General features: G+C 31.5%; 52 protein-coding genes, 6 pseudogenes, 2 riboswitches and 1 other annotated feature (2 of these 61 running past the window's edge). Of the genes and pseudogenes, 44 read left to right on the plus strand and 14 right to left on the minus strand.

Annotated features, from left to right (window positions below):
• The 6 genes and pseudogenes from ACSG5Z_RS05485 to ACSG5Z_RS05510 form a co-directional block, all read left to right on the plus strand.
• Positions 1–33 (plus strand): annotated as a pseudogene (locus tag ACSG5Z_RS05485) (cytochrome P450) (its annotated part extends 834 nt beyond the left edge of the window); the annotation flags it as partial.
• A gap of 266 nt (positions 34–299) precedes the next feature.
• Positions 300–878 carry a cysteine dioxygenase family protein gene (locus ACSG5Z_RS05490; RefSeq protein WP_088081252.1) on the plus strand — a complete coding sequence of 193 codons (579 nt, stop codon included), beginning with the start codon at positions 300–302 and terminating at the stop codon, positions 876–878.
• Positions 879–1,055: 177 nt separating this feature from the next.
• A complete protein-coding gene (locus tag ACSG5Z_RS05495; protein ID WP_087984415.1) occupies positions 1,056–1,907 on the plus strand; it encodes a Cof-type HAD-IIB family hydrolase in 852 nt (283 codons plus the stop codon).
• 460 nt (positions 1,908–2,367) lie between these two features.
• Entirely contained in the window at positions 2,368–4,155 is a 1,788-nt protein-coding gene (locus tag ACSG5Z_RS05500) for a PAS domain-containing sensor histidine kinase (protein ID WP_097857581.1), read from the plus strand.
• A gap of 221 nt (positions 4,156–4,376) precedes the next feature.
• A complete protein-coding gene (locus ACSG5Z_RS05505; RefSeq protein ID WP_435710938.1) occupies positions 4,377–6,503 on the plus strand; it encodes a peptidoglycan D,D-transpeptidase FtsI family protein in 2,127 nt (708 codons plus the stop codon).
• A gap of 336 nt (positions 6,504–6,839) precedes the next feature.
• Positions 6,840–8,018 (plus strand): macrolide family glycosyltransferase, encoded by a 1,179-nt coding sequence (locus tag ACSG5Z_RS05510; RefSeq protein ID WP_435710940.1) that lies wholly within the window; start codon positions 6,840–6,842, stop codon positions 8,016–8,018.
• 49 nt (positions 8,019–8,067) lie between these two features.
• Here the strand turns inward: ACSG5Z_RS05510 and ACSG5Z_RS05515 are convergent, their stop codons facing one another.
• Complete coding sequence (locus tag ACSG5Z_RS05515; protein WP_087984418.1) at positions 8,068–8,748, minus strand: aspartate/glutamate racemase family protein; 681 nt, start codon at positions 8,746–8,748, stop codon at positions 8,068–8,070.
• Positions 8,749–8,901: 153 nt separating this feature from the next.
• Positions 8,902–9,017: riboswitch (SAM riboswitch) on the plus strand.
• Between the two features lie 138 nt (positions 9,018–9,155).
• Here ACSG5Z_RS05515 and ACSG5Z_RS05520 point away from each other — a divergent pair.
• From ACSG5Z_RS05520 to ACSG5Z_RS05535, 4 genes are all read left to right on the plus strand, one after another.
• A complete protein-coding gene (locus ACSG5Z_RS05520) occupies positions 9,156–9,704 on the plus strand; it encodes an ECF-type riboflavin transporter substrate-binding protein (protein ID WP_087984419.1) in 549 nt (182 codons plus the stop codon).
• A 10-nt stretch (positions 9,705–9,714) separates the two neighbouring features.
• Entirely contained in the window at positions 9,715–11,418 is a 1,704-nt protein-coding gene (locus ACSG5Z_RS05525) for an ABC transporter ATP-binding protein (protein WP_435710943.1), read from the plus strand.
• Positions 11,411–12,211 (plus strand): energy-coupling factor transporter transmembrane component T family protein, encoded by an 801-nt coding sequence (locus ACSG5Z_RS05530; RefSeq protein ID WP_327972352.1) that lies wholly within the window; start codon positions 11,411–11,413, stop codon positions 12,209–12,211. Before ACSG5Z_RS05525 ends, ACSG5Z_RS05530 begins: the two co-directional genes overlap by 8 nt.
• 135 nt (positions 12,212–12,346) lie before the next feature.
• Positions 12,347–12,454: a YjcZ family sporulation protein gene (locus ACSG5Z_RS05535; RefSeq protein WP_000120182.1), complete on the plus strand. Its 108-nt coding sequence runs from the start codon at positions 12,347–12,349 to the stop codon at positions 12,452–12,454.
• Between the two features lie 92 nt (positions 12,455–12,546).
• Here the strand turns inward: ACSG5Z_RS05535 and ACSG5Z_RS05540 are convergent, their stop codons facing one another.
• Both ACSG5Z_RS05540 and ACSG5Z_RS05545 read right to left on the minus strand, forming a co-directional pair.
• On the minus strand, positions 12,547–13,815 hold the full coding sequence (locus tag ACSG5Z_RS05540; protein ID WP_262749046.1) for a sensor histidine kinase: 1,269 nt from the start codon (positions 13,813–13,815) through the stop codon (positions 12,547–12,549).
• 86 nt (positions 13,816–13,901) lie between these two features.
• A complete protein-coding gene (locus tag ACSG5Z_RS05545) occupies positions 13,902–14,783 on the minus strand; it encodes a protein kinase family protein (RefSeq protein WP_435710949.1) in 882 nt (293 codons plus the stop codon).
• Positions 14,784–14,910: 127 nt separating this feature from the next.
• Here ACSG5Z_RS05545 and ACSG5Z_RS05550 point away from each other — a divergent pair, with 127 nt between their 5' ends.
• From ACSG5Z_RS05550 to ACSG5Z_RS05590, 9 genes are all read left to right on the plus strand, one after another.
• Entirely contained in the window at positions 14,911–15,414 is a 504-nt protein-coding gene (locus ACSG5Z_RS05550; protein ID WP_087984423.1) for a GrpB family protein, read from the plus strand.
• A gap of 146 nt (positions 15,415–15,560) precedes the next feature.
• A complete protein-coding gene (locus ACSG5Z_RS05555) occupies positions 15,561–16,550 on the plus strand; it encodes a zinc-binding dehydrogenase (RefSeq protein ID WP_060486825.1) in 990 nt (329 codons plus the stop codon).
• A gap of 261 nt (positions 16,551–16,811) precedes the next feature.
• Positions 16,812–17,411: an undecaprenyl-diphosphatase gene (locus ACSG5Z_RS05560; protein WP_060486824.1), complete on the plus strand. Its 600-nt coding sequence runs from the start codon at positions 16,812–16,814 to the stop codon at positions 17,409–17,411.
• 312 nt (positions 17,412–17,723) lie between these two features.
• Positions 17,724–19,862, plus strand: coding sequence for a penicillin-binding protein (locus ACSG5Z_RS05565; protein ID WP_060486823.1), 2,139 nt, complete (start codon positions 17,724–17,726; stop codon positions 19,860–19,862).
• 177 nt (positions 19,863–20,039) lie between these two features.
• Positions 20,040–20,298 (plus strand) — a binding site (T-box leader).
• Positions 20,299–20,363: 65 nt separating this feature from the next.
• Entirely contained in the window at positions 20,364–21,602 is a 1,239-nt protein-coding gene (locus ACSG5Z_RS05570) for an MFS transporter (RefSeq protein ID WP_087984426.1), read from the plus strand.
• A gap of 104 nt (positions 21,603–21,706) precedes the next feature.
• Complete coding sequence (locus ACSG5Z_RS05575; RefSeq protein ID WP_087984427.1) at positions 21,707–22,732, plus strand: serine hydrolase domain-containing protein; 1,026 nt, start codon at positions 21,707–21,709, stop codon at positions 22,730–22,732.
• 206 nt (positions 22,733–22,938) lie between these two features.
• A complete protein-coding gene (locus tag ACSG5Z_RS05580) occupies positions 22,939–23,406 on the plus strand; it encodes a DUF1453 family protein (RefSeq protein ID WP_000353195.1) in 468 nt (155 codons plus the stop codon).
• 79 nt (positions 23,407–23,485) lie between these two features.
• Positions 23,486–23,992, plus strand: coding sequence for a DUF3189 family protein (locus ACSG5Z_RS05585; protein ID WP_000576339.1), 507 nt, complete (start codon positions 23,486–23,488; stop codon positions 23,990–23,992).
• A gap of 200 nt (positions 23,993–24,192) precedes the next feature.
• Positions 24,193–24,999 (plus strand): DegV family protein, encoded by an 807-nt coding sequence (locus tag ACSG5Z_RS05590; RefSeq protein WP_000831941.1) that lies wholly within the window; start codon positions 24,193–24,195, stop codon positions 24,997–24,999.
• A gap of 134 nt (positions 25,000–25,133) precedes the next feature.
• Here ACSG5Z_RS05590 and ACSG5Z_RS05595 read toward each other — a convergent pair whose 3' ends face one another.
• Positions 25,134–25,706 (minus strand): DJ-1/PfpI family protein, encoded by a 573-nt coding sequence (locus ACSG5Z_RS05595; protein ID WP_000684442.1) that lies wholly within the window; start codon positions 25,704–25,706, stop codon positions 25,134–25,136.
• A gap of 260 nt (positions 25,707–25,966) precedes the next feature.
• Here ACSG5Z_RS05595 and ACSG5Z_RS05600 point away from each other — a divergent pair, with 260 nt between their 5' ends.
• A complete protein-coding gene (locus ACSG5Z_RS05600; RefSeq protein WP_088063927.1) occupies positions 25,967–27,184 on the plus strand; it encodes a methyltransferase domain-containing protein in 1,218 nt (405 codons plus the stop codon).
• A 93-nt stretch (positions 27,185–27,277) separates the two neighbouring features.
• Here the strand turns inward: ACSG5Z_RS05600 and ACSG5Z_RS05605 are convergent, their stop codons facing one another.
• The gene (locus ACSG5Z_RS05605; RefSeq protein ID WP_435710951.1) at positions 27,278–28,462 is read right to left on the minus strand and encodes an MFS transporter; all 1,185 of its coding nucleotides are present in this window, start codon (positions 28,460–28,462) and stop codon (positions 27,278–27,280) included.
• Between the two features lie 58 nt (positions 28,463–28,520).
• Positions 28,521–28,620: riboswitch (purine riboswitch) on the minus strand.
• Positions 28,621–29,116: 496 nt separating this feature from the next.
• Here ACSG5Z_RS05605 and ACSG5Z_RS05610 point away from each other — a divergent pair.
• Together ACSG5Z_RS05610 and ACSG5Z_RS05615 are read left to right on the plus strand one after the other, a co-directional pair.
• Positions 29,117–30,412: an MFS transporter gene (locus ACSG5Z_RS05610; protein WP_087984431.1), complete on the plus strand. Its 1,296-nt coding sequence runs from the start codon at positions 29,117–29,119 to the stop codon at positions 30,410–30,412.
• A 69-nt stretch (positions 30,413–30,481) separates the two neighbouring features.
• Positions 30,482–30,637, plus strand: a pseudogene (locus ACSG5Z_RS05615) (methyltransferase family protein); the annotation flags it as partial.
• Positions 30,638–30,686: 49 nt separating this feature from the next.
• Here ACSG5Z_RS05615 and ACSG5Z_RS05620 read toward each other — a convergent pair.
• The gene (locus ACSG5Z_RS05620; protein ID WP_095205749.1) at positions 30,687–31,400 is read right to left on the minus strand and encodes a hypothetical protein; all 714 of its coding nucleotides are present in this window, start codon (positions 31,398–31,400) and stop codon (positions 30,687–30,689) included.
• Between the two features lie 497 nt (positions 31,401–31,897).
• Here ACSG5Z_RS05620 and ACSG5Z_RS05625 point away from each other — a divergent pair, with 497 nt between their 5' ends.
• Both ACSG5Z_RS05625 and ACSG5Z_RS05630 read left to right on the plus strand, forming a co-directional pair.
• Complete coding sequence (locus ACSG5Z_RS05625; protein ID WP_435710952.1) at positions 31,898–32,698, plus strand: GNAT family N-acetyltransferase; 801 nt, start codon at positions 31,898–31,900, stop codon at positions 32,696–32,698.
• A gap of 45 nt (positions 32,699–32,743) precedes the next feature.
• On the plus strand, positions 32,744–33,607 hold the full coding sequence (locus ACSG5Z_RS05630; protein WP_435710953.1) for a glycerophosphodiester phosphodiesterase: 864 nt from the start codon (positions 32,744–32,746) through the stop codon (positions 33,605–33,607).
• Positions 33,608–33,868: 261 nt separating this feature from the next.
• Here ACSG5Z_RS05630 and ACSG5Z_RS05635 read toward each other — a convergent pair whose 3' ends face one another.
• Positions 33,869–34,330: a hypothetical protein gene (locus tag ACSG5Z_RS05635; protein ID WP_000021531.1), complete on the minus strand. Its 462-nt coding sequence runs from the start codon at positions 34,328–34,330 to the stop codon at positions 33,869–33,871.
• Between the two features lie 175 nt (positions 34,331–34,505).
• Here ACSG5Z_RS05635 and ACSG5Z_RS05640 point away from each other — a divergent pair, with 175 nt between their 5' ends.
• Positions 34,506–35,036 (plus strand): DUF4269 domain-containing protein, encoded by a 531-nt coding sequence (locus tag ACSG5Z_RS05640; protein WP_060486812.1) that lies wholly within the window; start codon positions 34,506–34,508, stop codon positions 35,034–35,036.
• Positions 35,037–35,081: 45 nt separating this feature from the next.
• Here the strand turns inward: ACSG5Z_RS05640 and pdxR are convergent, their stop codons facing one another.
• Positions 35,082–36,515 (minus strand): MocR-like pyridoxine biosynthesis transcription factor PdxR, encoded by a 1,434-nt coding sequence (gene pdxR / locus ACSG5Z_RS05645; protein ID WP_305163474.1) that lies wholly within the window; start codon positions 36,513–36,515, stop codon positions 35,082–35,084.
• A 148-nt stretch (positions 36,516–36,663) separates the two neighbouring features.
• Here pdxR and ACSG5Z_RS05650 point away from each other — a divergent pair, with 148 nt between their 5' ends.
• The 15 genes and pseudogenes from ACSG5Z_RS05650 (at position 36,664) to ACSG5Z_RS05720 (ending at position 49,092) form a co-directional block, all read left to right on the plus strand.
• The gene (locus tag ACSG5Z_RS05650; protein ID WP_435710955.1) at positions 36,664–37,578 is read left to right on the plus strand and encodes a DMT family transporter; all 915 of its coding nucleotides are present in this window, start codon (positions 36,664–36,666) and stop codon (positions 37,576–37,578) included.
• Between the two features lie 122 nt (positions 37,579–37,700).
• Positions 37,701–39,062 (plus strand): family 8 glycosyl hydrolase, encoded by a 1,362-nt coding sequence (locus ACSG5Z_RS05655; RefSeq protein WP_106074846.1) that lies wholly within the window; start codon positions 37,701–37,703, stop codon positions 39,060–39,062.
• A gap of 193 nt (positions 39,063–39,255) precedes the next feature.
• Complete coding sequence (locus tag ACSG5Z_RS05660) at positions 39,256–39,714, plus strand: GNAT family N-acetyltransferase (RefSeq protein WP_060486808.1); 459 nt, start codon at positions 39,256–39,258, stop codon at positions 39,712–39,714.
• A 60-nt stretch (positions 39,715–39,774) separates the two neighbouring features.
• Positions 39,775–40,221: an NUDIX domain-containing protein gene (locus ACSG5Z_RS05665; protein WP_435710957.1), complete on the plus strand. Its 447-nt coding sequence runs from the start codon at positions 39,775–39,777 to the stop codon at positions 40,219–40,221.
• Between the two features lie 184 nt (positions 40,222–40,405).
• Positions 40,406–40,660 carry a heterocycloanthracin/sonorensin family bacteriocin gene (locus ACSG5Z_RS05670; protein WP_306182935.1) on the plus strand — a complete coding sequence of 85 codons (255 nt, stop codon included), beginning with the start codon at positions 40,406–40,408 and terminating at the stop codon, positions 40,658–40,660.
• Between the two features lie 102 nt (positions 40,661–40,762).
• Positions 40,763–41,779 carry a serine hydrolase domain-containing protein gene (locus ACSG5Z_RS05675; RefSeq protein WP_435710959.1) on the plus strand — a complete coding sequence of 339 codons (1,017 nt, stop codon included), beginning with the start codon at positions 40,763–40,765 and terminating at the stop codon, positions 41,777–41,779.
• A 31-nt stretch (positions 41,780–41,810) separates the two neighbouring features.
• Positions 41,811–41,954 (plus strand): hypothetical protein, encoded by a 144-nt coding sequence (locus tag ACSG5Z_RS05680; protein WP_087984441.1) that lies wholly within the window; start codon positions 41,811–41,813, stop codon positions 41,952–41,954.
• A 284-nt stretch (positions 41,955–42,238) separates the two neighbouring features.
• Positions 42,239–43,447: an L-lactate MFS transporter gene (locus ACSG5Z_RS05685; protein WP_087984442.1), complete on the plus strand. Its 1,209-nt coding sequence runs from the start codon at positions 42,239–42,241 to the stop codon at positions 43,445–43,447.
• A 235-nt stretch (positions 43,448–43,682) separates the two neighbouring features.
• Positions 43,683–44,309 (plus strand): cadmium resistance transporter, encoded by a 627-nt coding sequence (locus ACSG5Z_RS05690; RefSeq protein ID WP_087984443.1) that lies wholly within the window; start codon positions 43,683–43,685, stop codon positions 44,307–44,309.
• Positions 44,310–44,488: 179 nt separating this feature from the next.
• Entirely contained in the window at positions 44,489–44,905 is a 417-nt protein-coding gene (locus ACSG5Z_RS05695) for a GNAT family N-acetyltransferase (protein WP_435710962.1), read from the plus strand.
• A gap of 215 nt (positions 44,906–45,120) precedes the next feature.
• Positions 45,121–45,636: pseudogene (locus tag ACSG5Z_RS05700) on the plus strand (DinB family protein).
• A 281-nt stretch (positions 45,637–45,917) separates the two neighbouring features.
• Positions 45,918–46,361 (plus strand): NUDIX hydrolase, encoded by a 444-nt coding sequence (locus ACSG5Z_RS05705; protein WP_137012925.1) that lies wholly within the window; start codon positions 45,918–45,920, stop codon positions 46,359–46,361.
• 30 nt (positions 46,362–46,391) lie between these two features.
• A pseudogene (dnaN, locus tag ACSG5Z_RS05710) lies at positions 46,392–47,521 on the plus strand (DNA polymerase III subunit beta).
• A gap of 22 nt (positions 47,522–47,543) precedes the next feature.
• Positions 47,544–48,056, plus strand: a complete 513-nt coding sequence (locus ACSG5Z_RS05715; RefSeq protein WP_098133359.1) for an NUDIX hydrolase — start codon at positions 47,544–47,546, stop codon at positions 48,054–48,056.
• 97 nt (positions 48,057–48,153) lie between these two features.
• Positions 48,154–49,092, plus strand: a complete 939-nt coding sequence (locus ACSG5Z_RS05720; RefSeq protein ID WP_060486797.1) for a hypothetical protein — start codon at positions 48,154–48,156, stop codon at positions 49,090–49,092.
• Positions 49,093–49,152: 60 nt separating this feature from the next.
• Here the strand turns inward: ACSG5Z_RS05720 and ACSG5Z_RS05725 are convergent, their stop codons facing one another.
• The gene (locus ACSG5Z_RS05725) at positions 49,153–50,115 is read right to left on the minus strand and encodes an MBL fold metallo-hydrolase (RefSeq protein ID WP_435710965.1); all 963 of its coding nucleotides are present in this window, start codon (positions 50,113–50,115) and stop codon (positions 49,153–49,155) included.
• Between the two features lie 293 nt (positions 50,116–50,408).
• Here ACSG5Z_RS05725 and ACSG5Z_RS05730 point away from each other — a divergent pair, with 293 nt between their 5' ends.
• The 4 genes and pseudogenes from ACSG5Z_RS05730 (at position 50,409) to ACSG5Z_RS05745 (ending at position 53,544) form a co-directional block, all read left to right on the plus strand.
• Entirely contained in the window at positions 50,409–51,386 is a 978-nt protein-coding gene (locus tag ACSG5Z_RS05730; RefSeq protein ID WP_435710967.1) for an LAGLIDADG family homing endonuclease, read from the plus strand.
• A 135-nt stretch (positions 51,387–51,521) separates the two neighbouring features.
• On the plus strand, positions 51,522–52,604 hold the full coding sequence (locus tag ACSG5Z_RS05735; protein ID WP_435710968.1) for a hypothetical protein: 1,083 nt from the start codon (positions 51,522–51,524) through the stop codon (positions 52,602–52,604).
• A 49-nt stretch (positions 52,605–52,653) separates the two neighbouring features.
• Positions 52,654–53,136, plus strand: a complete 483-nt coding sequence (locus ACSG5Z_RS05740) for a histidine phosphatase family protein (RefSeq protein WP_435710970.1) — start codon at positions 52,654–52,656, stop codon at positions 53,134–53,136.
• Between the two features lie 45 nt (positions 53,137–53,181).
• A pseudogene (locus ACSG5Z_RS05745) lies at positions 53,182–53,544 on the plus strand (RidA family protein).
• A 732-nt stretch (positions 53,545–54,276) separates the two neighbouring features.
• On the opposite strand, the gene ACSG5Z_RS05750 reads toward ACSG5Z_RS05745, so the two are convergent.
• From ACSG5Z_RS05750 to ACSG5Z_RS05770, 5 genes and pseudogenes are all read right to left on the minus strand, one after another.
• Complete coding sequence (locus tag ACSG5Z_RS05750) at positions 54,277–55,092, minus strand: YwqG family protein (RefSeq protein WP_435710972.1); 816 nt, start codon at positions 55,090–55,092, stop codon at positions 54,277–54,279.
• Positions 55,093–55,170: 78 nt separating this feature from the next.
• On the minus strand, positions 55,171–55,578 hold the full coding sequence (locus ACSG5Z_RS05755; RefSeq protein WP_088004859.1) for a DnaJ family domain-containing protein: 408 nt from the start codon (positions 55,576–55,578) through the stop codon (positions 55,171–55,173).
• 21 nt (positions 55,579–55,599) lie between these two features.
• Entirely contained in the window at positions 55,600–56,754 is a 1,155-nt protein-coding gene (locus tag ACSG5Z_RS05760; RefSeq protein WP_435710973.1) for an alpha/beta hydrolase, read from the minus strand.
• Between the two features lie 80 nt (positions 56,755–56,834).
• Positions 56,835–57,200, minus strand: a complete 366-nt coding sequence (locus ACSG5Z_RS05765; protein WP_060486793.1) for a hypothetical protein — start codon at positions 57,198–57,200, stop codon at positions 56,835–56,837.
• Between the two features lie 268 nt (positions 57,201–57,468).
• Positions 57,469–57,671: pseudogene (locus ACSG5Z_RS05770) on the minus strand (YxiJ-like family protein); its annotated part runs 46 nt beyond the window's last position; the annotation flags it as partial.

Raw genomic sequence — 57,671 nt, forward strand, 5'->3', positions numbered from 1 at the left:
AATTACTTACCTATTCTTTTGAATAATAGGTAAATCGATCAGCAAGGTACAAATTTACTGTACCTTGTTTTTTTATCCCGCTTTAATGGGCAGTAAGACCCCCACCTCAAAATTCAGCGAAATTAAAGGATTTAGGTGGGGGATCAACTGCCCATTAAAGTCCGATTGGTGAGGGCTAATAATCAGTTGGGGATGAACAAAATCCCCACTGATTAAAGTTTCACTTTATTTCTCAATTGTAAATTTTTAGTTAGTTATTTAGTATGGAGGTGTGTGAAAAAGAATGGAGGAGGACGCTTATGTTAACGTGTAATGGAAGTAAAACGTTTCAAACATTTATTAAAGCTGTAACGGATTTAATGGATAGTAATTTATTAGAAGATCAAATTGTTTGTGCGATTGAAAAATTACTAGAAGAACTTTTAGAAAAGAAAACATGGCTTCCGTTAGAAAAACAGAAGGCGAATTCGGCTCAATACGCACGACATTTGTTATATGAAGATCCTTTTAATCGTTTTGAAGTATTAGCTCTTGTATGGAAAGATGGACAATCTACACCTTTACATGATCATGATGGTACATGGGGAGTAGAAGGCGTTTTTACAGGGAGGATAATGGTGCAAAACTTTATACAAACGAAGCAGTTTGAAAATTCACTTGTTTATTTAACACATACAGGAAATCTTTATTTGGGAGAAGGAGAAACCGATAAAGTCATTCCACCAGCTGATTGTCATATTCTTGAAATAGCCGAAAATGAAAGCGTTGTCACTATTCATATTTACGGAAAGCGCTTAGAAAAGTTTAAAATATATGTCCCAACTGAAGAAAAGAATGTGTACATGTGTGAGACAAAATATATTAGTTATAGTTCATAGTTTAAAATCAAAAGCTTTTCTTTAAAAAGAAAAGCTTTTGATTTTATTTTTAATTATTTCTTGACCTGAAACGCTTTTCATAAATTATAAATAAGGAGTACTTCACGAAATCAGTATGAAAACGATACCTTTCGTTTAATATAAATTCGTGTATATATAGAAAGTGGTGAAGAAATAATGAAATTAATTGCAATTGATTTAGATGGAACTCTTCTTTCGGGAAATAAAATGATTAGTAAAGAGAATGCAGAAGCAATTCAAAAATGTCAGGAAGCGGGTCATGTTGTAGCAATTTGTACAGGACGTTCTATCGTCGACATTGAAAGATTGTTGTTAGAAGTTAATTTAGAGTGTCCAATTATTGCGGAAAATGGTGCGCTTATATATAAAGATAAAAAAATGATGAAGAGATATCCAATTCAAAATATGCAAGCACTTGAGATTGTAGAATATCTTGAAGAGAATGGCTTATATTATCAGCTTTATACTGATAAAGGTGTGTATGTACCGGATTATGGAGTAGAGAGTGTACGTAATGAAATTGAGTATGTGAAGAATTCAAAAGAAAATTTCGACTTGAAAGAATTAGAAACGATCGCAGCTTTATACCTTGAGCATACAGCGTTTCATAGTGCAGAAAGTTGTAAACCGATTGTAGAAACTGATATACATGTGCATAAGCTTTTACCATTTTCTTATGACATAGAAAAATTAAAAAAGTTAAAAGCAGCGTTTCTGCATAATACTGATTTAGCAATTACATCTTCCTATTGGCATAATTTAGAGATTAATCATCGAGATGCTCAAAAAGGAAATGGATTATATACTTTAGCAGAACATCTAAATATTCCAGTTGAAAATACTGTAGCGATAGGTGATGGGCTAAACGATGTATCCATGATGGAAAAAGCAAACATATCAATTGCAATGGGGAACGCAGTCGAAGAAATAAAAGCAATGTGTAAATACGAAACTTTATCAAATGAAGAACACGGTGTTGCACATGCTTTATATAAATATGTAATGTAATATAAAAAGAAAAAAAGAATCCAAATGGATTCTTTTTTTCTTTTTATTAGGGGTAAGGTATTCTATGAGATTCATAGAAGCCTTATTACTTTTCATTATATAGAATATATTGGAATAAATGTTTATATTTTTCATATTAATTGTGAAAATTTTATGAACTTTGTATTTTTTGTATTTTTATACTACTAAAATCGATGTGTATGACTCTGATATTAAAATCCGGTTTCTGCATGAGTACCCGTTTTAGGTTGGTCGTACATTCAGAATTAATATGTGATGAACAAAATACGTACTGATTAAGGATTCATTTTATACGCTAATTCTTCTCTATTTTAATTGAAAAATAAAATTTATTCGAATAATTATTCTGCAGCTATATACCTAAAGGCACATTCTACGTATAATGGAGAAGTATAAATTTTGAATTTGTATTAATTTTACATATTGAGGTGAAAAAGGAATGAATGCGCGGCTAATGGAACTTATTGATGTGAGTACAATAGAAACCATGGCAGAACAGTTTTATAAATTAACCAACATATCACATCAACTTCTTGATGCTGAAAAAGAATGTATATTTTCTTTTGGAATAAATGAAATGAAAATATGTAAACTTCCCAAAATTGAAATCCCCATTTTTTTATACAATCAACATTTAGGATCTTTTGTAGTATGGTCAAACAAAAGTGACATTTTCAATTGTCAAAAATACTTTGAAATGCTTTCAAATCTAATTATAGATGGAGCAACAAAAATATTTCAAAGTAAAAATTCAACATTGCTCTCTCGAAAAGAAGAGGAATTACATACGATTTTACAAAATATGCCCGTTATGGTTGATGCGCTTGATTATAATGGAGATTTTGTTCTGTGGAATCGTGAGTGTGAAATTGTAACAGGTTATACCGCTGAAGAAATAATAGGGAATCCACATGCACTTCAATTATTGTACCCTGATCATGATTATCGTCACCAAATACAAACGAAATTTTTAACTTGTGGAAAAAATTTCAGAGATTGGGAAATGCACTTAACATGTAAAAATGGTGAAACCAAAACAATCATGTGGTCCAATATTTCAGAACAGTTTCCTGTAAAAGGATATAGCTACTGGGCTGTTGGTGTAGATATTACACATTTAAAAGCGATAGAAGAGCAGTTAAAACAACAAACGTCTGAATTGGAATTGATTTTTAAGGCTTTACCGGATTTATGTTTCTTAACAAAAGATGATGGCACAATTATAGATTATAAAGCAGGATCTCCTACAAAATTTTACGTACCGGCAGAAGCTTTTATGGGAAAAAAGTTTTTCGAAGTATTACCATCGCCAGTGGCGCAGCAGTTTCAGGAAGCAATTCTTCAAGTGAAGGAAAAAGCAACGAATGTAATTGTTGAATACCCACTTACAATTAATGATAGTGTTAATTTCTTTGAAGCCAGATGTTTACCATTATTACATGATAAAATTATGATCATTGTACGTGATATTACAGAACGGAAAAAGACAGAAGAATTGCTAAATAAGTCAGATACACTTGCAGCAATCGGTCAATTAGCAGCTGGTGTTGCTCATGAAGTGAGGAACCCATTGACAGTTATTAAAGGGTTTATACAGTTATTCCAAATTAATAAAGAAGATCAAGAAAAATATTTTGATTTAATGCTTTCTGAAATTGATAGAATAGAAGCGATTCTTCAAGAGTTTTTATCAATCGCTAAAACAGATGAAATAAATACAGAACAAAAAAATATTTATCAAATTTATAAAAATGTCGTTTCATTAATGAATACAAAAGCAATTATGACGAATATTCAAGTAGAACTATATGCAGACACCAAAGATATAAGTATTGAGTGCTCAGAAAATCAATTGAAACAAGTGTTTATTAATATTTTGCAAAATTCAATCGAGGCTATGCCAGATGGTGGGAAAATCACAATTCATATAAAAGAGATAAACGATGAAGGTGTTATTATTCATGTAATTGATGAAGGAATTGGGATACCTGAAGAAAGAATTAAGAGATTAGGCGAACCGTTTTATAGTACGAAAGAAAAAGGTACCGGTATTGGATTAATGTTAAGTTATAAAATTATTGAAAGCCATCAAGGGAAAATAAGTATTATGAGTGAGGTTGGTGTCGGGACAACAGTAACGATATATTTGCCGAAAGCTCAAATCAAAAAACCTCTATCAAATTATGATGATAGATTCGAATCAATGCGTCCCATTATTAATTCTTAAATTACTAAATACCCAATAACCAAAAGCTTAGTTTTTGGTTATTGGGTATTTTTACATTTAATTTAGTAAACTTTACCTTTTCTTTAGATTTGTTTTAATTTCTATTAAGTTTTAAATATTATATTAATATTTGTAAAAGGTAATGTATGGAAGTTATACATTGCTTTTAATATATAAATAAAATATTATTTGGAATGTTATAAGGAGGAGATTAAGACGAAGTGAAAAAACAAGAGAAAATAAAAGGTAGAGCACTATCGATGCGGTTAAACATTTTATTCTTTTGTGTATTTTTATTATTTTCTGCCATGATTATACAATTAGGTAAAGTACAAATTATCGATGGAGAAACGTATAAAAATGAAGTAGAGAAGAGAGAAAATGCAACCGTAAGTCTTTCTGTCCCGCGTGGGAAAATATTTGATAGAGAAGGCAATCCAGTAGTTGATAATAAATCTTTACGTACAATTACATATACAAAGATGAAAGGTGTAAAATCAGAAGAGATATTAAAAACCGCAAGACAACTTGCAGACATAATTGAAATGCCGCAAGAAGATATAGCTAAGTTAACTGAGACAGATAAGAAAGATTTTTGGATGCAATTAAATCCAAAACTGGCTGAAAATCTAGTATCGAAAAAAGAAATAGATACATTTAGAGAAAAGGATATTAGCGGCAAGAAGCTAGATAAAAAAATAGAAGAGTTAAAAAGAAAACGGGTTACAGATAAAAATCTTCAGGAATTAACAGAGAAAGATATAAAAGTGTTAGCTATTAAAAGTAAGATGACTTCTGGTTATCAAATGGCTCCTCAAATTATTAAAAAAGATGTTAGTGAAAAGGAATTTACTATAATTAGTGAAGGTTTAGCGAATCTCCCAGGTGTAGACGTATCGGTTGATTGGGAGAGAGTGTATGTAAATGATGGATTATTCCGATCTGTTCTTGGAAATGTTTCTAATTCCGATGAAGGATTACCAAGTGAACGATTAGATTACTACTTGGTACGTGATTATAGCCGAAATGATAGGGTTGGAAAAAGTTATATCGAGCAGCAATATGAAGATGTACTTCATGGTTCAAAAAAAGAAATAAGAAGTGTTGCAGATAAACAAGGTAATACAATAAGAACCGAAACTGTTTCTGAGGGAAAGAGCGGTAAGAATTTAACTTTAACAATAGATATGGAGCTGCAGAAAAAAGTAGAAGAAAGTATTGAAAAAATATTAAAGGCATATAAAGGGTCAGAATCTATGTTGGACCGTGCTTTCGTTGTGATGATGAATCCGAAAAACGGACAAGTATTATCCATGGCTGGGAAAAGACTTGTAGAAAAAGACGGGAAAACAGAAGTTGAAGACTATGCATTAGGCACAATGACTAGTTCTTATGAGCTTGGATCAACAGTGAAAGGTGCGACAGTTTTAACTGGATTTGAAACGAAAGCTATAACTCCAGGTACATATTTTTATGATGCACCTATGAAGTTTAAAGGAACTAAGGAAAAAAAGTCTTGGAAAGATTTTGGTAATATTGATGATTTAAGAGCGTTACAAGTCTCTTCAAACGTTTATATGTTTCATACAGCATTAAAAATTGCAGGTGTGGATTATGTGAAAAATAGTTCATTAAATATTAAACAGGAGTACTTTGATAAAATGAGGTATTATTTCAGACAATTTGGATTAGGTGTTCCAACGGGTATCGATTTACCGAATGAAACAGCTGGACAAATTGGTAAAAAAGATAATCAACCTGGTTTCTTATTAGACTACTCAATTGGTCAGTATGACACATATACTCCGCTTCAACTTGTACAATATATATCAACGATCGCAAACGGTGGATATCGAATGAAGCCACAAATTGTTCAAGAGGTAAGAGAGCAAACGTCGAAAAAAGATGAGATTGGTAAAGTTGTACATTCAGTAGAACCAATCGTTTTAAATAAAATTGAAATGAAAGAGGAATATATAAATCAAGTAAAAGAAGGATTTAGAAAGGTATTCCAAGAAGGTGATGGAACAGGGGTAAGGGCGTTCCAAAAAGCATCATATAAACCAGCAGGTAAAACAGGGACAGCACAGACGGTATATGGTGGAGAAAGTGATATCGGAAGAAATGAAAAAGGCGAGAGAAGAGAATGTTATAATTTAACGTTAGCAGGATATGCGCCATATGATAATCCTGAAGTAGCATTCTCTGTGGTTGTGCCGTGGGTTATTAATGATAAATCTGGTATTAACTCTGATATTGGAAAAGAAGTTTTAGATGCTTATTTTGAATTGAAAAATAAGCGATTGACTGGAGAAACTATAAAAATAGATAGCTCTCAAGAAGGTTAAAACATATGAAATAGTACAGAAACTAGAGTCGACTTATTTAGAAATAGGTTCAAAATGGGTGATAGAGAGGTAAAATCATTCTATCAATTATTCACATTTTATAAAATAAATCATATATTGATAGCATAGGACAAGCTGAAAAGCTTATTCTAACCTCACAGAACACTCCTTATCACGGTTTGGCATCTACTTATGTAGATGCCTTTTTTAATTTAATCACTAACAATTATTTATCAACCTAAAGTAGCAAGCATATTAGGACTATTAGGTGAAGATTGACGGTAATAATTACAGTATGCTTAATAAGCGAATTGAAATGTAAGGAGTGAGAAATAAGTGCTAAATATTTTAGTGGTTAATTTTCCAGCAGAGGGACATGTAAATCCTACATTAAGTTTAGTCAAAGCCTATACTGAACGAGGTGATCACGTACATTATATTACGACAGAACAATTTAAAGGCAGAATTGAAGATTTGGGAGCTACTGTATATACACATCCAGATTTATTAAAGGAGATTTCTATTGATTCTGAAACTCCAGATGGGCTGAATTCTTTCTTTCGTGTACATGTTCAAACTTCTTTATATATATTAGAAATTACGAAACAATTATGTGAAAACATACATTTTGATTTCTTAATTTATGATATATTTGGCGCTGGAGAGTTAGTAAAGGAGTATTTACAAATTCCAGGCATAGTTTCTTCTCCTATATTTTTAATTCCTCCAAATTTTTTGGAAACATTACCTTTTCATCCAAATGCAGAAATACCATTCCAACCTGATAAAATTTCTGAACAGTTACTATATCAAATGGAACATGAATTTGGAGTAACACCTAAAAATAATCTTCAATTTATGCATAACAAGGGAGATATTACTCTTGTGTACACAAGTCGCTATTTTCAACCTAATAGCGATTTATTTGGAAGAAATAACATTTTTATTGGACCGAGTATTTCAAATCGTAAAACAAATGTACAGTTTCCATTTGAATTACTTAAAGATAAGAAAGTTATTTATATTTCAATGGGGACACTGCTTGAAGGACTCGAACCATTCTTTAATACTTGCATTGATACTTTCTCGAATTTTGATGGAATAGTTGTAATGGCAATTGGTGATAGAAATGATCGTTCAAAAATTAAGAAAGCGCCAGACAATTTTATAATTGCTTCATACGTACCCCAATCAGAAATATTAAGTGAAGCAGATGTTTTCATTACACATGGTGGTATGAATAGCGTACACGATGCCATTTATTTTAATGTCCCATTTGTCATCATTCCACATGATAAAGACCAGCCAATGATAGCGCAACGATTAACTGAGCTTGAAGCAGCACATCGGTTATTGAAAAAGAATGTTAATGTGCAAACTTTAAATGAAGCGGTAACAGACGTTCTTTCAAATGAAAAGTATAAACATGGTATACGAAAACTGAATGATAGTTTTTTAGAATGTGGTGGTACTAAAGAAGCAATTGCAGTGATTACATCTCTTTTAAATAAATAGTTTAGACAATATAAAAGCATAGAGGCACTACCTTTATGCTTTTATATTATTATACTGCAAACTGCACAGCAGTATTTGCATGTAAAAAAGCGGTATCAAAAACAGGTACAGTAAGGTCGTTTTGGGAAATGAGCAATGGTATTTCAGTGCAGCCTAGCAATATACCTTCTGCGCCATTTTGAATTAATGAGTTTGTAATTTGTAATAGCTTTTCTTTTGATGTTTCTGAAATAATTCCTTTACTTAATTCATTTAAAATAACATGATGAATAAAATTTCTTTCCTCTTTATTTGGAATAATTGTCTCAATGTTATAGTTCGCTAGACGTGATTTATAGAAGTCTTGTTCCATCGTTTGTTTCGTACCTAATAGTCCGATCCGTTTTATATTCTGCTCTACCATTTTTTTAGCACTTACATCACCAATGTGAAGAAGTGGAATAGATATTGCCTGTTCTACTTCTTCAGCAAATAAATGGACCGTATTGGAACACATTAATAAACAATCAGCTCCGGATTTTTCAACCTTTTTTGCAACTGTGACTAATTCGTTTTTCACTTCTTCATATTGATGATTTTGTAATAAAGTAGTTACTTCACCAAAGTCCATGCTATATAAAACAAGCTTCGCATTTTGGTCGTATTGAGAGAGTGTAAGTGTATTAATATGTTTATAGTATAACGATGTAGATTCCCAACTTAGTCCACCAATTAAACCGATTACTTTCATCGTACATTCCTCCCGTAACTATTTTGAATTCATTATTTCATAATTCCTATAAGAATACAATGATTTAAATGTACAGTTAAACGAAAAATGAAAATAATTAGAAAAGTGTTGAAATTTACACTTATTAGTGCCATAATACGAATTACAAATTAATACTTATCCAGAGAGGTGGAGGGAACGGCCCTATGAAACCTCAGCAACCCCTATGTAAATGTATAGGAAGGTGCTAATTCCGCAGAGGACACGATGTGTTTTTTGGAAGATAAGAGGATTCTTGAACGTGAAGAAAATGACCTCTTATGTAAGGGGTCATTTTTTGTTGTATAGAAAGGGAGTGTCGATGCATAATTCATTTTCAAAATAAATATAGAGTAATAAAAGTTGACTCATATGAGAGGGGAATTGTAATGAACAAATTATCAACGAAGTTAGTAGTGGCAATCGGAATTGGAGCAGCGTTATACGGCATATTAGGACTTTGGGGATTTTCTATTGCACCAAATACGTTTATTAAACCTGCATTAGCTATTTTAACCGTTTTTGGAGCTTTATTTGGTCCAGTGGCAGGGCTGCTAATAGGACTTATCGGTCATACCGTAACAGATACAATCGCTGGATGGGGTATTTGGTGGGGATGGGTTATTAGTTCAGGCATTATCGGTTTTGCAATGGGGCTCATTCAAAAAAGAGTTGGCTTTAGTGTGAAAAACGGGACGTATAATAAAGGCGATATTTCTTATTTAGCTATTACTGGGTTACTTGGTATCGTAATTGCTATTATATTTGCTGGGGCATTCGATGTTATTGTGATGGGAGAACCATTTGACAAAATTGTTATACAAGTATTAGGAGCAACAATTGCTGATGTTATTGTATTTTTAGTTCTTGGATTGCCAATTACAATAGGTCTAGCTAAATCTAATAAGAAACATACACATTTAAAAATTGAAAAGTAGGGATGTTAACATGCAACCAATCATTTCTTTTGAACAATTCAGCTTTCAATATGAACATGCTGCGCAGCCTACTGTAAAAGACATTACATTTCATATATACCCTGGAGAAAAAGTACTAATTGCTGGACGAAGTGGTTCAGGGAAGTCAACGTTAGCTCATTGTATAAATGGGCTAATCCCCTTTTCTTATGAAGGGATTAGTACTGGTAATATTTTAATTGCCGGAAAAGACCCGAGGAAAGAGAGTGTTTTTGAACTGAGTAAACAGGTAGGAACAATTTTGCAAGATCAAGATGCTCAATTTATTGGTCTTACAGTAGAAGAGGATGTAGCTTTTTATTTAGAAAATGAATGTGTAAATCAAGATGATATGAAAAAGATTGTTTCGGACTCATTAAAAAAAGTAAAGATGCATGCTTTTCATAAACAAAGTCCACATGAATTATCAGGGGGGCAAAAACAAACTGTTTCTTTAGCAGGTTTGTTAACAACAAATGCTGATATATTATTGTTCGATGAACCGTTAGCGAATTTAGATTCAGCAAGTAGTTTACATACGATAGAACTTATTAAAGGCATACATAAACAATATAATAAAACAATTGTAATTATTGAACATCGAATAGAAGAAATGTTAAACCTGGATTTAGATAAAATCATTTTAATGAATGAAGGGGAAATTGTTGCGATAGGGACACCAGAAGAGATTTTAGCGTCAAATATATTACCATCTATCGGCTTAAGAGAGCCTATGTACGTAGAAGTATTAAAGAAATTGCAGTTTGATGGTAATAATGACGTAATATACTACCCGCTTGAAAATCTTCAAAGGGAAAGTGTTCGTAGCATAATAGATGAGTGGATGGAGAAGCAAATTTCTTTTAAAGGTACTCCTACAAAAAAAGAATTATTGAAAGTAGAGAATTTGTCATTCTCCTATCCTAATAAACAAAAAGTATTGGACAATGTAAATTTCTCCATATATGAAGGTGAAATTGTAGCACTTTTGGGCCATAATGGAGCCGGTAAATCAACATTAGCTCATAGTCTTATAGGCATAAACAAAACAAAAAATGATAGGATTGTATTTGATGAAGTAAATATCAATTCTTGGTCTATTCGTAAACGTGGTGAGGTTATATGTTATGTGATGCAAAATCCAAATCAGATGATTACACAACCTACTGTTATAGAAGAGGTTTCATTTTCATTAAAATTAAAAAAGTTTTCAAAGGAAGAAATTAAGCTTAGAGCGGAAGAAACATTAAAACTTTGTGGTTTGTATCCATTTCGAAATTGGCCAATTCAGGCATTAAGTTATGGACAAAAGAAGAGAGTAACGATTGCATCTGTACTAATAGCAAATCCGAAACTTATCATATTAGATGAACCGACAGCGGGACAAGATTATTATCATTATAAACAGTTTATGTCGTTTATTAGAAAACTAGCTGTAAAGGGAATATCTTTTATTTTTATTACACACGATATGAATCTCGCTTTAGAATATGCAGACAGAGCGATTGTTCTAGATAAAGGGGAAATTATTGCGAATAATTCCGCGTGCGTTGTATTAGGGGATACAGAAACGTTACAAAGGGCGAACCTAAGGGAAAGTTCTTTATTCAAACTAGTTAAATTTAGTGGAATTTCATATCCTGAAAGGTTTATGGAACATTATTTTGAGGATATTAGGGGGGAGGAAGGTGTATAGTACATATTTTCATCGCATGGATGGAGCAGTGAAATTGTTGTTATTTATTTTTTGTATGACACTTACTTTTTTGTTTTTTGATTTTCGTATATTGCTATTTGTATTTATAATTGGATGTATCGGACTATTTATTGCTAAAATTCCATTTCGTAAAATTTGCATTGTTTTTACTGTTATATTTACATTTAGTTTATTAAATTCTGTCATGATTTTATTTATTACACCAACTCATGGATCTGAATTAACCGAATCATATACTTCATTTCTACATATTGGATATGCAACGATTACTTATGAAACTTTATTTTATGCAGCTACACTTTCATTAAAGTATTTTACGTTATTACCATTTACACTTATCTTTATTTATACGACTGATCCAAGTGGATTTGTGAGTAGCTTAAGTAAATTTCGAATTCATTATAAGATTACTTATGCGATAAATATTGCATTACGTTATATACCTGATATTCAGTCTGAATATAAAATTATTAAACATGCGCAAGAGGCAAGAGGAATAGCGTTTGAAAAAGGAGAAGCAAGTTTATGGATTCGTATGAAAAACCGTGTCTTAATTTTCTGGCCTTTAATTATTCATTCTCTAGATAGAATCGATACAGTTTCAAATGCAATGGATTTAAGAGGATTTGGAAAGAAGAATACACGAACTTGGTTTTATACAAATAAAGCGAAAAGCGGGGATTTCATTGCTTTATTTGTAGGTATTTTTATTTTAATTGTTGCAGTGTATTTAAAGTTACATGTATTTCAAAACTTTTGGTATCCATTTTAAAGCACTCTCAAATGAGTGCTTTTACTTATTTTTATGTGGACATGCTCAAAAAAGGGATATTTACATAATGTATAATACGAACCAGTTAAAATGATCAACTACCTATTAGTTTTCAAACCAAAAGGAGGAGAAAATATGAGTTACGGTGGTTCTTGTGGTTTTGGTGGAGGTTTCGCGTTATTAGTTGTGTTATTTATTTTATTAATTATCGTTGGATGCAGCTGCTGGGGCGGAGGGTACTAATTTCTAATTAGTCTCCACAAATGTAAACTTAAAAAACATAGAAGATACTTATGTATCGAAACAAATAAAAAAGGAGCAATTATGCTCCTTTTTTATTTGTTTTCAGATGAGTTCATATTACATCTCGGCAATGTAATTGTCAAAGTTGTACCTTTATTAATAACGCTTCGGATTTTCAAACTACCTTGCATCGTTTCAATGATCTTAACAGCAACCATTGTGCCTAAACCTGTACCCTTCGTTTTTGTACTGAAATACGGTTCACCAAATCGATTTACTTGCTCTTGTGACATACCAATTCCGCTATCCTCAATTCGAATGATAACTTTATTATTACTAATAGATGAGGAGATATGTAAAGTACCACCATTAGGCATTGCTTCAATCCCATTTTTTATTAAGTTTAAAAAACATTGTTGAAAGTGCTGTTTATTACCAACAATTGTTGCTGTAGAGAAATCTTTGGTAATATGTATTGTGTTCATGTTACATAAAGGTAAGATCATATTAATAACTCGATTTAACTCTTGTTCTATTGAAATATGATCTAATTTTTCTGAAGCAGGTTTGGCAAAGGTTAAATAATCGTCAATAATTCCTTGAGCACGATGTAACTCTTCAAGTATATGTTCAATATACTCGTCTCTTGATTCTGGAGTTAAATTAGGTGTTTTTAAAAGTTGAGTAAATCCTTTTACGACAGTTAAGGGGTTTCTTACTTCGTGCGATATACTAGCAGCAAGTTGGCTAACAATCTCCATTTTTTCCATTTTAATCATCTTTGATCGCATACATACTGCATCTTTTAAAACTTCATTAAAATAAATGCCAAACAACATCAAAATGGTTGGTAATATTATGAAATAAATAATGTACAAATTATTCACTTCAAAATCTGATAAAGTTAATACAATTACAGTTGTAAATATTGCTAGAAAAAATGTTAAAAACATTCCATAAGCTACTTTAATTTTTCTATTATACTTATTAAATTTTGCGGATGCGAATGCTGTAACGATAAACATTGTTCCATAAACTAGTATTGTTAACATACTAAATCCATAAAATGAAAATCTTGTAATTAATAAAATAGCAAACAAAATGATACCAACAGGGAAGCCACCATAAAGTGTGCCTATTATAACGGGTATTTGTCTTAAATCATGAATACAATTTTCATCCATATAGATTGGATAGCGCATACATAAAATAAGAGGGATACTCGTACAAAGGATAATAAGTAATTTTTTATATTTCTTTAAATAGCGTCCGCTATCATATATAAAATAAAAAATAAATATACTACTTAAAATGTAAAGAAGATTATTTAATACGTTTTGATTAATATAAACAAAGTTCATAATATTTTCCTCGTTATTTTGAATTTCCATTTTATATGTATTATACATGATTATAGTAGAAACTTTTTGCTTTTCATAATATAAGTTTACATCTTTTCAGCATTTGCCACGTTTATCCACTCTTCATAAAATACTTTAACTGATTCATATCGTTTAGCTCGGCTTTCATTTACAGCACGATGCGCTATTTCATATAAATCCCTACTTGCTTCCCATTTTGTAAAGGAACGATCTTTCCCACCGCCCAAGAGAGCAAAAGCCATCGCCCCCATATTAAATACATTTGTTCTTGCGTCAATCATTGCATGTAGCTCGAATTCTTCAGGAGACATAAAACGAGAGGAACCCCATAATCGTCCCATTGTATTCACATATGGTTTTTTTGAATATAAATCAATATCACAAATCTTCGTCTCATTTGTATGAAAATTATATAAAATACTACCGTCATAAAAATCTAATGCTACATAGTTTTTCTTTTCAACAAATGTATGGAAAGAAAAAATGGAATGTAATGATTGAATTCGTTCCATAACTGATAAATGCTTAAATTTATAAAATGGAGAGCTTGGATTAGTATATTTTTCAGGAGGCGGGAAACTCCAATGTGAATGAAGACATTCGCCATCAAACCAATCAAAAATTAAGACATATCCAAATTGAACGGGAAAATGTTCAATTAATTGTATAAGTGACTCATGCTTTAATTCTTCATATAAGGAAACTGAATTTTTTAATCTATCAATTGCATCGCTGGTCTTTCCGTTATATGCAATTGTATGTGCCCCTGCATATTTAATAAATTTCTTATGACCATCTTTTTCTACACCAAAAGATAGATTGCCTGAATCTTGCTGGTCAAAAACCGCAAATACGTTTCCTAATTTCAATAGCCAATCAAAATTATGATGTTCTTTTAACTGGAATGTAACTTGATTCAATTGAATTTCAACTGGAATATCTTTCATATTATACCTCGCATTTATTATAATAAAGTTGTATATTTCAGTATTCGACAAATTTTGTGAAAATCCTATGTTAATCACATGAAATTTTATAAATATAATAATAAAAGATTATAAGAGGGTGGATAAAATGGAACAACAAATCGTTATTAAGCCATATGAAAAAGAATGGCATAAAGAGTATGTAATAGAAAAAGAGAAATTTATTTCTTTATTCGGAGGAGATTGTATTGCTATTGAACATATAGGAAGTACTTCCATAGAGGGATTAGGAGCGAAACCACTAATAGATATGATGATTGGTGTAACAGATTTGCAAATTACAGAAAATTGGATTGAAGCGCTATTAAAAATTGGGTATGAGTATGTTCCAAAAGAAACACCTAATCGACGTTTTTTTAGAAAGGGAAAATGGAGAGCTGGTACTCATCATTTACATGTTTATATTTATAATAGTGAGGAGTGGAAGAATAACATTTTATTTCGTGATTTTCTTATAGAACATAAATGGGCACAGAAAGAATATAGAGAATTAAAAGAGGAACTTGCAGCTACATATCCTTTTGATCGTGCTTCATATACAAGTGCAAAAGCACCGTTTATTCAAAATATATTAGAACTGGCCAAAACTTAAAATCCCCTGCCTTTCCTACGTTATTTATAGGGAAGGATTTTTTCTTTTGTCATAACGATATACATTATTTCTAATTATTGGAGACGGATTATTTTATTTATTTCGATATTTCTAGTACATTGAAAATATTAAGGGGGAATTAAACAATGAAAGCTATTGTACATCAATATAAAAAAGGGGTAGAAGGATTAGAATGTAAATTTTTACCTGAAACAAATCCTAATGCCGGTGAAGTAAAAGTAAAGTTAAAAGCTGCAGGATTAAATCATAGGGATTTATTTATTATAAACAATAGAAAAGAAATGGATCTGCCGTTAGTAATAGGATCAGATGGTTCAGGAATTGTTACAGAAATCGGAGAAGGCGTTTCAAATCATTTATTAAATAACGAGGTTATTATAAATCCTAGCATTGGATGGGATAATATTGCCGAAGTACCAGAGTTACCAGAGGTGTTAGGTGGACCGAAAGATGGAACGTTTGCTGAATATGTCATTGTGCCAGCTGAAAATGTAGTGGCAAAACCGTCATATCTTACTTGGGAAGAGTCTGGCGTATTATCTTTATCGGCATTAACTGCATATAGAGCGCTTTTTACAAAGGGTAGATTGAAGTGTGGAGAACATGTTTTAATTCCAGGAATAGGCGGCGGTGTTGCGACATTTGCCATGTTATTTGCGAAAGCAATTGGTGCAAAAGTAAGTGTTACTTCAAGGGTAGAAAGTAAAAGAAAGTTTGCCGAAACATATGGTGCAGACTTTTCTTTTAATAGTTCTGGAAATTGGGAAGAGAGTTTAGGCAAAGAGAAAGTAGATCTAATAATCGATAGTATAGGACCAGCAACATTCTTACAATATTTTGATGTATTAAAACCAAATGGGAGAATTGTTAATTTTGGTGCAAGTTCAGGAGATAAAATTGAATTGCCATTACGTGCATTATTTTATAACCAAATCGATATTATGGGGACATCTATGGGTAGCCGTGAGGAATTTAATGAAATGGTTAAGTTTATTGAGAAACATAAAATTAAACCAATTATTGATAAAGTATATTCGTTAGAAGAAGCCATTCAAGCGTTAAGTCGTATGGAACAAGGAGAACAGTTCGGTAATATCGCTCTACGTATGGAATAAAAATATGATTTAATAACCTATGTTTTTATATGGATATGTTATGTAATATATACACTTATAGTTTGTGAATCATTTGACTTAAAAGGTTTTTCAACCCTATATATCTTTAATTCATGTAAATAGTTACATAATTGTCAAATGAAAAATAGTAAAATGAATAAAGTGAAAATCTAAATATGTGTAAATGTTGTATACTGTGTAAATCAAGTCAACTTGTATCTTTATTTCAAGTAATATAAGAAATTATAAGGAGAGAGTAACGTGAATTACACAGTATTTCAATGGATAAACAATTTAGCAGGTACATCTGCGCTCTTAGATAAGGTAATGATTGCTATTACAAATAGTGCTGCATATGTGGCTATTCTATTCATGTTTATCTTATGGTTTCATAACGGAAAGAAAGAGAATGCGATAAGAAAACAATATACAGTGTTGTATACGACACTTTCAGTAATAATTGCATTACTAGTAAATGTTTTTATTCATGTAGTATATTATCATCCACGCCCTTTTGTATCATATGAAGTGAATCAATTAGTACCTCATGCAGAAAACTCATCATTTGTTAGTGATCATTCTGTACTTGTATTATCGATTGCGTTCATTTTTATGCTTAGAGGAGAAAAGTTAAGATATATTGCACTTTTATGGGCAGTTTTAGTTTGTATATCTCGTTTGTATGTAGGTGTTCATTTTCCTTTAGATGTAATGGGTGCAGCTGTAATAACGATTATAACAAGCAGTTTATTATTGCAGAAAAAACGTATATTTGAACCAATCGCAAAACTTGTTTTCAAAATGTATGCACTCGTAGCGAAACGAATTCCTTTTCTAAAGAAATATAACCATGTAGCTTAAATTTCATAACTAGCCTTTTATATATTGACCCCCCTCCTTTGAAAATTGAAAGGAGGGTTTTTGTATACAAGTGAATAGATTACTCGCAAAAAGAATTTGAGTGTTATGTAGCAAAAATGAAAGAATGAATATTCAAAAATTTCACGTACTGTATTTTAAGTATATAAATAAACTATCAATAACAATAACTAGTTTCACATTGTTTTAAAGGAATTAATAAGAAAACTTCGAAACATATAGTATTGAAAGCAAAAACTACATAATTTCTAGCACATTTTTGCAGTAATTAATTGTAAAAGAAAGGAGATAAATATGCATAAACTTCAAACGAATAAAGGCGCGCGGTATTTTATGGTTGCTTTTATTGTTTTGTTTCTTATTATGCTTTTGCGTTTTTTCTATATTCAGGCAGTAGGAGTCTTGCATAATGTAAATGTAAAGGATTTAGCAAATGAACAGCATAATAAAAATGGTGTTTTGGAAGCGAATCGTGGCACAATATATGATCAAGCTGGAAAAGTGTTAGTCCAAGATTCCACAACATATCGTGTTGTTGTGAATTTAAAAGGAACAAATAAAGTGAAAAATAAAGATGAAACTGCAGAGCGATTAGCTGATGCGCTTGAAATTGATAAAGAGGACGTATTAAAAAATTTTCATGATGGACGCACGCAAGTTGAAATTGGAAAAGTTGGCCGGAATTTATCTAGAGAAGTAAAAGAAAGAATTGGAAAATTAAAAATTCCAGGGGTATCTTTTATGTCAGAAAAAGCAAGAGTATATCCAAATGAAGATTTTGCATCCTATATACTTGGTTTTGCGAGACCTGACGATAAAGGAAATACAGAAGGAAAATTTGGACTTGAAAAGAGCCTGGATAAATATTTGCGCTCTACAAACGGGAATATAGAATATGTGGGAGCACCAAGAGGGATCCCGCTTACAAATGATATAGGGAAAATAGAACCAGCTAAAAATGGGAATAACGTATACCTTACGCTCGATAAACAAATTAATAGTTTTTTAGAAGAAGCGATGAATAAAGCGCAAGAGCACTATGATCCTTCTATGTTAGTAGGAATCATAGCGGATCCAAAGACAGGGGAAATTTTAGCAATGTCTAGTAAACCTAGTTTTAATCCTAATAAAGGCGATATCGAATATTTTTTAAATGATCCAATCGCAAATGCATACGAACCAGGTTCAACAATGAAAATATTTACGTTAGCTGCCGCAATTAATGAAGGTGTATATAACGGGAAAGAATATTTCCAATCTGGAAAATATTCAGTTGGTTCATCTGATATTAAAGATCATAACGGTGGATTTGGATGGGGATCCATTACATTTGATGAAGGCTTCGAAAGATCATCTAACGTAGCTTTTTCTATTTTAGAAGATCAGCTATTGAAACCAAATAAGTTTAAGCAATATATGAATAAATTTGGATTCAATCAAAAAACCGGAATAGATTTACCTGGTGAAAGTAAAAATACTTTATTATTAAATACACAAATTCAACAAGTCACAACTTCTTTCGGACAAGGCTCTACAGTAACGCCTATTCAATTAATCCAAGCTGCTACCGCTATAGCAAATGACGGGAAAATGATGCAACCATATATCGTTGACAAAGTTGTAAATCCAATAAATAAACAAGTTATTATGGAAAATCAACCGAAAGAAATTGGGAATCCGATAAAAAAAGAGACAGCGGACAAGGTAAGAGACTTAATGGAGCGTGTTATTACGTCTTCAAAAGGTACTGGTACAATGTATAAAGTGGATGGTTATCCAATAGGAGGTAAGACAGGAACAGCGCAAATTCCGAATCCTGAAAATGGACGATATATGGAAGGAAAAGAAAACTATATTTTTTCATTTTTAGGAATGGCTCCGATTGATGACCCAGAGTTAATTGTATACTTAGCTATTAAGCAGCCAAAGTTAAAGGGAGATGAGTATGGAGCTCAGCCGCTCGCTGAAATATTTAAACCAGTTATGAAAAATAGTCTTGAATATTTAAAGGTGAAACCATATACAGAAAAACAAATGGCAGATGCAACGAAACGTTCTGAATTAAAAGTACAAAATTATGTAAATCAATCAATGGATACAGTAGAGAATAGTGTAAAAAAAGAGAAATTTCAACCGATAGTTTTAGGAGAAGGAAAAATAAAAAAGCAATATCCGCAATCTGGTGAAATAATGAGTGAAGGAGATCGTATATTTTTATTAGGTGCTAACGCAAAAATGCCTAATTTACAAGGTTGGTCCATGCGTGATGTTATGTATTTCTCTAAACTATTAAAATTAGAATTAAAGACTACAGGTACGGGCTATGTAACGAGTCAAAGCATTGAAAAGGGACAAGATATACAAGAAGGCGATGCATTAGAACTAAACTTAGAACCACCTTTACAACCGTTAGTAGAGGCGAATACAAATTAATTCGGACAAAGTGAAGGGTCTATATACAATAGGCTCTTTATTTTATAGATTTAAGTAATTTCACGCACCGTAATTTTTAGAAAAAATAATAAATAAAAGAATTAACAGAAACACGCCACTAAATATCTGATTATTTTTTATTTACAGTTAAATATTTCTGTGATAATATGAAAAAAATCAAATGTAGTGAAGAGAAGAGTAAATAAAATGAATTTTTCACAGAGAGCTCCATTTAGCTGAAAAGAAGTAAAAATTCTTTATTGAACCAAACCTCTGAGCAGCACATCGGAACCTTTTATTAGGGGGTGGTGTGACGGGAGCTCCCGTTATAGAGCTATGGTATAAGCATGATTTACAATGCAGTACCTGATAAGGTTAATATGGCGACATATTAACAAACTAGGGTGGCACCGCGATGATAAATCTCGTCCCTAAGACAAAAAGTCTTGGGGGTGGGATTTTTTTATTGTTTCAATACAATTTGGAAAGCGGGGGCCTAAAATGAAAAACTTACTTAAAGATTGGAAATATCCTTTATTATTACTGTCCGGAGTTGGTATTGCGAATTTAGGGGCATGGATTTATTTAATAGCACTGAATGTACTTGTCTATCATATGGGAGGCTCAGCCTTAGCTGTTGCTACTTTATATGTAATTAAACCATTAGCCGCTTTATTTACAAACGCATGGTCAGGAAGTATGATTGATCGTTTAAATAAACGGAAGTTAATGATTCACCTCGATATATATCGTGCGGTATTTATCGCTATTTTACCTTTACTTCCATCACTTTGGATTGTTTATGTATTCGTATTCTTTATCAGTATGGCCAGTGCAATTTATGAGCCTACTGCTATGACATATATGACGAAATTAATACCAGTAGAGAAAAGACAACGTTTCAACTCATTACGTAGTTTAATAGGATCTGGTGCATCTTTAATTGGTCCAGCAATAGCGGGAGTATTGTTAATAGCAAGTACACCGGAGTTTGCTATATATATAAATGCTATAGCATTTCTCTTATCAGGAGTAATTACATTGCTGTTACCTAATCTTGATAAAAAATCCGATATTACTACGTCAAATGATAAGTTATCTTTAGCTGTACTAAAAAAAGATTGGAACATCGTTTTAAATTTCAGTAAAAAATCTTTATATATCGTTTTTGTGTATTTCTTATTTCAAGGGATGATGGTTTTAGTTGCCGCAACTGATTCACTTGAATTGTCATTTGCGAAAGAAGTTTTATTGTTAACAGATAGTGAATATGGCTTTTTAGTTAGTATTGCTGGAGCCGGGTTTATTTTAGGAGCTATAACAAATACAATTTTATCCCAAAAAATAGCGCCTTCATTTTTAATTGGAATAGGATCATTATTCATAGCAATCGGTTATTTAATTTATGCTTTTTCAAATGAATTTTTAATAGCTGCTATTGGATTCTTTATTTTATCTTTCTCTATGGCGTATGCAAACACAGGATTTTATACCTTTTATCAAAATAATGTCCCTGTCCATATCATGGGACGGATTGGGAGTATATATGGGCTTGTGATTGCGGGCATCACCATTTTAATTACGATTTTGTTCGGAGTTGCAACTCAATTTATTTCTATACAACTTGTGGTTATTGTAGGCTCATTGGTAATGCTGCTTATAACTATCATATTGTGTGTATTTACTTTATTGCCCTCACATTCTAAAGTGCATTCCTCTGAGTCAATCAATTCAAAATAGTAATCTTGGTTTTGATTTACGGTATTCAATTGGAGGGTTTACCCTCCTATATATGGAAATATAAGAAGGGTGAACAATATTGATAAACGAGGGTGGTTTTTGTAATGAAAACAAAAGATCAAATAGACAGCATTGTAAAAGAAATGCATCAGCATATAGATTTCTCTGGGATAATTTTAGTAAAAGAAGAAAAAGGCTTAGTCTATGAAGAGGCGTTTGGTTACGCAAATCGCAATGAATGTATAAATAATACGCTACAAACAAGGTTCGGAATTGCCTCCGGTTGTAAAATATTCACTGCTATCGGTATCTGTCAACTTGTTGAGAAGGGGATAATTACTTTTCAAACAAAGTTAAAAGAGTGTTTACGTATAAACTTTCCAAACTTCAATGAAGATATTACAATACATCACCTTTTGACGCATAGTTCGGGTATTCCAGATTATTTTGATGAAAGTATTATGGATAACTTCGAAGATCTTTGGGAACAAACTCCTATGTATCTATTAAAAAATTTAAAAGACTTCTTACCATTATTCCAAAGCAGAAATATGATGTTTGCACCTGGAAGTAAGTTTCACTATAATAATGCAGGTTTTATCATACTGGGATTAATAATCGAAGAACAGACAGGATTTGAATTTACGGAATATATAGAAAAAAACATATTCAATCCAATTGGTATGAATGATTCTGGCTATTTTTCTTTAGATAGTTTACCAAGACACACAGCTTTAGGATATATAAAAGACGAAATTAACCAAAATTGGAGAACAAACGCCTACTCTATACCAATAAAAGGTGGTTCTGATGGTGGTGCTTTTATTACTACGCCAGACATGCTGAAATTCTGGGAAGCGTTATTTAACTATGAAATCATAAGCCGAGAATATACAAACATGCTTTTAACTCCTCATATGCAAGTAAATAATAATCAGTCTTACGGCTATGGAATATGGATTGAAACAAGAGAAAACAAGATATTCAAATATCATGTAATGGGATATGATCCAGGAGTCAGTTTTCGCTCAGCCGTATATCCAGGCTTAGGTATTACAGTAGTTATTCCGTCAAATAAAGGAGCGGGTCCTGAAAAGATAATGAAAGAATTAGAAAACTCTTTTTCATAAGGTTAAAAGAGTTTATGAACGCATTAATAAATGCAAAAAAGACGTACTATTTATTTGTACGTCTTTTTTGCATAAACAATGCTTAAAACTGATGGGAAATCACATTCTATATTTTATAATTTTTATTAGCTAGTATATTTAAAGTATGGAATGAAAAGAAGCGAATATAATTTTCAAATGTAAACAAGTAAATAGGAGGACTCTAAATGGATATTCTATTTGTTATTCTACTTGTTGTTTTTATAATGATATTAATGCAAGGTAAAGAATATAAAGTGAATATTAATCGTATTTGGTTCATTCCGACTTTGCTGTGCTTTGCGACAATCCAGTCTATTATTCATATGGGACAATTAACTATATTGAAAGTATTACTATTCGTTGTAATGCTGGGGATTGGATTGGGTCTTGGAATGATTAGGGGAAAAGTTTTAACATTTCGATTAGATAGTGAAACAGGTCATGTATTACGAAAAGGAAATTGGTTAAGTACAACTATTCTACTTGCCATTCTAGGTACGAAGGTTTTGATTAAACAAAGTATGTTTTCTAGCAGTACTCACTATACATTAATGGTTGTAACAAATACCTTTTTATGTATCACATTAGGTACTGTAATTAGTAAACGATATTATATTTGGAAAAAATATAATGAATTAATACAAAAAACATGAAAGTATTCATCCATTGTTTAACAGCGCCGTGAACGGTAATACTAAATAACATTGAACTTTTACAACAAGGGATGATAATATGATATTCATTTACACAGATTTCGGCGGAACGCATTCAACTTCACTTGCTGCAGCTTATCATTTAAATAAATTACCAACGGATCGTAAGTTAACGAAAGAAGAAATTTTGAATGTAGATTACTTTAATAAATTGAAAACAGAGGATATGGGCAAAATCATTTTTCATGGAATAGACGAAAATGGTAATCCGGTTTATACAATTGGATGTGGTGCATCAAAAGTCGTTGTACCTGCGATGAAACATTTAGGAGAGATTTTGCAAAAACATTATCAAAGTCATGAAAAGATTATTTTTTCTAATACATCACCAACAGTGCCTTTACCAATGACTTTCGGTGGTCTGTTTTCTAGAAGATTTCACATCGACTTCATCGGCGTACCGTTACTCGTATGGGGAGCGAAACTTTGCTGTGATAACGTACAAAGACTTGTTAGTTATACGAAAGAAGCTGGTCGATTGACAAATGATTATGTTGTAATTTTAGATAATGAAACCTTTAAATAATGTATAAAAAGAAGAAAATCGGGCAAATACTTCGGTTTTCTTCTTTTTTTCGTGAAAATGACAAAAAATATTCACATTTAATATCCATCTACTATAGCCAAAACAATAAAGTCCTGTTACTATTACAGGGATATTCTCTTTTCGTAACATAAATATATAGAAAAGTCAGAAAAGAGGAATTGAATTAAGGGAGGAACAACATGAAGCGTGTTGCTTGGATTACTGATAGTACAACTGCGAGTTTTACAACAGAAGGAGATAACTTTGTTATCCCAATTGAAGTTATTATTGATGGTGTGTCGTACAAAGATTGTGAAGAAGGTGTGCGTGAGCGCGTCTATAATGCGTTAAACGAAGGTAAAACTGTCACTACATCACAACCTAACATAGGGGAAATGGTAGAGTTATTTTCGAAATGCAAAGAAGAATATGAAGAGGGATTTGCAGTTGCTATTAGCGGAAAAGTAAGTGGAACTTATCAAAACATGAAGTTAGCTGCAGACATGGCAGGTTTCCCATTAACGGTATTGGATAGTGAAACAACAAGTTATCCAATGGATGAACTAATTAGAAAAGCGAAATCGTTATACAATGATGGTATGACGTTACAAGATATACACAAAACATTAGTAGATGAAAAAAGAAGACCTTTCCACGTATTCCCGAAAAGTTTAAAAGGCCTTTACGCAAGTGGACGTGTAAAGGGAGTTCAATTTTTACTTGGAAGTTTATTAAGTGTCAACTTAATATTAGAAGTAAAAGGTGGAGAGCTTTTACTTGAAAAGAAAGTTCGCAAAATCCAAAAATGTCGAGAATACATTAAAAATGAACTCGAAAAAGAATTACCAAAAGTACTTCATATGTTCCATGCTAACGATAAAGATGGAGCTGAGGAATGGATTTCAGATATTAGAAAAGCATTCCCTGAAATGGACTTTAAACTATATCCATTACCAATTTCATTTGCGGTTCATGCAGGTGAAGGTACAATAGCAATTAGTTATTAAGAGGAAAACCCGTGAATGATTCACGGGTTTTTTATTTAATTGAATTGAAATTGGAGGCATATCATGTCGCCATCAAACAAAAAGGCTCATTTTATCGTTTTAAGGAGCAACCAATCCCTCAACTTGATTTGAAATTAAAAATATAAGCCTTTGCCTACTGGCTGAACAGTTTCTAGAACAGTATCGACCATTTCTTCATTGATTAGGGTTCTTATAATCCAGGCTGAGAGATCTTGAGCAGCAAAACAGCCTGCAGCAGTCGAGATATTTCCTTCGTTTACGAAACTTTGTTCAATAACGTCTACATCAAATTCTTTAAGCTGTTCTACTACGGACGGATATGTAGTGGCTTTCTTACCTGTTAGTAATTTTTTAGCTCCTAGTAGTAATGAACCAGAACACATAGATCCTATTAATTGTCTTTGAGGATCTACATGAATGCTATTCAGATACTCTTGATTTTTATATAAATTTTGTACACCCTTACCACTTGCAAATATTACAGCGTCAGCAGACGGAATATCAGATATGCTTCCTGTCATGGGAATACGTAAGCCAGACATGGATATATGAGTTTTTCCCGTTCCTAATAGTTGAACGTCCCAATCAGAAATACCGCCAACTAAACGTACACGATTTAATAAATCCCATGGTAGAAAAACATCTATATCAGTAAAGTTATCAAAACAGACTATTGCAATTTTCATTTTCTAATCCCTCATTCCGTATGTATGTCCCCTAATATAGAATATAAACTGCTCCTTTTTATGTTCTATATTAAGTTATAAATTCCTGTATATTCTATGCGATGGAAATTTAATTAAATAAAAGGATTATACACCTATAAAATATGTGGCATTCAAATATCCCATACATAACGTAAATAATGTTGTTTCGAAAGTTTAAAGGGTTTTTAAATATAAAAATAGAAATCTATATAAAAAAATATATAAATGGTAGTGATGCTATGAAAATAGGCAAATTTGGAGAATTAAATAACATAAGTATTGATACAATTAGACATTATATGGACCTGGGTCTCATTATTCCTGAAAAAAGGGGAGGGCATTATTTTTTTGATGAGTATTGTCAAATAGATTTAGAACTTATATTACATTACAAAGATCTAGGATTTAGCTTGAATGAAATTAAAGAACTATTTTTTTATAAAAATTTAGCGAAATCTATGAATTACGAAAATGATACTTTTTACCAATCTTTATTTAAATTGAAATATGACAAGATGGAACAGGAAATAGAGCTTTTGGGGAAGAGGCGGGATAAATTAAAGGAAGTGTTACAAGATTTATTATTAACAAATGAAACTTCAAATTCAATTATAGGGATAGATTTAAGCGTACTTCATTTACTTACATGTTCTAAGTGTAGCGAAAAACTAATTCTTCAAAATGGAATTATTACTAACAATCAAATTACTGAGGGGAAGCTAATTTGTAATTGTGGTGAAGAATATATTATTACTTCAGGAATTATAACTGCGGGTAAATTATTTAAAGTAAATGAGCAAACGTCACTTGAAGATACTATTTCGGATTATATTCATGAAACTGATAATGCGTATTTGGAAAATATGCATAGGGAAGGGGAATGGGCGAAAAAGAAACTAGTACATTTAAATTTAAATAATAAATTAATACTGGATTTAGGATCGGGACTTGGATTCTTTTTGAGAAACATTTATGAAGAACTGCCCGAAAATTGCCTATACATTGCAGTGGATCGAGATTTAAATAAACTTTTATTTTTAAAAGATGTATTAGCGAGAAGAAATCCGAAAAGAAACATTCTCTTTATCTGTGCTGATTTTTTGAATATCCCTATTCAGAATCAGTCAGTTGATGTAGTAATTGATCATTCTGGTACGAGCAATTATAGTTTTGAGCATGAGGATTTTTTACTTCACGAATTAAATCCACTTTTTAAAACGGATTGTTATTTAGTAAGTTTATTTATTTTATTTAAAAATTTCAGCTCAAATAGCCAAATTACAAATAACTTTCGAGAAAATTTTACACTTTCAAAAGTAACGAAAGAAATCCAAAATCTACACTTTCAATCCATTGATGAAAGTACTTCAAATTATTTGACACGAGGAGGAAAGTACGAGGATTTCTTTGTTCAAGGAGAAGAAATTTATACATATTCATTTTTCGGAAAAAGATAAGGGCAATCCCATCAAAAAAAGTCCGGTTTTATAACTGGACTTTTTTTGACGATTTATATTTATACTCTTTGCGATTAAAAGACAAAGAGTATGTTAATCTACATGTTTAGCACTCACATGACACTCTCTTGTCGATGTATGTCTAGTAAGAGAAAAGATAGCCAAACCTAAAGACAATAGAACTAGAGATCCACCAACCCAGGCCATATGAGCGACATTATGTACTTGTTTTAAGGCTATACCTCCAACTGCAGAGCCGAGCGAAATTCCTATTTGTAGAGCTGAATTATTAAAACTTTGCTGTATATCTGACGTTTCTGGAGCAGTTTGAATTAAATAAGTTTGTAGAGGTGGTGCAAGTCCCCAACTCAATGCAGCCCAAACTATCATAACGGGAATAAATAGGCTAATAGAAACTGTCGTGAATGGTAATATAAATAAGATTAGAGCAAATAAAGTAATAACTATCACTATACTTTTTGGAGCGCCTATTTTATCTGATAATCCACCGCCGAACGCTCCGCCACTTACTGCAGCTATACCAAACATTAAATAAAATATGCTAATCCAATAAGGGCTTAGTTGAAACTTTTCTTCTAAAAAAGGAGTAAAATAAGCATATAAAGTATAGTGTCCTGCTAACATAAACATGGTAGCTAGATGAGCAGCACCTAGTTTTGGACTACACACGGCTTTTAATTGGATAGATAAAGGAGTTCGGTTTTCCTCTCCAGGTATTTTCTTTAAAAATAATGAAATTAAGATAATAGATCCCAATGATAAAATAGCTATACATAAAAAAATAACTCTCCAGCCAAATGTGTTCGAAATTAATATGCCTAGTGGAACTCCTAAAACAAGTGAAGAGCTAATACCCATATAAATTAATCCTAATGCTTTTGCTTGGTAAGAGGGATTAACAATCTTAGCTGCAATTGTAAGGGAAAGTACGACAACTAAAGCAGTACTCATAGCAGTTAATATTCGTGCTATCATCATAAAAGTAAAGTTCGGACTAAAATAAGTAAGTATATTTCCAATTAGAAAAGTGTAAAGTGAAATAATATACAATTTTTTTCGTTCCACTTTACTTGTGAAAATCAATAATACAGGACCTGCTATAGCATAAGTAAAGGCGAAAATTGTAATTAATTGACCAGCGGAACTTAATGAAACATTAAAATCTTTAGCGATGTCTGGCAATATTCCTCCAACAATAAGCTCTACAAGCCCTACTGCTATTGTTGCTAAAGCTAATATAAATACTTTGAAATTCATTTTTTGTATTCCCTTCTCATCATTATTTACCTTAGAATAAAAAAACTCCTGACCACAAACGCTAAAAGACGCGTTTTGTAGTCAGGAGTTATTGGTTCCTGGTAGAGACCCCCAAGCCATATTCTTGGAGTTATACATGATTCTCATATGTAATTAATCAATGTAATAGAAGATACCATATTACTTTTTACATTTTAATAAAAAAATTTGCATTTGTATACGTGTACCCATATGAAAGAGATAAAATGGGCTTTCTGAAACTCTAATAATTTTACCTTTCGATGGAAGTGCGATCTAAATAATTCAACTATTGCTAACTTTCACTAATGAAGATTATATAAATAACAAACGTAAGTATTAAACGGCTATATAAAGTAAAAAAGCGACATCCTTTCTGTAGAATTAATTATAGAAAAGGGTGGCGTTTTTTATATGTATATTTTTGTATCTAATCAATTACAACTATTTGCTTAAGCAATTCTAAGCTATTTATCTTCAAATCATTGACGGTAGATGAGATTAGTTTAATGGGCATGGGGTTAACCCCATCTTTTTTTATTTCTTTGTATTAATTTTTAAACACAATGTATTGATATTGGGTTAACCCAATAACTTACACTTAATGTAATACAAAGAAAAGTGGGGGGAATTGTTATGGGAAGTTTACGATTACATATAGAAAATAAAAAAAGAAACCAAGAACTAAGAAATATTTGTTTATATTCAATTGCAAAAACAGTATCAATATTCGGTAGCTCTATGTATAGTTTCGCGCTAGGATTATATGTTTTACAAATAACTGGATCTGCGTTAAATTTCGCGATTACGCTCATATTAGGAACGATTCCAATAATTGTTTTGAATCCCTTTGCTGGTGTAATTGCTGATAAGGTTGATAAAAAGAAACTAGTTATTTGTATGGATTTACTAAGTGGATGCTTATTAATAGCTGTTTATATATTAAGCAGCTATTATGGATTAAACTTATTCATCATTTATACTACAACCTTTCTTATGACAGTGTTTACAACCTTTTTTGGAATAGGATTAGAGGCTGCAAAACCAAATATCGTCTCTAAAGAGAGGCTTATGAGTATTAATTCTATAAGTAAAATTATCGATTCTGTATCTTTAATTCTCGGCCCTATGTTAGGCGGCATCGTTTTTTCAGTATTTAATATTAAGACTTTTATAATTATAAACAGTATTTCTTTTATTCTTTCAGGGATAGCATTACTATTTATTCATTTTAGACTGTTCGAGTACAACATAAATGAGGGAAATTCAAAAAGAGGAGTTAATTTTATTAAAGATATAAAAGAGGGGTTTTCTTACTTACTTGAAAAGGAAAGCTTAAAGAATACGTTTCATATTTTAATTTCGTTTAATTTCTTCTTAGGCTTTGCTGTAACTGTTCCATTGCCATACATTATTAACACAGTACTCAATCTTGATTCTAAGCAATTTGGTATCATTCAAGGGACTTTTCCAGTAGGGATGATAATTGGTGCAATTGTAGTAAAAAAGATAACTGATCGTTTTTCTTACTCTTATCTTTTGAAAAAACTAAGTTCTATGTTATCAGTTTTTATGATTATTTTAGGAATTCCAGTTCTATTCAAAAGTTTTGAAGTGAATGATTTAGTATTCGTTATTACGTATTGTGTTGTTATGATCTTTTTAGGATTTATTATAGCGTTAATTGATATTCCTTTAATTTATTTCATGCAAAATGAGATTCCCGATGAATACAGGGGAAGGGTTCTCAGCATTGGATTAAGTATAGGTAAAATGATGCTCCCTATAGCAATGGCACTATCCGGTCTATTATTAAATTATATCCCAGCGTACACCATTCCAATTGTAGGGGGATTCTTATATTTCATAGTAATTAAAGTTTCATCAAATCGTTTCATATTAGAGGTTCATTCGAAAGATTATAGTGCTTAGTAGATTCTTAGATTATTTATAGAATGGATACTGCTACCTCTTTCAAGCTAAGAAAAGCAAATACTATAAAACGAAATTTATAGTTTGTTAATTCCTATAGGCCTATTCTTTGTATTTGTTTTTGACTATATTCCGCAATCTGATGATTACTTACAGAATAAGTACGGTGAACAATTTACAGTGTATAAACAGAAAACAAAAAAACTAATACCGTTTATTTGGTAAATCAGTTTCATAAATTATAAAAAGCGCAGGATCATCATCCTGCGCTTTTCTATCGTAATTCAGCTGTTTTTCTAATAACAATCTTATCAATATCATCTTCTTCATCACCATTAAATAACCCGCGTTCTTTTAAATACGCCTCAAAATATAAATCTGCTTCTGCACGTTCATCATATGGTTTTACAGATAGAACGAAACCTAATTTGTTTTGTTCCTCTAAATGAGAAGTGGAGATGTAGGCCGGTACATTGTGGCGTAAAAAGAGTTCTTTAACCGGAATAATCATATCTTTCATTAATTTCGTTAACATACCCATTTCAAACTCGAAATTAAAGCGATCTATGCTACATAAATCAGCGAATACTACACCGATAAAACCTGTATTAAATACTTCTTGATATTCTACATCTTCGTCATTACCGTAAAAATTCTTTTCGATTAAATAATTTATAAAGTAAGCAACACCGTCACTTTGTTCAAATGGTTTCGTTGAAAGAACAAAGCCGATTTTCTTTTGTTTATGTAAATACACACATGACATGTATGCTGAAATGTTATGTTCTTTAAATAGAGAACTTGTTGCCCCAGAGAGGCCATCAAGTACGTGATGAACAATTTGAAGTTTTTTACGAGCGAAATAATAGGATTTCTTTTGTAACTCCAATGTATCAATAAAGACAGAGCCGATAAAGCCTGTATTTGAAATGATAGGTGTTTGCTTTTTTCTTCCTCTGCGCTTTGCTTGAGCCATTGTAAAAATCATCCCTTCATGTACAATTAAAATAAAAAAGAACATTTGTTCGTATATTTATATTTTACTATTAAAACGCTCTAAAGTAAAGGGTTTTTGACGAAAAAAACAACAAAAAAGACACCTGTAAAAGGTGCCTTAAACGCTGTAGGGAAGAGGGTTCATCCCAACTATTTATATTATGATACAGAAACGATCTCTTCTGCATCTTCTACATCTAAATGACAGTCCATAGTACGAACATCTTGATCTTCATGACTTCCGAAATAAATAGTAATTTTCATATGTATCGCTCCTTTATTCTAGGAATACCTAAAATAATTACTAGTAATGTTACTATTTATTATATACCACTTTTTTCATTCCGACAACGTTATATCATTTTTAATTCTTTTAGGGCAAAAAGAGTAATGTATAGAGATATTTTTATAGAAATAGATACATTTCTTATGTGTTATATTTAATACTGAAGAATTCGAAAACGAATTTTTATGAAAGGAGCAAAATGAATGAATTATAAACAGTTACTAATAGATAACTTCACATATAAAACCTCATATATTGCGCGCCAGTTACATGGAATGAATGTAAAAGAAATGAAGGATTACATTGCTGTCGACTGTGGTTTACCGGCAGATACATTTAATATCATTACTATACTAAACAATAATTTAACGGAAGGTATTGAGAAACTATATAAAGTGGTAAACAACTATAATCAAAAGAAATTTCCAATGAGTGTTTGGTTTTGGGATGATAGGTATGAGCAGACTATAAAAAGCGAATTAATAAAACTTGGCTTAAAAGAAGCAGAACAAAATATCGCGATGATAGCAGACTTAAAAACAATTCATCCAACAATAAACATGCCAGAAGGTTTTACGATACAAAAAGCATCTTCGTCAGGACAAATTAAAAATTTTGGGGAAACGTTAGCTAATCTATTTGGTACTTCAGAGGAAGGTACACATGTACAAGCATTCTACAATGAAACTGCTTCTTTCGATTTATGGAATAGTGAGAATATGAAACTATATTTAGGGATTTTTAAAAATGAAGTCGTATCTGTTGGTTCATTAGTATGTACAAAAGATAGTATTGGTATTTATGATATAGCAACGAAAGAAGAAATGAGAGGGCAAGGATTTGGCTCTACTATGTTTCATTACTTGCTACAAGAAGCAAAGGAATTAAATGTTTCTCAATGCGTATTACAAGCTTCACCTGATGGGATTAATATTTATAAAAAGGCTGGTTTTCAATCTGTTGGACAAATGACTGTATTTGAAAATAGACGTTTAATTGAATAAATTATTCAATCTAAATTGCTTTCATGTAGGAGTTAATACATCATTATGAAAAAAATATATATCGTTACAATCATTTTCACCTTTATAGTAATAGTCACTTTTGCTTTTCATAAAGTAAATGAACTTAAGTACACAAAAGCTATTAATCAATCAAATCATATAAAAAACATTGCACATAGAGGAGCTTCTGCGTATGCGCCGGAACATACAATACAAGCTTATAAACTAGGACAACAATTAAAAGGAGATTATATAGAAATTGATCTTCAAATGACAAAAGATGGACATTTAGTAGCTATGCATGATGAAACAGTAAACCGCACTACAAATGGTAAGGGGCTAGTTAAGGAACATACATTAGAAGAAATAAAGCAACTAAATGTAGGTTCTTTTTTCAATGAAAAGCATCCAGCTTTAGCAAAGAAAGAATTTGAGGATGCTACAGTTCCAACACTAGAGGAAATTATTGAAACGTTCAGGAATAGTACTAATTATTATATTGAAACAAAATCGCCAGATGAATATCCCGGTATGGAAGAAAAGTTATTAGAAATTATAAAGCACTACGAAATAAGTGATAAAGTTATTATTCAATCATTTAGTAAAGTAAGTTTGCAAAAAATTCATAGTTTAGATGTTCATATACCTCTAGTACAATTACTACCTTACAAAAAGGCAGTTCAATTAACCGAATTAGAGATAAAAAAGTATAAAACATACTGTATCGGTATTGGGATAAACTATAAATATATTGATTCAGCTTATGTAAAGAGAATAAAGAAACACGGATTAGAAGTTCATCCATTTACTGTAGATAATGAAAAAGATATGAAAAAGTTACTTCTATGGGGAGTTGACGGGATGTTTACGAATTACCCGGATCGTTTACATTCGTTATTACAATCTTGAATTATAATGGTGTAATTATCACTGAATCAATACCACAAGTATACAAAGATAGTTTGTGGTCCAAATGGTAACATCATTGAATACATAGAGCCGATATTGAAATGAAATCCGAAAAAGAATCCAATATTTTTATTGGATTCTTTTTATTTAGCTCCAAGAGACGAACTTAAAGCAATATGAATTTGAATTTGTTAATAAAATATTACATTGAGTATGATTTTTTGTAATTACCATTAGAAAGTAACGAAATTGTAATGAATTTTAACTACGCTTTTTATATTTTTTTGATACACTGACTACGAGAGGAATACCGATTAATGTAGGTAAAAACCAAAACCATATAGGCGGTAATAAATTAATTATGGGAATATGAATACCGACGTTTACTAAAAGTGCGGTAACGGCACCAATATAAGAACCTAACATACCTCTAATATGGTGATGGAGCCAATTTTTCCAACGTTTTTTTCGTGCGAGGTATCCATATATCGCAAATGAATAAGAGAAAATTGCTACATAAAATAAATATGCGATTTTATCCCAGCTTATAATGGATAATATAATTGCAGTAAGGGTGATGACAACATAGGATGCATGATATATTTCACCCCATTCCGTATGTTTTCCTTTCTTCTTTTGAGCAACCATCGCTACAATACCGGTGATTAAGCATATTGTTCCAAATAATATGTGGATGGTTAAAAGAATGTGAAAAATGCTCATAATAATTCCTCCTTTTTTATTTTTATAGTATTGCAGTATAGGAGGAAAGTTGAAACGCATTGTTTATTCACCTTAATATTTTGAAATAAATGTACTCCTAGCACAAATATAAACAGACAAATTTTTCTTGAACTTAGCGGAGACACGTATTACGTGAAAAGAAGGAGAGACTTCCATGTTTACATCTATTACATATTTACAATCTGGGAATGAGAAGCAACAAAAAGTGTATGATGTTTTGAATAAACTTAACATTATGGAGGATTTAATTTTGTATAGTCCGGTTCTTTGCGGGACAATTCCTATTAGAATTGATACTCTTCAATCTGACTTAGATATAGTAATGGAAGTACATAACTTTGATGTTTTTGAACAGGAAATGAGATCTTTATACGGTTCTTATAAAGGATTCAAAATAAAAAAGAAAAAAATTAAAACTACAGAATCGATAAAGGTAAATTTTGAATTTGAAGGTTTTAAATTTGAATTATTTGCTCAGCCTAAGCCAGTACGTAACCAAAATGCATATAGACATATGATAGTAGAGCACATGCTATTAATACAGCATCCCCATATAAGGGAAGAAATTCTTCGCTTAAAAGAGAACGGTTTAAAAACAGAACCTGCTTTTGCTCAAGTATTAAATATTGACGGAGATCCTTATGACGAACTTATTTTATTGGGACAGGAAATGAGATTGTGGTAAATACGATACACAAAAACTCCTCTATAGTTAAAAGAGGAGTTTTTGTTATGCCATGAGCTTACGGATTAATTCACTCAACAATTTAATTCCGCTAGTCATTTGCTCTGGAGAAACATATCCATATGATAAACGAATGTACCGATCTGATTCTTCTTCATATATACGTCCTGGGTTTAAAAGAATTCCTTTTGATAGCGCCTCTGAAAATAATTTCTTCATCGGAATGTTAGGTACAATCTTTAGCCATATAAATAATCCACCACTAGGAATATCCCACGATGCAACATCTGCGCAGTATTTATTTAAAGCTCGTATCATGAATTGTCTTCGTTCTTTTAATTGAATTCTTACGTTTGCAACATGTTCTTCATAAAAACCTTTATTTATCCATTCAGCAGCAACTCTTTGAGATAAAGAGCTCGACCCATAGTCTGTTTGCATTTTTATATCTGACAATCTATCAATAACTGGTTCGGGTCCAATGATCCATCCAATTCTAAGTCCTGGGCTAAGTGTTTTAGAAAGACTACCAACATATAATACATGTCCATGTTTATCTATCGACTTTAAAGGAGGTGGAGGTGGTTCATCAATCCATAACTCTCGGTAAATATCATCTTCAATTATAGGTAACTGTTCCTTTTCACATATTTTTATTATTTCTTTTCTTCGTTCTTGAGACATTAATGCCCCTGTTGGGTTTTGAAAACTAGGGATAGAATATAAAATGTTTTTCTTTTGACTGTATTTAATACGTTTTAATAATTCGTTAGGTAAAATACCGTGATTATCCATACATATACCAGATAGATTTATATTTGCTGATTGAAATACATGAAGTGAATATAAGTAAGAAGGTTGTTCAAGTAAAACGGTTGATTCTCTATGCAAAAGACCAATTGATATTAATTGGAGTGCTTGTAATGCACCAGAGACGATTAATATAGAACTGGCTGAAGTATGTATTCCGAATGATTTTACGTATTTACTAATTGCTTCACGTAACGGCAAAAAACCTTTTTGTTCTTCGTATCCAAAATAATCTATTTCGTCACTTACGCTTTTCATAATGGACTGCATAGTTTCTAGCGGGAAAAGTTGAGGCGCAAGTTCACCTTTACTAAGATGGATAAGTTCTTTATTTGCTTCTGCCTCATTGATTTCTCGTACCATTAACTTGCTAGGTTTGTGAATACCAGCTTTTACATAGTCACTCCAATCAGGCGGGGGATTCGTCGCTAATAATGACCATGTATTATTTGTTACAATTGTTCCTGCTCCAATTTTCCCTTGAATCAATCCATCTGCCATAAGTTCATCTAGCGCAGTTATTACAGTACTTCGATTTACATGAAATAGTTTTGCTAAATGCCGTTGACTAGGAATCTTACTTCCAATAGGCCATTCTCCATTTTCAATTTTTTCTTTCATAAAGTTTACTATCTGCCGATACTTAGGCAGTTTTTTATTAGTTGTCATAAAAAAACTCCCTCGTTCACTTTATAAATGCCAAGTGGTTGGTTTTTACGATAAATAACTGGTTGAAGACATTGTAACAACTATTAAATATGATGAAAAGAAATAATTGGTAATTATAAAGTGGTTGGTTTGAAGGGGGAGAAAAAACATGAATTATAAAAAATGGGACTTTCGGATTATTTGTGCTCATGCTTTTACGATTTTAATATGGGGGACTGCCTTTCCAGCAATTCGTATGGGGCTCGAATCTTATACACCTGAACACCTTACTTTACTACGTTTATTAATTGCTTCATTTATTCTTCTGTTGTTTTCTTTTATATACAAGTTACGACTGCCGGACTTAAAGGATATCCCAGCAATTTTTATATTTGGTGCTTTAGGATTTACTTTTTATCACATTGCATTAAACTACGGCGAAAAAACAGTAAATGCTGGATCTGCAAGTTTAATTGTTTCAGTCACACCTATAGTAACGGCGATTTTTGCATCTGTTTTTTTGAATGAAAAAATGAAATTAAATGGTTGGATCGGTGGTGTAATTAGTTTTATAGGAATTGCTTTCATATCATTTAGTCAAGGAGATGCTATTCAATTGAATAGTGGAGGATTATTTATTTTATTAGCAGCGATTTCAGAAAGCTTATTTTTTGTTTTCCAAACTTCTTACTTGAAAAAGTATGGCTTCTTGCCATTTACTATATATACAATTTTATCTAGCACTGTATGTATGCTTATTTTCTCGCCAGGAGTGTATACAGAAATACTAGCAGCTCCTCTTGAAGTGAATATGAGTGTTATATATTTAGGTTTATTTCCAACAGTACTCCCATATATCGCATTGGCATATATCATATCTCATTCTGGTGCTGCTGAGGCAACAAGTTCTCTATATTTAACTCCAGTAACTGCATGTTTTATTGCTTGGATATGGTTAGGTGAAGTACCGACTTTTGTTTCAATAATTGGCGGGGGAATTACTATACTTGGAGTTTTAATTACTCATATATCACTATCAAAAAAAGAAAAATATACAACTCTAGTAAATAATAAATCAATATAAACTCATTCCATAACCACTTTATTATACTTTCTTTTGTTGATAAATATAATATTTTGTATTTCAGTTAAATATTGTATGTTACATTTTATGTAGTAAGCATTTTAAAAGGAGATGACAACATAATGAATGGAAAAAGAAAAATTTTCACATGTATTTCTATTATAGGAATCGGACTAGCTAGTTTTTCTAATTCTAGTTTCGCAGCAAATGGAACGGACAATTCAGTACAAACTTCTATTCCCATAGTTAATCAACAAGTAGCTGCTGTAAAAGAAATGAAACCATTTCCCCAGCAAGTTAATTATGCAGGTGTTATAAAACCAAATCATGTTACACAGGAAAGTTTAAATGCTTCTGTAAGAAGTTACTACGATAATTGGAAAAAGAAATATTTGAAAAATGATTTATCTTCTTTACCTGGTGGTTATTACGTAAAAGGAGAGATTACGGGTGATGCTGATGGGTTTAAGCCACTTGGAACTTCAGAAGGTCAAGGGTATGGGATGATAATTACAGTATTAATGGCTGGTTATGATTCGAATGCTCAAAAAATCTATGATGGTTTATTTAAAACAGCAAGAACTTTTAAAAGCTCTCAAAATCCTAATTTAATGGGATGGGTTGTCGCAGATAGTAAAAAAGCACAAGGTCATTTTGATTCTGCTACTGATGGGGATTTAGATATTGCGTATTCTCTTCTTCTTGCTCATAAGCAGTGGGGATCAAATGGAACGGTTAATTATTTGAAAGAAGCACAAGACATGATTACAAAAGGTATTAAAGCTAGTAATGTTACAAATAATAATCGACTAAATTTGGGAGATTGGGATTCTAAAAATTCACTTGATACGAGACCATCTGATTGGATGATGTCACACCTTAGAGCATTTTATGAATTTACAGGTGATAAAACTTGGCTTACTGTTATTAATAATTTGTACGATGTTTATACGCAATTTAGTAATAAGTACTCTCAAAATACAGGACTTATTTCAGATTTCGTTGTAAAAACCCCACCACAACCCGCACCTAAAGACTTCTTAGATGAGTCAGAATATACAAATGCATATTATTACAATGCTAGTCGGGTACCATTGAGAATTGTAATGGACTATGCGATGTACGGCGAGAAAAGAAGTAAAGTCATTTCTGATAAAGTCTCTTCATGGATTCAAAATAAAACGAATGGAAATCCTTCTAAAATTGTGGATGGTTATCAATTAAACGGATCCAATATTGGTAGTTATCCAACTGCTGTATTTGTTTCACCGTTTATTGCTGCAAGTACAACGAAAAGCGATAATCAAAAGTGGGTAAATAGTGGATGGGATTGGATGAAGAATAAGAAAGAAGGCTACTTTAGTGATAGTTATAATTTATTAACCATGCTATTTATTACAGGTAATTGGTGGAAACCAGTACCTGATGATAAGAAAATAGAAAACCTAATAAATGATGAAACTCAAAAAGGATACGATAGATAACAAGGTTTTCTTTTTAGTAAAAGGAATTAGCACTATGCTAGTTCCTTTTTAATATTTCGTGAAGCAATACAGCTTTACACTTAAATAAAGAAAAATTTAATAAGATCATGTTGTAGGTTGTTGTCGGAAAAAGGAGAATATGTCACTCTGTTGAATATAAAAATACAACCTATTTATAAAGGAGCCTAAAATATTGAATGTCCAGTTAAAGGTTGTTACGAGAGAGAATTGGGAAGATGCCTTAAAGCTACAAGTTAAAGAAAATCAGACGAAATTTGTTCCATCTGTAGCAGTTTCACTTGCTAAAGTATATATAAAACCAGATGGAGAAAATGTAGAGTACATACCATTTGCGATATACGACGGCAATCTAATGGTTGGTTTTATTATGCATGCTGTTGTAAGAGAGACAACTGATATGTATTGGATAAACGGATTTATTATCGATCAAAAGCAGCAAAGGAATGGTTATGGAAAAGCGGCATTACAAGAAAGTATTTCTTTAATAAAAAATACATGTAAGGCGTGTAAAGAAATAAGGTTAACAGTACATAAAGATAATATCTCTGCAAAGAAACTATATGAACGTTACGGTTTTCAACCATTGGGACATGAATATGATGGTGAGCAAGTATATCGTTTGTTCGTTTAAGTATTACGAAGTAAAGATGTGAAATGAAAGATGCAATTAAATGACTGGGAGGAATAGCAATTGAAAAATAAATTTCATCATATTGTACGAGCTGTTATGATAAAGGATAAAAAATTGTTAGTGGCTGAATATATTGGCCATCATTATTTTTTACCAGGTGGTCATGTTGAAGTTGGCGAATCAGCTGAGAATGCATTAATTAGAGAACTACGAGAAGAACTCGGAGTAAACTGTAGTATAAAACAATTTTTAGGAGTCATAGAAAACCAATGGGAAGACCGAGAAGTTATTCATCATGAAATCAATCACATTTTTGAAGTAGATTCGCAAGAGTTACATATTGATTTCATACCAAAATCTAAAGAATTTCATTTAGCGTTTCACTGGATAGATTATAATCAAGAAACTTTACATACGTATAAAATCATGCCAGTGCCTTCAGTTAAAGAGTTACTAGAAAGAAAATTAAGTGATGAACTACTAAACTGTTGGATTAGTAATTTTTAAACACCTCTATTTTAAAAAAATTCGTCCACCGAAAGGAGATTAAGAAAATAGGCTAAAAAACAAGGTACATCACCTAGTGTAAGTTCATATTTTGTTGATGTACGCATTTAGTCTATAGCCTTATTTCTACTTTGTTTGCAAAAATATATAAACTTTAACATTGGGACGGAATTTATTTTTATAAATGGAGGGTTTCGTAATGAATCAGTTTCAACAAGAACTACAATCATTAAACCTTAATGATTATCAATCTGGTAATGTTGTGTATTGGGATCAACTGCAACAAAATCAATATCCATACTATTACATTCAAGATGACGCGCGTCGTTGCGGCGGATGCGGAGGTTGTGGTGGACGCTGTGGTGGATGTGGTGGACGTTGTGTAGGCTGCGCTGGATGTTTCGGTTGTTTTAACTGCTGGAACTGGTGGATCATTTAAGTATAGAAAATCAATAATATTCCACATGAAAGAAAGGTGTAAATACTATTTTATACTTTTCTTTCATGCTGTAATTTTTTATTCGTGTTAAGGGGGATTTATTTGTATACATACGATAAGTTAATTTCTTGGGTAGAAAATATAAAAGAAGAAAATCATAGTTCTGCTACAGCACTGTGCATTATAAAAGATAACAAAATCGTACTAGAGCATTATAGTGGCCATCATTCAAATACATCTACAAGTAAAAAAGTAACAGCATCTTCACAATTCAACGTTGCTTCTGCAAGAAAAAGTTATTTAGGTTTAATGGTAGCATATGCGCTTTACGAGGGGAAAATAAACTCTATTGATGAGGAAGCGATAAAGTATTTTAAAGACTTTAATCCTGTATTACTTGGTAAAACAACGATAAGACATTTAGTAACACATTCGCACGGTTTAGGAGAAACGCACGACGGGACAATTTTTCGTGAATTTGAACCTGGACAAGCGTGGGCGTATAGAGATATTAATGTAAGAATGATTACATGTCTTATTTATCAGCTCTATAACAAAAGTTTTCCTGAATTGTTAAAGGAGCGTATATTTGATTTAGCTAACTTCCAAGAAACAGGTTGGAGAATTCAGCAAGATGAAAACTTAGTTAAAGTTGTTAATAATCCAAGTGAAGACGCAATTAATGAAATTGGTACAGTAGATGATGGTTCTGAAAAAAATCTATTTGTCTCAGCTAGAGAATTTGCTTATTGGGGCAATCTTCATTTAAATCAAGGTATGATAAACGGTAAACAAATTGTTCCAAAAGAAGTTATAAAAATTGCTACGAGTTTGCAAAGTCCAATATTTACAAACAATGAACTACCACAAAACGGGTTGTTTTGGTTCGTTCAAAATGAACCTACGCTTTTAAGTGAACTTGGTGAACGAGTTCCAAAAGGATCGTATCAAATATTAGGAATTACAGGACCGACTCTTTTAGTAATACCTGAATATAATGTAGTTGTTGCGAAAATGTATAATAAAAGATATAACTACGGCGGTGATAATTATTTATATTATTTACGTGAATTTAGCAATTTAGTCGCTGATACATTTCGTAACGGTAATAGGGCATAATTACTCCTATAATGAAAAAGGAGTGAAAAAAATGAAAGATAAAATGAATAAAAATAAAAAACAAAATATAAAAGATATGAATACAGAACAAAATGCAATTTATAGCGATCCTAAAGATGCAGCTAATATGCAAACGGTACCGCAGCCGAAGGATTTTGATGAAATTGAATATTAATTTTTCGTTCATCTGACTATATGATGAATGAAAAATACATCTTAAGTCCCATCACATGATTGAAATCTTTTGGTATTCTATATACATAAGCATTTGAAAATGTCTTATCTTAACAAAGCTTTCTTTAAGTAAATCTAATATAACCTGCAGAAAGACACTTCATTATGGAGTGTCTTTTTGTGTATATGAACTTAATTTCCATTTTCCACACAGTATCTTGCTTTTTATGATGGTTATACTAACTGTGAAAATTCATGTCAAGATAAAAGAAGGGGACAGTTAGTATGAAACAAACTTCTATAAATCCGTTACTAATTGTTCTAGGTACAATTATTGTTCAAATTGGCCTTGGAACAATTTATACATGGAGTTTATTTAATCAACCCCTTGTTAGTAAGTTTGGATGGAACCTCAATTCCGTAGCGATAACTTTCTCCATAACAAGTTTTTCATTATCATTCTCAACCTTATTTGCAGGAAAGTTGCAGCAAAAATTAGGACTTCGTAAACTCATCGCTACTGCAGGGATTGTTTTGGGACTCGGTTTAATACTTAGTTCACAAGTTTCTTCCTTACCATTACTATATTTATTAGCTGGTGTCGTTGTTGGTTATGCAGATGGAACTGCTTATATTACATCACTATCTAATTTAATTAAATGGTTTCCAAATCGAAAAGGACTTATTTCTGGCATATCTGTTTCGGCATATGGAATGGGCAGCTTAATCTTTAGATATATAAACGGTAGTCTTATCGATAGTCTTGGTGTATCACAAGCATTTTTATATTGGGGTATCATCGTCTTGCTTTTAGTTTTAACCGGATCGTTCTTCTTACGTGAAGCAATCGTAAGTAACACTGTAACTGAATCATTAAACAATGACTATACGCCTCGTGAAATGATGCGAACGAAACAAGTATATCTTTTGTTTTTTATGCTATTCACATCGTGTATGGGCGGTCTATATTTAATCGGTATGGTAAAAGATATTGGTGTACAGCTCGTTGGACTTAGTGCAGCAACCGCCGCTAACGCCGTTGCAATGATTGCAATTTTTAATACGGTAGGTAGAATCGTTCTTGGAACGTTATCAGATAAAATTGGCCGAATGAAAATTGTCTCTGCAACGTTTATTATTATTGGATTGTCAGTCTTTACTTTAAGTTTCATTCCACTAAATTACGGTATTTATTTCGCTTGTGTAGCAAGTGTTGCCTTTTGCTTTGGTGGTAATATCACAATCTTCCCAGCCATTGTTGGAGATTTCTTCGGATTAAAAAACCATAGTACAAATTACGGGATTGTATATCAAGGTTTCGGGTTTGGTGCACTTGCAGGAGCGTTCATTGGAGCGTTACTGGGTGGATTTCAACCGACCTTTATTATAATTGGTGTTTTAAGCGTTATTTCCTTCATTATTTCGATATTAATTCGTCCACCAAAAGCAGAAAACAAAAAAGAAACACGACATTTATATCGGAAAGTAGCTTAATTATAAAAAGAGTCCTTGTATAGGGCTCTTTTTATATTACAAAATAAGTGAAAATGATTTGAAAGGTAATAAAGTAATTTATTTCTTTAGCAACTAAGTAGCAGATTGGTAAAATATTCATATTGTTTTATAAAGGCACTGAAATCATGTTATAAACCTACATTAACCACCTTTGTTATTAGATATGCAATTCATTTGTGTACCATTATTTTATTATAAAGGTAGTTGGCTTATATTGGTTACAACTATAATTTCTTCTTTTATCGCATTCACTTCAACAAATGTTGATGACATTTTTATACTTCTTGTTTTATTTTCGCAAGTAAGGACAGGAGTAATTAAGAAAGAAGGTAGTACTGTCCGAGGGAAAACTAAAATGAAAGAACTTTATATTGTTATTGGACAATATTTTGGGTTTAGTTTAATTATTTTTCTAAGTATCATCGGTTCTTTAAGCTCTTTTTTCATTCCTGTTTCGTGGATCGGATTATTAGGATTTGTGCCAATTTATATGGGAGTGAAAGGACTATTGTCACTTCGTTCTTATAAAAGTAACGAAGTCATTGCTAACGCTTCTAGTTCAATATTTAAAGTAGCTTCAATTACATTAGCTAATGGAGCTGATAATATTTCGATTTATATACCAATGTTCGCTAGTCAAAATCTTAATGCCAATATTGTTACATTAGTAATCTTTTATTGCATGATAGCAATATGGTGTTTTATTAGCTACAAATTGATAAGAGCTCCTATTTTAGCTAAAGTACTTGAGAGAAATTGTCATATTATCGTTCCAGTCGTTCTAATTGGTTTAGGAATGTTCATTCTTATCCGCAGTAATACAATTGAATTATTGTACTAATATGTTGAAACTTAGATTAAAAAGAATCAGACGCCATAAAAAGCCGTACTACAGATAAAATGTAGTACGGCTTTTCTTTATTTTAGTGAAATGAAACAGTGCTCTACGACTATTAAGTTAGACAGGATATTACGATTATTAAATTGAATAGATACTTTAAAAGGAGTGTGCTACTTAAAATGAAAATAGTAAAACAATGGGTCCAAGAAGATAGTGAATACATAAGAGAAAAAGTAATTGAATATAACCAAAAACATATTTCGGATGAAGAGAAAAAGCCTTCAGAAAAAATTAGTTTTATAGTGAGAAATGAAAAGGAAGAAATTGTAGGCGGAATAACTGCAATTACATTTTGGCACCACGTACATGTCGATTTCCTTTGGGTTTCTGAAGAGTATAGACACGAAGGCTACGGAAGCCAATTAATAAAGCTTATTGAAGAATTTGCAATTGAACAAGAGTGTAGGCTAATCAATTTAGATACTTTTAGCTTTCAGGCACCTGCGTTTTATAAAAAGAATGGATATAAAGTGATTGGAGTAAGTGAAGATCATCCGAAAGGACATAATCATTACTATTTAGAAAAACGTTTATAAAGTGTATATTGAATTAACATTAGTATTTTGAATACAAATTTATCCTTTTGGATTATGCATTTGAAGGAGAATCTTGAGTGAATTCATAATTAGAGGCACTTCTAAAGCAAAAAAAGATCGAAGTGGAATATTAGTTACGGGAAACTAATTATTTATAGCGAATATACCTAAAATAGGCATCTAAATATATGCATTCAGATGAAGGGGGAAATGCTATAAATTCATTTGTAAATGATAGGTTTGATGAAACGAGAAAACATCTATTCGAGGAAATTATGATATTGGATGATGCTCAATTCAATAGTAAGCCAGACAAGAATAAATGGAGTATAGCACAAGTATGTCATCACTTAGTTTTATTGGATAAAGTGGTCATAAAGGTTATTTCATCTGGCTTAAAAAAGATTGATAGTACCCTAAAAGAGCGTCGAGAAATCCGCTCTATATTACAAGATAGATCGCTAAAATTTATAGCTCCATGAATGATTGAACCAAGTTTAGAACCATTTGAAGTGCAGAAAATAATCGATATGTTAAACGAATCGAGAAAAGAATTAATGCGTTTCCTAAGTACAATAGAAGATGAATCTATATTAACGATTAAATCAGTGATGCATCCAGCTCTTGGAGAATTACATCTTGATCAGTGGATAGAACTGATCTATTTGCATGAACAGCGTCATATAGAACAAATCAAAGAGATAAAACTACTTTGTGAAATTGGGAAGTAAAAAATCTTTGGCTATTAACAAAAAATACGGGTTTCATATGTATACTTTTAAAATTGATTTAAAGAAACGTTAATTTGGAATCCGTTTGTTATATAAGTTTAACCTCGTCTCAAAATAGGAGCGGGGTTTTTACTAATTTAGGAGTTATTCTGGCATTTTCATTTAGTATTAATTTAATCAATTTTTATTCTAATACTTCGTGAACTTACTATTAAAACAAGTTAATGATAGAATGATAAATAGACAGAAAATTCCTTTTAGTAAAAACAGAGGAGGTACGTATGAAAAAAGTAAATGTTACATATGCACTTTTATACGATAAAACAAATGAAAAGATCTTAATGGTAAAAAACAAAGGAAAGAACGGTTCTTATTACACGCTACCAGGTGGCGCAGTTAAATTGGGAGAAACGTTAGAAGAGGCAGTAGCTCGGGAAGTGAAAGAAGAAACCGGGCTACATATAACTGTAAACGGTATTTGTTACATTAGCGAAGCTTTTTTCGAAGAGAGAGGACACCATGCAATTTTCTTTAATTTTTTAGGTGAAATAATTGATGGGGAGACAAATATAACAAGGCCAAAAGAAATTGAAGAGATTACTTGGATGGAATTACATGAAGCAGCACCGCATTTACGTATACCAGTACACTTACTAAATATATTACAAAGGAAAGAAACAGTGCCTTACTTTTTTAACGGGACAATCGTTCATCAATCTTCATAACATTATCAATTCATGTAAGGCGGGGAAAAAATGGAGTTTATCGTTAATCATAAACATTTCACTCAAGCACTTTCAGAAGTAAATAAAGCTATATCTACCAAAGCTATAATCCCTATATTATCTGGCATAAAAATAACTGTAGATCAATCGGGAATTACTTTAATCGCAAGTGATTCAAATATTTTCATCGAAAAATTCATCCCTAGTTCCACTGAAGGCGACCAAATTACAACTATAGTAAAAGCAGGAACTATTGTAGTACCTGCAAAATATTTCATTGAAATTATAAAAAAATGCCAAGCGATGTATCAATAAAAAGTACGAATGAGCAAATCATTACGATACAGTCAGAAGAAATCACATTAAACTTAAATGGACTTCCAGCATATGAGTTTCCGAATGTACCACTTATAGACGATCATGCAAAAATACAAGCAGAAACAGAACAATTGATTGAAGTATTTAAACAAACTGTCTTTGCAGTAGCTAAAAATGAATCTAGACCCGTTCTTACGGGAGTACATATCGAATTAGAACACAACAAATTAATTTGTGCTGCAACTGATTCACATAGACTTGCTATACGCGAAACGATAATTTCTACAGAGGTAAAAGCAAGTTGTATCGTACCAAGTGCAACTATTAGTGAACTGCTAAAATTAATGAATAGTAATTCAGAATTCGTATACATCTATCTTTCAGAAAGTCACATTATTTTTACATTCGGTACAACTACATTATATTCAAGATTAATTGAAGGAAAATATCCTAATATATCTAGTTTAATTCCAAATGAATTTCAAACAGTCATTAACGTAGATAGAAAAAGAATTTTACAAGGTGTAGATCGATCCAGCTTATTATCAAGTGAATGGGCAAATAACAATGTTAACTTAGAAATCATAGACGAATCCACAATTAAAATTTCTTCTAACGCTTCTCAGATTGGAAAAATATCCGAGACACAACAGATAGATGAGATTCAAGGTGAAAAACAATTAAATATATCTTTCGATGGACGATTTATGATGGATGCTTTAAAGGCGATAAAAGAAGAAACGGTTACTTTAAGTTTCAGCGGTTCTATGAGACCAATATTTATTGAAGCAGGAACACCATCTGCAGCAGTACATCTTATATCTCCAGTAAGAGCTTATTAATAACAAAGGAAGGAATCACATTATGTACAAGCACACTTTATGTTTTATAAAGAGAAATGAAGAGATACTTATGTTAAATAGAGAATATGCCCCTGTAAAAGGATTATGGAACGGGGTAGGTGGAAAGATAGAAAAGGGAGAAACACCTTTAGAAAATGCGATTCGTGAAATAAAAGAAGAGACTAATATAGAAGTTACGCATGAACAAATTCAGTTTAAAGGCATTATTAAGTGGGAGGACTCATCTTACTCTGGTGGTATGTATGTTTATTTAGTAAAGCTACATAATGAATTTACATATCACACTCCAAAAAAAGTATCAGAAGGAATTTTAGATTGGAAAGAGATTTCTTGGATTCTAAGTGACTATAATTACGGCGTAGGAGAGATGATACCTAAATTTTTACCGGATTTATTCCACAATGAATTAATATTAGAGCACAATTTTGTTTTATCTAATCATAAATTAATAGATTATAGGAATGCGGAATTGATTAAGCAGGATAGTTCTATAGATAATATAGTTCAATTATAAAAAGCAGGAATTGTAATCTATAATACGCAGCACAATCATTATAACCTAAATATAAAAGCCATAGATTATTCGAAGAGTAGCTAAGGAGAAAACTTATATGAGGATGAGTGTAATGAAGAAAATAATTATTTTACTCATAGCTGTAGTTTTAATTACTTTTGCTTTTTATCAATACAACAAAAAAGATAGCGTAGCTAAAAATGATAAGGTGTATGTAGAAGACTTTAAAGGAAAAAATGATTCAAATAAAATACAATCTGCTATTAATAAAGCAGAATCAAGTACAATTAAAACAGTATTGCTTGAGGATAAGAAGTATAAAATCACGTCACCAATCGTAGTGAAAAAAGGTGTAAAATTATTATTCGGTTATGGAACACAGTTTGTTGTTGAAGGTAATTTCAGAGTTCTAGAATTAGAAAAAAACGCTTCTATCGAAGGAGCCTATATAGCTGTAAACGATCCTACATTTAATTCTGAAGTTATATATTTAGACGGCAAAAATAAGTATTATAACACTTGGCACAAAACACAAATAAAAGATATAAATATTATTAATTGGACAGAAACAAATAAAGGTACTGGAATTTCTTTGTATTCTGGTGGGAAAGAAAATGAAATTTCATTTATTAACTTTGAAAATATAAAAGTTGTAGGAATGGAAACTGGGCTGAAATTAGTAGCAAAGAAACCGCAATCTGGTTATGCTTGGATAAATGCCAACCGTTTTATAAACTTCTCACTTGAAGATTGTGTAAATATGATTTATATGGATAGTAATGTAACTACACCAAATGAAATTAGCGGTAATCAATTTACAAATCTACAATTACAGCCATCAAGTAAAACGAAAAATATATTAAGAGTAAGTGGACAACATAACGAGTTCAATGGAATGGTGTGGGATTTACAGAAAATCAATCACGAAAACGAACTTATTGAACTAACTGATAAAAGTATGAATACGGTTATTAATATTACCTCTGTACAAACAAATAGAGTTTTAGATAGCGGTAAAGCAAATATAGTGAAATAAGGTTAAATACAGAAAAAGAGCGAATTCCTTATAATAGAGATCGCTCTTTTTTATTTATAGTTAAATTTCTCTCCACCAAGTTGATGAAGGATAGTCTGTAGATTTTAACGTGATAGATTCACCAATTTGTGGCGTTGCAATATTAACTCCTAAACGCTTTGCTTCTTTTGTCACACGTTCAATAGGATCACTCCATTCATGTAATGATAATGTAAAAGCACCCCAATGAATCGGAAGAAGTAATTCTCCTTTCACGTCAATATGAGCTTGCACTGTCTCTTCTGGTAACATATGAATAGCAGACCACCTTGGATCATATTGCCCGCATTCCATTAACGTAAGATCGAATGGACCGTATTTATCACCAATCTCCTTAAAGTGAGGAGCATACCCGCTATCACCACTAAAGAAAACTTTAGTCTCTTGACCAAGAATAAGCCATGAACACCATAACGAACAATCTCTATCTGTTATACTTCGTCCTGAGAAATGCCTTGCAGGTGCGCAAACTAATTTTATATTATCAAACGTAATTTTGTCCCACCAATTATATTCACTAATTTTGCTAGGTGAAACACCCCATTTAATTAAATATTGCGCAACTCCAGTTGGAACATAAAAATGCTTCGCACGATCTTTTAACAGCATAATACTCTTGTAATTCAAATGGTCATAGTGATTATGAGAAATGATAATCGCATCAATTTCTTGAAGGTCTTCACGTTCTAAAGAAAAAACACCACTATAACGTTTGCTATTAAACAGAGGGAATGGGGAAGAGGCATCTCCAAACATTGGGTCTAATAACAATGTTTTACCTTCTATTTTCAAAAGAGAAGCAGAGTGCCCAAACCATGTCACACTCTCTAAAGACTCATTATTTTTATCCGATAAAACAATAGGTAAATTCTTTAAAGGACGCAGCTTTGATTTCATTTTAAAGTAATCAGTCATTAAACCGATTATATCTTTCGGTTTAAAACTTACATCAGTATGAATTTGATTCATATATTTCTTTTTCATTCGTTCTCCTTTTTACGTTTAACAATATACGTATGTTGTTATTGTAGCTATTTGTAGTTTAAACGAAATTAATTTACCTTTCATCTTAAATTCAGTACATTTCATAAATTTGTCAAATTCATTATTCTTATATATAAAAAATAAATCAGGCAGCAGATAAAACAAATATAAAGTAAATGTAAATTGTTTTAATTTGGTAAATACTTTCTTATAAATAACAAAGAACATACGTTTTGTTATATGTTGTAGAAGAAAATACGTTTCTAATTATTAAAAGGAAGGAGAGGATGTAAGTGCAAATAGAGAGAAAAAAGAAATCAAAATGTAAACTATCAAAATCTCAAATAACTCAGCTATATGCAGAAGGGAAGAGTACCTCAGAAATAGCTACGCTTGCCAATGTGTCTGCTAGGTATATTCGTATGGTTTTAACAGACAATAACGTTCCAAGGCGTGCTATAGGGAGTTGGAAAAGGAAGTATGACATATCAGAAGATTATTTTAAAACATGGTCAAATAACATGGCTTATATTTTAGGGTTTATAGCAGCAGACGGTGTTATACAGAAAGAAAATCAATGTGTCAGTATATCTCAAAAAGAAAGTTACATTTTAGAAGATATAAAACAAGAACTACACACCAACCAGCCACTATATCAAAATAAAAAAACAGGCATATATATGCTAAACATTAATAGCAAAACAATAAAAGACGACCTTATGAACATTCACGGAATTAAGCCGTGTAAATCTTTTAACATTGAATTTCCATTTATACCAGAAGAATATTTACATCACTTTGTTCGTGGGTATTTTGATGGGGATGGTTACGTCAAGTATGAAACGTATACAGTCAGTTTTGTAGGAGGATCATATACTTTTATGAATTCTTTACATCAAATACTACAAAATCACAATTTATCAGCCGATTTACTAAATCAAAATAAACATTATCGCGTCATTTTAACCGGGAGAAAATCAATACAACTATTTTCAAATTGGATTTATACAGACAAAGATATTTATTTGTATAGAAAATATGAAGAATTTCAGAAAGAAAGTCTAAGTCTAGACCAATTAAAAGATCGAAAGCTAAAAAGAACTCAAGCTGCTGTTAAGCAGAGAAAACAAAATTTTCTTAAGGAATATATGAAAAATAAATGTATCGCTACAAGTTGTTATAATTTAGAAATAAAAGAATTAACTTTTAAAAGTTGGTTAAAAAATGATAATCAATTTAAAAAAGACTATGAAAGAATTCATTCATTATAAAAATGCAAAAAACCTTAGTATATCTATGCTAAGGTTTTTAATTTGAGATTATTAGAGGATACTTATTTTCGTTTATAGAAGTTAGTAAATACATAAATCTTACAATGAATTTAATAGTAAGGAAGGGGTTATGAAGTGTTTACTAATAATATTCCGGAGAATATATTACATACAGCTTATGAAGCTAAAATGATTTCGTCTGGAGATAATTCGCCATCTATAAAAATAAAAGGGACGAAACTTCAATATTTACTTGTAATGCTTCATCTTGGTTTTGAGTCAAATACTATAAAAACAATATTAAGTTGGACAAATGAGGAATTTGAAAGGCACATGAATTCATTAGAATTAGAAGGTTTATTGAAAAAAATAGAAGGGAGTTATTATCCAACGTGTATGGTTATAACAGCTAATGAAGGAAAAGAGTTGTATAACCTATGTGAGCCTTTAATTAAACCTACACTTAAAATCATTGAAAATTCTTCAAATCAAATTGATGCTATTTCTAAAAGAATAGAGACACTTAATCATTTATCTAAAGAATCTTATAGTCTTTTACTGTATAGTGGAGTGTTATTAGATTTTGGACAAATAAATTACATTGAAGGTAACTATTTAAAAAAGAAGCGACCTTTAAGAAATAAGAAACGATATTATTATGCAATTCAAGAACAAGAACTAACAGATATAGAGGCTTTCGGGATGTATGGTAATACGTATTTAGATTTAGGAGAAGTTCAAATTGGTCTTTATGGAAATTCTCGATATTCAACATTAAATTTAATTACAGCAGATAACGAAACATTTGAAGAATATTTTCAAAACACTAATACTGATATTAATTATAAGAAAAAGCAATTAGTAAAAGGTTTCGTAGCAGCAGATAGACAACTAGATTTACATTTAAATATAGTTTACGAAAAATTAGGCTTATATCAAAATTCACAACCTGTTATCCCTGTATTTAGATCAACAGACTTATCTATACTTAAAGAAATTGCGAACACAATCAGTAAAGATTTAGTCGTATTGTTTAAAGAAAACGATAAACCTTTAAAAGAATACTTTGTAAGCAGCAGATACTCAAAAGAAATAACTTATGAAGAGTTTTTTATTTGGTGGTATCACTTTTTCTATACAAAACTAACTGAAGAATTAATAAAACAAGGTATAATCAGAATCAGTTCTCATAAGAACCAGACATATATAATTTATTGAACAACACGTATAAATTTGACCTTCATATAAGTAGTAGGAGGGTATGTATATGACTGTTTTATGCTTAGTGAGACACGGTGAAACTGAATGGAATGCTACTGGAAAGCTTCAAGGTCGTGAGAACATTGATCTAAATAAAAATGGTAAACAACAAGCCGGAAAATGCGGTTTGTATTTGCGCGAAAACCGATGGGATGTAATTATTTCTAGTCCTTTATCAAGAGCAAAACAAACTGCTGAAATCATAAATCAATACATGTTAGCACTGGTTGAAATCATTGAAATGGAGAATTTTATAGAATGTGATTTCGGTTTAAATATAATTTTGAAAAAACATACAAATAGTAATGTCATTTTAGTTACTCATAGTGCCGTCATAAATACAATTCTAGCTTTAATATCAAACAATGAAATTGGATCAGGAAAAACAAAACTTTTTACTGCCTGTATAAGTAGCATCTATTATGATCAAGAACAATGGAAAATACGTGAATATAACAAAATTGATCATTTACAAACAGATAATCAATAAAAAAATAAATATATAGAAAACACGATGTAAAAGGAGAGAAGAATCTTGCAAAAGAAATTTATCAATCCAAAAACGATGCCACCAACTTTTGGATACTCGCATGTAGTCGAAGTTAGTAACGCTAAACGAACAATTAGCGATCAATGCTGATGGTCAAATAGTTGGCGTTGGCGATTTAGCTACACAAACGCGACAAGTATTCGAAAATATTAAATGTACATTAGAAACTTCGGAATTAAAATTTAACGATGTAGTAAAATTAACATTTTTCTTAACAGATATTTCTCAAATGGCCATTGTTAGAGATATACGAGACCAATACATTCAGCAAGTTCAGCTGTAGAAGTTAGAAAGTTAATTAACGATAACTTATTAATTGAAATCGAAGCAATTGCTGTAGCAAACTAATTTTTAAAACTTATTATTAATTTATCCATGCAATTCGTTTAATGCGTTCATTTAAAACGAATTGCTTTTTTTATTGTCTTAAATATAATTTATACCTGGATTCATTATTATCAACAACTTATAAAACAACAATAAGAACAAATAACTACACAATCCATCACACAGAATGAATCAAAAGAAAAAGGGGAGCCTAAAACCCAGTACTAACATATAATAAGTTTATCATTTTTTTACAGTTAACATAATATATATTATAGGTAGTTGTAGAAAAAAGCGATATCAGGTATCAAAAACCAAGTAAACTATACTTAATGAGACGGAGCGGAGATTTTTAGTGAGATTTACATAAAATCGTATCTAAACGAATTTCTACAGTTTTTATCATTCTTTTTGTTATAAATCCATCACAGCAAATTCAAATCAATAATCCATTAAGAATTATCGAATCAAAAACATTTTTGATCGACAAGAAATTTTTATACAGAAAAATTATTTCTATACAAAATATAAATTATTAAATTCATTTTATGTTTTACTTAATAAATTTATATTGCTATTTACACACGTTTTATAACTTTAGATTATTTGTTGTTATTTCTGTCAGTTACACTTGACTTTTATTGTACTTACCGTTCTTTATTCTAGTTAACATAACGTTTATTTTTAACATAAAAAAATCTCCCTCACCTTTAGGAAGATTTTTTAGCTTGCTAGTATTTCAGTTATATGTTTTTAATAACAATCCCAATTGTAAATAACATTGGAAAAATCTAGATTTAATAAGTCGTCTTTCTTTATAAAGAAATTAGCAACACCAGAATCTCCCCACATAATATTTAATGAATCATCTGTATCAATTTGCAACAATAACATATCATGTTGCTGGTATTTTTCTTCCCATTCCCTTGGATCTGTCTGTGTGAAAAATGGATAACCACCAATTTTATGCCCTTGATCTTTACATAAATCATCATACAGTTCGCCTAATTCAGTATTATGTTCTTCATCAACAATTTCTTCCCAATCAATTTCCTCACTAAACATCTTTTCAAATCGATAATCCCTTGATGTTACTGGTTGATAACCTAATTCAAGCTTTAATTTCGCTGCTTCAGGAATGATAAAGTCCTCTAATTCTGAAGTGTTTAAATAACTAAAATCAGTAATTACCTTATTTAAATCTTCTATAATTGTCGAATGATAAATAATTCGAAAGTCTTTTTGGATTGTTGGATGATCAAAATCTGCTCCGTAAAGTTCATCTTCAGCACTTACGAAAAACTGTAGCATACCCTTTTGAGGCATATATTCAACATGCGGCATTTCTTCAAAGTTTAGCTGCGCAAGTAACATCATAGGTTGTCCATTTGAATCTTTAGGATGCTCTTGATCTATAGGTAAATACGGATAACCACCAAATTTACTTTCAAAAAGCGTTGTCTCTGCTAATGTTCCAGACACTTTAATATAAGGTTTCACACTTTCTTCTAAAATACTACGATACTGCTCTAGTTCTTTCGGAATTTGAAGCTGATACGTATTCTTCATTACATTTGCCTCCCTTTAATAATGAATTGAAAATGCCTTACTTAATTATATAGCAAAAGATAGCTTCATTGAAAATTGTTAAAAATCCGTTTTCACCCTCGTTTTTTGTGCACTTGGTGGACAAAGTAGATTATGCTCTAAAACCTTTTTATTAATAGTTCGAATTAAATCCGCTGCTTCTGCAGTATTTGTATTTTCTTTTAGCTTTTCTTTTAAATCATCAATTTCCTTTGAAAGCTCAATCCACCTAGGTAAAACATGATTATTCTTTAACGTTCTATAAAGTTGCTTTTCAGGATTGTATGAAAGGTCTTTATCAAGATTAAGAGGTTTCCCTTTACCTGGCAAATTATCAAAAGACCCTTTCTTTTCTGCTTCTTTAACGATAGAACTAATATGATCCTCATACGTATAAGACCAAACTTTCTCATCTTTTACTAATATCTCTTGCTTTTTTAGTTTTTTATCTAGTTCTTCTTGATTCATAGACTCTCTCTCCTTTTTAATTTAGAGTGTTGTTTTTGTAAGTTTTAATGCTTTCAATCCATCAAACAACTTTTCTCGCCACCAAACACCGCCATGTCCGCCTTGAAACTCTTCATAAGTAATTTGGTACCCTTTTTCTTTTAAAGCTTTATACAGGCGTCTATTAGCCGTTAAAAGAGGTTTGTTTTCAAGTTCTCCTGCTGCTATGTAATTTTCAATCCAAGGAATTTGATTTTCATAACCATCCTTTTTCCAATGCACGGATCCAGACATTGACAACACGTTTCCGAAAACATGTGGATTTTGAAGTGCTGCATAATAAGCTGCTAAGCCACCAAGACTGAAACCGGCAATTGTTGTATGTTTCGCTTCTTGATGCACACGATACTTAGCGTGAATCCACGAAAGTAATTCCTCCGTTAAAAATGCATTCATTTTATCGTTATAAGTTAGCTCTTCTAGTCGATCAACAGGATCTATTGCAACAGCAATACAAGATGGGATTTCTTTTTCGTATATTAAATAATTGAGTGTTCTTGCAATTGAAAGGTTATTAATGAATGAATTCCCATCAAATGCAATGAGAAGTTCTTGAAGATGTGAAGTGTGAGAATAGTCATGAGGCGTATAAATATGAATTTTACGTGTGTTATTTAAAATCGTACTATGAAAAGAATATGTTTCAATTTTTCCAGATGGATAATGATCTGAAGGGAAACGACTGCTATACTGCACTTCCATCCCTATACTTAACACTGATGCTTTATTAGCACCTTCTCCAAATGTATTTCCATTAAATCGATCTAGTTCGTACTGTTCACTACGCTTTATCCAATCATTTTCGAAAAAATCGTTTACTGAAAAATAGTAAGTTGAAATAAAACTCTTATCCGTCCTAAACGTTTCATACCAAATATCTGTCTGTAACAATCGTTTTAATTGATTTACAGACAGATCCCAACCAGGAAAACTACCGAATACATAAACATTTTCAGTTTTTTGGTCCCCTAACCATATATACGTTATAAGCTTATACTGATTATTTACAGGACATTGTTCTATTAGCGGCGTATGATTTGACTTTATTTCATGCAAAAAAGTATAAAAAGCTTTCTCGTTTCCATTTTTTAATTGATTATTAAGCTCCTCTAACTTAGGACTAATTATTGAAGTCACCCATCTTCCTCCTTTGTATTTCTTTTCACTAGATTGCTTTTATAAAAATTAGGATTAGGATGATATTGTATTTAGATGAGTTATTTATTAGAAAGTTTATCAATTGCCTGAATAGAAAGTTCCAACGCTTTGATTCGTCTTGTTAAAAGAGTTCTTTGCGGACTACCTACTTTAGACTTATCATAGGCTCTCTCAATTGATGGAAGTAAACCAACAAGGACATTACGAGCTTCTGCTAACTCTTCTTGACTATACTGGTGACTTTCTTGATTCCAAACGTTTTCTAGTACTGCTAACCCTACACAAACGGCTTTAAGTCGTTTTTTCACTAATGTAGTATTTGCACCTTTTTGAGTCATCTGTAATAGTGCATTTTCAAGTTTACGAATAGTCGATTGTAAAGATTTTATTGATTCCGATTTATCTATATTTGATACGTTTTCCATTTTACTGTTGTTCCTCCTGGCTTAACTTATTTAATACTGGATATAATAAGTACTTGATTTCACTCGGAATATTTTATCATAAATAACTAACGATATTCGAGTTGGACAATCCATTAAAGGAAAACAATCGCTAAACGCCTCTCCTCCCTTACTTCATTCTATAAGTACTTCTTTCTGCACATTAAAATTCCTATATAAGCAAGGTATAAATATTGTCTTTTTTATGAACAAAAAACGCACAAGCAGCATAACTTGTACGTTTTAATTTTTATTCAGTAAGATAATATAGTAATAATTTTCGCGCTTTCTCATAATTCATGAAATCTCTATACAAAACGGGATACTTCACAATTTCTGTTTCTATAGAACGATATTGCGGAAACCATTCAAAAAACGATTTCCTTAACCACTTTATTTGCTGAAACGTAATGTTCTGTTCGTTTCCATTTAGTACAGAACTTAAAGTACCTG

The sequence above is a fragment of the Bacillus pretiosus genome (assembly GCF_051294775.1).
In the GTDB taxonomy this organism is placed as follows: domain Bacteria; phylum Bacillota; class Bacilli; order Bacillales; family Bacillaceae_G; genus Bacillus_A; species Bacillus_A wiedmannii.

Coding starts and splice junctions, on each gene's coding strand:
- ACSG5Z_RS05490 (WP_088081252.1), top strand. CDS start 300: ATGTTAACGTGTAATGGAAGTAAAACGTTTCAAACATTTATTAAAGCT.
- ACSG5Z_RS05495 (WP_087984415.1), top strand. CDS start 1,056: ATGAAATTAATTGCAATTGATTTAGATGGAACTCTTCTTTCGGGAAAT.
- ACSG5Z_RS05500 (WP_097857581.1), top strand. CDS start 2,368: ATGAATGCGCGGCTAATGGAACTTATTGATGTGAGTACAATAGAAACC.
- ACSG5Z_RS05515 (WP_087984418.1), bottom strand. CDS start 8,748: ATGAAAGTAATCGGTTTAATTGGTGGACTAAGTTGGGAATCTACATCG.
- ACSG5Z_RS05520 (WP_087984419.1), top strand. CDS start 9,156: ATGAACAAATTATCAACGAAGTTAGTAGTGGCAATCGGAATTGGAGCA.
- ACSG5Z_RS05525 (WP_435710943.1), top strand. CDS start 9,715: ATGCAACCAATCATTTCTTTTGAACAATTCAGCTTTCAATATGAACAT.
- ACSG5Z_RS05535 (WP_000120182.1), top strand. CDS start 12,347: ATGAGTTACGGTGGTTCTTGTGGTTTTGGTGGAGGTTTCGCGTTATTA.
- ACSG5Z_RS05540 (WP_262749046.1), bottom strand. CDS start 13,815: ATGAACTTTGTTTATATTAATCAAAACGTATTAAATAATCTTCTTTAC.
- ACSG5Z_RS05545 (WP_435710949.1), bottom strand. CDS start 14,783: ATGAAAGATATTCCAGTTGAAATTCAATTGAATCAAGTTACATTCCAG.
- ACSG5Z_RS05550 (WP_087984423.1), top strand. CDS start 14,911: ATGGAACAACAAATCGTTATTAAGCCATATGAAAAAGAATGGCATAAA.
- ACSG5Z_RS05555 (WP_060486825.1), top strand. CDS start 15,561: ATGAAAGCTATTGTACATCAATATAAAAAAGGGGTAGAAGGATTAGAA.
- ACSG5Z_RS05565 (WP_060486823.1), top strand. CDS start 17,724: ATGCATAAACTTCAAACGAATAAAGGCGCGCGGTATTTTATGGTTGCT.
- ACSG5Z_RS05570 (WP_087984426.1), top strand. CDS start 20,364: ATGAAAAACTTACTTAAAGATTGGAAATATCCTTTATTATTACTGTCC.
- ACSG5Z_RS05575 (WP_087984427.1), top strand. CDS start 21,707: ATGAAAACAAAAGATCAAATAGACAGCATTGTAAAAGAAATGCATCAG.
- ACSG5Z_RS05580 (WP_000353195.1), top strand. CDS start 22,939: ATGGATATTCTATTTGTTATTCTACTTGTTGTTTTTATAATGATATTA.
- ACSG5Z_RS05585 (WP_000576339.1), top strand. CDS start 23,486: ATGATATTCATTTACACAGATTTCGGCGGAACGCATTCAACTTCACTT.
- ACSG5Z_RS05590 (WP_000831941.1), top strand. CDS start 24,193: ATGAAGCGTGTTGCTTGGATTACTGATAGTACAACTGCGAGTTTTACA.
- ACSG5Z_RS05595 (WP_000684442.1), bottom strand. CDS start 25,706: ATGAAAATTGCAATAGTCTGTTTTGATAACTTTACTGATATAGATGTT.
- ACSG5Z_RS05600 (WP_088063927.1), top strand. CDS start 25,967: ATGAAAATAGGCAAATTTGGAGAATTAAATAACATAAGTATTGATACA.
- ACSG5Z_RS05605 (WP_435710951.1), bottom strand. CDS start 28,462: ATGAATTTCAAAGTATTTATATTAGCTTTAGCAACAATAGCAGTAGGG.
- ACSG5Z_RS05610 (WP_087984431.1), top strand. CDS start 29,117: ATGGGAAGTTTACGATTACATATAGAAAATAAAAAAAGAAACCAAGAA.
- ACSG5Z_RS05620 (WP_095205749.1), bottom strand. CDS start 31,400: ATGATTTTTACAATGGCTCAAGCAAAGCGCAGAGGAAGAAAAAAGCAA.
- ACSG5Z_RS05625 (WP_435710952.1), top strand. CDS start 31,898: ATGAATTATAAACAGTTACTAATAGATAACTTCACATATAAAACCTCA.
- ACSG5Z_RS05630 (WP_435710953.1), top strand. CDS start 32,744: ATGAAAAAAATATATATCGTTACAATCATTTTCACCTTTATAGTAATA.
- ACSG5Z_RS05635 (WP_000021531.1), bottom strand. CDS start 34,330: ATGAGCATTTTTCACATTCTTTTAACCATCCACATATTATTTGGAACA.
- ACSG5Z_RS05640 (WP_060486812.1), top strand. CDS start 34,506: ATGTTTACATCTATTACATATTTACAATCTGGGAATGAGAAGCAACAA.
- pdxR (WP_305163474.1), bottom strand. CDS start 36,515: ATGACAACTAATAAAAAACTGCCTAAGTATCGGCAGATAGTAAACTTT.
- ACSG5Z_RS05650 (WP_435710955.1), top strand. CDS start 36,664: ATGAATTATAAAAAATGGGACTTTCGGATTATTTGTGCTCATGCTTTT.
- ACSG5Z_RS05655 (WP_106074846.1), top strand. CDS start 37,701: ATGAATGGAAAAAGAAAAATTTTCACATGTATTTCTATTATAGGAATC.
- ACSG5Z_RS05670 (WP_306182935.1), top strand. CDS start 40,406: ATGGAGGGTTTCGTAATGAATCAGTTTCAACAAGAACTACAATCATTA.
- ACSG5Z_RS05680 (WP_087984441.1), top strand. CDS start 41,811: ATGAAAGATAAAATGAATAAAAATAAAAAACAAAATATAAAAGATATG.
- ACSG5Z_RS05685 (WP_087984442.1), top strand. CDS start 42,239: ATGAAACAAACTTCTATAAATCCGTTACTAATTGTTCTAGGTACAATT.
- ACSG5Z_RS05695 (WP_435710962.1), top strand. CDS start 44,489: ATGAAAATAGTAAAACAATGGGTCCAAGAAGATAGTGAATACATAAGA.
- ACSG5Z_RS05705 (WP_137012925.1), top strand. CDS start 45,918: ATGAAAAAAGTAAATGTTACATATGCACTTTTATACGATAAAACAAAT.
- ACSG5Z_RS05715 (WP_098133359.1), top strand. CDS start 47,544: ATGTACAAGCACACTTTATGTTTTATAAAGAGAAATGAAGAGATACTT.
- ACSG5Z_RS05720 (WP_060486797.1), top strand. CDS start 48,154: ATGAGGATGAGTGTAATGAAGAAAATAATTATTTTACTCATAGCTGTA.
- ACSG5Z_RS05725 (WP_435710965.1), bottom strand. CDS start 50,115: ATGAAAAAGAAATATATGAATCAAATTCATACTGATGTAAGTTTTAAA.
- ACSG5Z_RS05740 (WP_435710970.1), top strand. CDS start 52,654: ATGACTGTTTTATGCTTAGTGAGACACGGTGAAACTGAATGGAATGCT.
- ACSG5Z_RS05750 (WP_435710972.1), bottom strand. CDS start 55,092: ATGAAGAATACGTATCAGCTTCAAATTCCGAAAGAACTAGAGCAGTAT.
- ACSG5Z_RS05755 (WP_088004859.1), bottom strand. CDS start 55,578: ATGAATCAAGAAGAACTAGATAAAAAACTAAAAAAGCAAGAGATATTA.
- ACSG5Z_RS05765 (WP_060486793.1), bottom strand. CDS start 57,200: ATGGAAAACGTATCAAATATAGATAAATCGGAATCAATAAAATCTTTA.